This is a genomic window from Rhizorhapis sp. SPR117, from assembly GCF_021742065.1.
This window is the reverse complement of sequence record NZ_JAKKIE010000026.1, coordinates 1-56022: the sequence shown is the minus strand read 5'-3', so window position 1 is coordinate 56022 and position 56022 is coordinate 1. Positions and strand designations below refer to the sequence as shown.

Genomic DNA, 56022 nt, shown 5'->3' with positions numbered 1-56022 from the left:
GCCTGCCGACCTAGCATTGTTCATCTCCTCAAAGAGGCGTGAATCAATGAGGTGGATTACAGTTCCGGGTGACTAGGGGGGCTCATGACATTATTTCCCAGCTGGCAAGGAGACTTGACCCTGCCGCCGCTGCCTGACCGGAGAATCAAGGTCAGCGGCAATTTGATTTGCCAGCGGCCGTTTCGCGGAGGGAAATGCCGAGCGCGCATTGCGCCGTCGCAGCATCCAGGCCACGACCTGATCACGACCAACATGGCAGCCCCTTTCGATCAGATACTCCTGCGTCAGAAGGGCGCTCGTCGGGTTGCATCGTCACTGCCGGTCCTCAGTGCCGTGCAGCTCTCGAATATCAATGATCTCACGGACACGACTGAGTTTATGTGGGACAGTCCGGGCGATCTCCAAGAGCACGCCGCGACCCCGGAGCGCGTCTTGGCGTTATGGCGCAATAGGTTCACGTTCCGTGTGGAGAATGATGAGGAGCAGGAGCCCGGGCTGAGAATGCCCCAGATCGGGGCGCTACATGCGATTTCTGCCCACTTTGCAGTGGGCGAGCAGTTTGAACCGGCGACGGTGGTCCTGCCGACCGGGACCGGTAAAACCGAAACCATGTTGGCCACACAGGTCTATCGGCAACTGCGCCGGACGCTTGTGCTTGTCCCGTCGGATGCCCTCAGGAACCAGATATTCGAGAAATTCGTGACGTTGGGAGTTCTTCCGGACGCGGGCGTTGTGCCGCGGGAACTCGCCGGTCCGCATGTTGCGAAGATTTCCACCGGTCTGCGATCGGTCGACGACTGCCAAGTCCTTATCGAAAAATCCAACGTGATCGTTGCACTACCCGACAGTCTGCGAAGCTCCCAGCCCGATGCGCTTGCCTATCTGTTGGACCAATGTAGCGACATCTTTGTCGATGAGGCCCACCACGTCACAGCGTCTACATGGGCAACGGTAAGGGACCAGTTTAAAAACAAGCGGATTCTGCAATTCACGGCGACCCCGTTTCGCCGGGATGGCAAACGCGTCGATGGCAAGATCATCTTCAACTACAAGCTCGGCGATGCTCAGAAGGCGGGTTACTATCGACCCATCAATCTCCGTACGGTCGAAGAGTATGGCGATGCCGAGATGCGGGATCGCGCAATCGCCACGGAAGCCGTTGCCGTACTGCGCAGAGACCGCAACGATCTTGGTTTCGATCACCTCCTTATGGCCCGCACCCAGAACAAGGACCGGGCCGACATTGTCTGGGCTCTTTATCAGGAATTGGCCCCCGAGCTTCATCCGGTCATTGTATATTCAGGTCCCGGACGGCGGCTGATCAACGCCGCATCGCTGGAAAAAGTCCTGGACCGCAGCGCGGACGGCGCGCGCATCGTGGTTTGCGTCGACATGCTGGGAGAAGGGTTCGATCTGCCCAATCTAAAGATCGCCGCACTGCACGACACGCACAAATCCCTCGCAGTCACCCTGCAATTTATCGGTCGGTTCACACGCAAAGGGGCGACCGGAACAATCGGGGAAGCGACTGTCGTGGCCAACATCGCTGACCCCGAAGCGGAAGCCAAACTGGCAGCTCTGTATGCCGAGGGAGCCGACTGGGACGTGCTAATAAAGCGGCTCAGCGAAGAACGCATTCATGAAGAACTGCGGCTTCAAGATGTCGTGCTGGGCCTCAAGGAGCGGGGCGATCTTCATTCCCAACTTTCGCTCTGGAACCTCCGGCCCGCGCTATCGACACAGATATTCCGGACAAAATGTGAGGAATGGTCGCCGCTCAATTACACCGGGTGCCTGCCGCGTGACGCCGAAAGCTGGTACGCCCTCGACGAAGATAACAACCTGCTCGTCGCCGTCACGCACCGCACCTCGACAGTCGACTGGGGAAATTACCAGAACCTGGAAAATTCAGTATACGATCTCCTTCTTGCCAGATGGGACAAGGCAGCCGGGGCACTCTTCATCTATGCGAGCGATTATCAGGGGCTGCGTACCGAGCGCGTGGCCCGTGCGATTACATCCGATGAAACGGACCTGCTCAGCGGCCCGGCCGTCTTCCGCATTCCGAACAATGTCGAGATGCCGCTCGTCAAGAGCATGGGATCATCGCGCATTGGCGCCATTAGTTTCACGTCCTATTTCGGGCCGAACGTGACCGAAGGCCTGGCAGATATTGAGAAGCGCGAAGCCCAACTGAACAACATCGCATGCCTCGGTTACGAGGATGGCGAACGGGTCCTATGGGGCGGAACCCAGCGCAAAGGTAAAATTTGGCAGCAGAAGTCAGGGACGATCTCCGCATGGATGGAATGGTGTGGGCGCACCTGGAGCAAGGTCTCTTCAGAAGTTGAGCTAGAGTCGAATATCACCCGCGACTTCCTGCGACCTCAGAAATTGAACAAGCCGTACGAGGAATACCCGATTGCGGTGCAGTGGGGTGAACAGGCGCAGATCAGGTTCAGTGACAAGCAGTTCATGCTTTTCGATGAGCATGAAGTTCCGGTTTTCCTGGTCGATCTCAGCGTTGGCTCTGTCGGTGAGGACGGTTCGATCGATATCGACATCGCAACCGACGGATTTCAGTCAACCTACCGGCTCAGCATTTCGGCTGACCTGCCGGGGGGATACGGCCACGCCTGGGTCGCCGGTCCTCGGCTGAAATTCAGGAAAGCCAACGCGGAAGCCGTGCCTTTGGATGAATACCTGGTCACCGATCCATTCATTGTCAGGTATGCAGACGGCACTCACTCCTACAATTGCTATCATATTCCGACCCGACTTGATGCCGGGACATACCCGAAGGATTCGCTGGAGACGTGGGACTGGTCGGGCATTCCCCTCAACCGAGAATCAATGAACAAGACAGGTGACCGTGATACGATTCAATTTCGTGCATTCCAGCATATCGAAGACGAGTTCGATTTGATCTTCAACGATGACGGGCACGGCGAGGCCGCTGATCTCGTCGCTTTGAAAGAAACGGACGACGGCATCACGCTATGCCTCGTCCATTGCAAGAATGCGCTGGATGGGCGGGTTTCCGCTGATATCCGAAACTTCTATACGCTGTGCGGCCAGGCCCAGAAGAGCATGGCGGTCAAACACGGGGGGATGCCACGGCTCTATGTCGATCTGAAGCGGCGTCATGAGACATGGACCCGCCAGGGCGCGTCGCGTTTCCTGAAAGGCGACATGAAGATTCTGTCATACTTCAAGGATAAGGCCCGTCGCTCCCGGGTGGATTTTGAGGTCGTGCTCGTCCAGCCGGGGGCTTCTGTGGAGACAGTTACGCCAGAGATATTGAGGCTGCTGGCGACGACGGAGCTGTTCCTGACCAAGACAACGCAGGCGCGGTTTCGCGTGGTCGTTTCGAGCGCTTAGGCTACTAGACGCTGTGGCAGATCGGCGCGTCAGCGGCTCATGCGTTCATGCTCGGACATCAGGAAGGTTACATAGCTGCGAATAAGATTGCAGTAGAGACGCCCTTCATCCGCGTTGATGGTGATGCCACTCTTCAGGTCAGCGCCGTGCCGGACGCCGCCGCCCGTCGGCGACGAGAGATAGCCGTGCAAAGTGGTGAGCCAGGAAAGAACCTGCTCGATGGTCTGTCCCTTCCGCTTTGTCCTGAGCTCCTGCGCGATTTTGTTGAAGTATTTGGCTTCGATCGTGTCCTCGCCTGTGCCAAGGCCTTTGAAAGCGGTTACGACCGATTCCATTAGCCACAGGATTTCCTGCACTGCCTGCCGAGGATGCCCTTCGGCAAGCAGTTTCTCGGATTGCTGGAGCGATTGCTGCACGATCTCTTGCGCCTGTTCATCGAGCGATTGATATCGCTCGGGCACGGGAATCGGCTGGTGAAGACCGACAGCGACGAGCGCGGGCGGTCTGATCTCGTATCCGACGCCGTGCTCGCTGAGGATACGATTGATACGGCCGACCTCAGGCACAGTAAGGTCGGCTTCACTGCGTAGCGACTCGCAGCCGTCATAGAAGGCTTCGATGAAAAGCGGTGCGTTCTCCGCTGCCTGCGACATGAGCCTGTCCAGGTCCGATTCCGCCCAACTCTCAGACGAACTGCGGCTTGTGGTAGCACCGGCAGCCCCGGCAAAGTAGCCTTTAAAATGTTCGAGTATCGCCCAGCGGTTGCCTTGGGCCGCGACTCTCCCGACCAATGTATCAAACTCGCGAACGGCTTCGAGAGGCATAGCGCCGGGTGAGTCAAATCTCCAGGGACCCTGTAATTGCATTGGTTGTGCCTCCCGCCGGTTTGTTCAGGTAAAGAGTTCTTCCAGTTCCGCTCTTTGAGCGGCGTGCTTCGCCGGGTTTTCCGCGATAAGTTTCCGCAGGTTCAGGAGTTTCCATCGCACTGCCGGCAGGGCCGCCGCCTGCGGCAAGCCGATCGCGTCGAAATCCGGTTCGCCGTCATGCAGGCTTGTCAGAAATTTGTGGGTGCTGGCGTCAAGTCGTGCGCGGATGTCGGCGATGAGCCGGTCTCTGGTTTCTCCAAGTTCTTCGAGCGTGACGGGGGCCGTCGTCATGCCGACGAATTCACGGGCATAGGGCTCGTCCAGCTTGCTAAGACTGGGTGAGATTAGTTCGTGCGCCGGTCGCGGGGAGCTGGCCACATAGACCAGAAACGTGCGAAACAGCGCATCGGTCAGCCCCTCATTTTCGTAGAGCAGTTTCACGTCGAACAGATCACGCGGGTGCTGGCGATCGACCGCCGCATGAAGCTTACCGCCGAACAAATCCTCAAACGATACAACCTGGATCGAAGCGTATCCGAATTCATCCTCGACCGCCGGGGACACGTCACGGCGCTCGGGATCGTGGACGACACCGCGCGTTACGGGTGAGGTTTCTATCTTGACCTCGGCACCATCGAGCCGGGCCCGGATGCGGGTGGCGCCGCCGCCTCCTCCTGCAATGCGTCGTGCATCCAGTCGCGGGATGCCGCCATTGGCGGCGGCGGCGATCCGGTCCAGCGTTTCGTTGATCTCCGCGAGACTTTCCGCGCGGTCCCGGACCGGCAGATAGGTCAGGTCGATATCGACCGATAGGCGCGGCATGTCGCGATAGAATAGGTTGATGGCTGTCCCGCCCTTCAGCGCGAAGACCTCTTGTTCCGCGATGAAAGGCAGCAGGCGCACCAGCAGTGCGACCTGCGCGGCGTAGGCTTCACGGACCATCGTCAGCTCCCGTTGAGGTTTCGACGAACTCCGGCGGGACCATGATGCGGTAGCGGGGATGGATTTTGCCGCCCTTCACCAGTGCGCGGTCGCCCGTGCCCAGCATAAAATCGTCGGGGTTGAGGCGTTCGCGCCAAGAATGTTTGTGACGGTCGGCGAACACAAAGAACAGGCGTCTGACCTTGATCTTGCGGCAACTCTGCAAGAGCCTGGCAAGGCGGCGGGGACTCAGCGTCGCGAGTCCCTCAAATACCATGTCGAGATTGTGGAAGCTTTCATGGGCGGGCACTTCATCCAGTGCTTCGAGGATCGCGCGCTCTGGTGACGACATGCGGAGCGTCCAGCCCCAGGGAAGTGTCGTAGCGGTGCTGCCGGCCTTATTGTCCGTCAGGCTGAGTGCCGGATCGCTGAACAGCGACAGGGTGCGGCTGGTGAGCGGTGCATCCAGAGTCAGGCGTGACAGCCAAGTCGGTGTATCGTTGCCGTAAAGCCATACGGGCGGACGACCGCCGAGAGGCAGGTAGTGGCTATAGCCCTGTAGGCCGAGGGCGGATATGCCGCCGACATGGAGCTGATAGCCCATGATATGCTGGAGTGAGAGTACACAGGTTTGCCAGTCGAGCGGGACGGGTTGCGGTGTGGGGCGGCGGAAAACGCCGCGCTCCATGCGCTCCAGCCAGCCGCTGTCTATATATTTACGTGTCAGGAATCGGCTGACGCCGTGGGCTTCCAGCCAACGCGCGTCCACCACGAAGCCGGCCGGAACCGCCTCCAAAACGTTCTTTAGCTTATCTTCGCGCGGTGCACTCATGGTACACATTATAACCTATTTTCAAAGTCACTGGCTAGTGCTCTTTGACAATGGCGCGTTATGAGTACCTCAGGGGCACAAAACCGCTTTTTTTCAAAGAAAAATGGGGCACGTCCGGCAGGCCGGGCCAGGCTCTAGCTGTCCGCCTTCGCCACGGCTACGGCGTGAGCAGCCCCGAGCCGCAAGGTGTCTCCGCCCATTCGGGTGACGATCGCGCGCTTAAAGAGGACTCAGGAGCCCCAAAGCAGGCTGTAAGGTTGAGGATCATTTCACCATTACGGAAACTCACGTGACTTCCCGGTTGCGGATATGGCTGAAATAGCCATTATAGACCAAACACACGCGGGGGCTTCCGTTCATGAAAACCATGTCGGCGAAGGATGCCAAGAACGCCTTTGGCATGTTGATCGACGTTGCCCGCGCTGAACCGGTTACGGTTGAAAAGCATGGGAGACCGGTCGTGGTCGTTATGTCTGTCGAAGAATACAAGCGACTTGTCGCCCAGGGTGATGCGGAACGCCTCGACCGAGCTTTCCAGCCGCTTCAGCAAGTTCACAGTCATGAGGGCCTGAAGGCTGCGCTCGCGGTCAGCCTGGCGGAGTGTGCCGCCGCCGCTCTTCACTTCGGTATCGTAAAGCTCCGCGTATCTACCGATACGGCTGGGCAGGATGTAGCTGACCGGCGCATAGACCGCGAGTTTGAGCATGGTCAGGCGGTCAAATATCTCATTAAGACCGATCACGTCAGGGCGACCGGTTAGCGGACAATGGAATGAAATGGGCTTTAGCCGCTCGGGGAATTTGCCGACTTCTTCGGTGCTGTAGAAGGTCTGAATGTGCTTGCGGGACCGGGCGATCGTGACACTGTCGAGCAGCTCGAAGAAATCGAAATCCAGGGCGTTCAGGATCGCCGCTGCCGTCCGTTCCTCCGGCGGCAGTTTGACGACGAACATTTCTGGAGTCTCGTGAACGCTGCGCAGCTTAGCATCCACATCATTGATACGATCAAGGTTCAATGGGCCTTTCATGGCAAGGCCGACAACCCGAAGGCCATCCGCGTCCTGAGGGTTCTCGAATTCAACGATGAGGTGCTTTCGGCACCACTCGACGACAACGCCCTGAGCGCAATACTTGGCCGATACACGAAAACATCGGATGGGCAGGGGAGCTTGTTCGGAGATTAGTGTTTGCCCGGACCCACCTGCTTTCCGTAAGGGCCAGGGGGCTGGCGCACCCGCTTCACGATAGGATGGCGGGGCATGACGGATGTTTCGAGAGGGGTATGATATGGCGGAAATGGATGATTACGGGCGGCACGAAGTTATGCATATGGTCTCGTTTTTGAGCCGCGCGGTCGCCAGCGAGCTTTGCGAACATGCGCAAGTGCAGGCGAATCCCGAGTGGAAGGCGCTGGCGGACTCGGCAGCGGAATCCCTTTGGGCGCTTTATCAGGCCGTCGGCGCGGCGCATCTTGGCGACGGCGGCAGCATATCCGAGGGATAACCGGGACAATACTTGAACGCTGGCCGTTCGTCATTGACATACACGCCCGTCTTCTTTCTGTTATCTCAGATAGAAGAAACGAATTTTTGATCGCGCGCCGGGGGGCGGCATGGCAAAGAGCAGGGCTTTCTCGATCTACCTTCTCAAGGAAGGCTATGATGCGACCAACGCGCTGCGGGAGGACCATGCGCTGGACGACGATATCGGCGCGCAGGCCCTGCCGGAGGGCGCAACGCTGTTCGTGCTGGACAGCGACCCGCGCCCGCCATGGTGGAAGTCTTATTTCAGCGTTGAGAAAAACCTGACGCAGGTGAACAAGGGGGCCCTTGTGTTCCTGCCGGTCGGTGGCCGGTGTTTCGCGCTATCCTTCGGCCATGTCGCCCATAACCTGATCGACTCCAGCTACGAATATGATTTCGGGCTTCGGGTCACGTTGAACAGTCTCGATCCGCACAAACTCAAAAGCACCGATACGCTCGATCCCGGCGCGGCCAAGCGCCAGCGGACACAGCTCCCGATCGAATCCGAGCTGACGCTGTTTGATTTCGACCGTGACAGCACGATCCTGCGCAGCCTGACCGGCAAGGTCCGCGACGAGCACAAGGAGCTGTTCCGTCACGCCACGGGCGGCAGCAATCTGCGCATCAGCACGGATGTCGCGGCCGACGGGTTGGCGGCGCTATGCGAGAAGCTGGTCGCTCTATACCAGAGCGAGGAATACAAGGCCGCTTTCCCTGACATCCAGAACATCATGCCGGTCCGTGACCCCGCCCAGATCGAGGCGTTGAACGGACGGCTTCTGGAGGCTTTTCGCGCGCGCAATCCCGACCTGAACATCACGGTCCCGGAAATCATCAACTACAGCGACAATCTCTACGCCGCTTTCGCCGGAGGCGGGCGCAGCCGCGTCTATGACGATGTCTATATCGGGCGGTATTACGAGTATCTGGATGAACACGGGATCGACCTGAACACCCTGGGCGTCGAGGATTTGCGGCGGCACGCGCTGGTCCTGACCGACGAGGACGGCAACAGCCGCGACCGCTACAGCATTTTCAAGAGCCTGGTCTTCGACACGGCGCTGGAAGACGCGCAAGGCGAAACCTTCCATCTTTGCGAAGGCAACTGGTATCGCATTGACGATGCCTATATCGCGCGCCTTGGCGCTTACCTCGACCCGCTATGCGCGGACAGCGACCTCCCGCCCTACGATCATCCGAGCGAAGGCGCGTACAATGCGGCCGTTGGGGCGGCGGACGCTGCTGTCGCCTGCCTTGATACCAAGAATATCAGCCCGGACGGGCAGACGGCGGTAGAGCCTTGCGACCTGCTGGCGGTTCGCGACGGTGTCGCCGCCTTCTATCATGTCAAAGTCTCGACCCTGTCGGCACAGTTGAGCCACCTGTTCAACCAGGGCGTAAACGCCGTCGAATTGATACGGCTGGAGCCGCAGGCGGTCGACAAGCTGGAGGCGCTCATCCGGGAAGTTCTCGCCGATGGCGATGCGGATGCGATGGTCACGCTCGTCCGCGCCCGGAAATATTGCATCGTCTTCGGCATCGTGACCCGGAAAGACCCCGCCGGGCGGTCCCTGAACCTGCCCTTGTTCTCCCGCATCAGCCTCATGCGCGGCATGAAGGCGCTCCAGCTGATGGACGTTCCGGGGCGCGTGATTTTTATTGCCGATCAGGTTGTGGCAGCGGAAGGCCGCAAGAAGAAGCGGAAGAAAAAGGACGTGCCCGCCGAGGCCGAACAGCCCGCCGAAGCCGCAGAATAGGTTTCGCAAGCGTTGATCGGGCTGCCTCCGCTTTCAGCGGACCGCGCTCTATGGCTTTGCCACCGAACCCTGCCGGGCACAGGTTTCGGCCCCGCCGGGTAACGATCACTGGCAGAAGAAAACATGGGCGGCATCATGCCGACGCCTTTTATAGGTCAGGCGCGCGCGTACCGCGCGCGTGCACCCCATTTTGTCAGCTTACACCGACGGCGCGGACCAAGGGCCAATAGCCGAAATCCGGGCTGGCCCGCTCCCTTCGCTGCGCTCCCGTGTGGCCCGGACGCCTGCGGCGCCGCGAGCGGTTCGGCTTTGGCGTCCCCGCCTTTCGGTACGATCGCCCATATCCGCCTTGCGGCGGATTGAAGGATGGACGCTCGGCGCTGGCCAAGGGTGCATGCGCGGCTTTTTGTTTTGAAGGCTTCGCAGCTCAACCCACGGCTAGCGAAAGGAACCAGCCATGAAACTCGACCATCTTTCTCTTGAGCAATTGAAGCTCTCTCCCCTCAACGTCCGCAGGAAAGGCGGCAAGGATATCGCGGACCTTCTCCCGCTCATCCGGCGGCACGGCATCATCCAGCCCTTGCTGGTCAGGCCGAATTGCGAAGGCTTTGAAATCATCGCCGGGCAGCGGCGCTACAATTCCCTGCTTGCGCTTGCCGGGGAAGGAATCGCGGAGCCTGTTCCCTGCATCATCATGGAGGACGGTGACGATGCGCGGGCGGTTGAAGCCTCCCTCGCTGAAAATATCGGCCATCTTCCCATGGATGAAATCGACCAGTTCAAGGCCTTCGCGGGCCTTGTGCAGAAGGGCATGACCGCCGCCGACATTGCGGCGCATTTCGGCGTGACGGAGCGGCTGGTGCATCAGCGGCTGGCGATTGCCAACCTGATCGAGCCGATCCTGAATGCCTACCGCCGCGAGGATATCAGCGCCGACACGCTGCGCAGCCTGACCATGGCAACGCAGCGCCAGCAGAAGGCATGGTGGAAGCTGTTCAAGAGCGCGGATGAATACGCGCCGCAAGGCCGGGCGCTCAAGGAATGGCTGTTCGGCGGTTCGCAGATTCCGGTCGGCAACGCCCTGTTTGATGTCGCCAGCTATACAGGGGCGATTGTGTCCGACCTGTTCGGGGAGGAACGCTATTTTGCAGACAGCGAAGCTTTCTGGCGGTTGCAGGGCGAAGCCATCGCGCAGGCGCGTGACGCGTATCTCGAAAAAGGTTGGGCCGAAATCGTCATACTCGATATCGGCCAGCACTGGCAGGGCTGGGACTATGTCAAGGCGGCGCGGACCAAAGGCGGAAAGGTCTATGTCACCTGCACCCGTGACGGCGAGGTCGCGTTCCACGAAGGATTCCTGACGGCTAAAGACGCAAGGAAGAAGGAGAAGGCGCAGGCCGCGTCCCCTGAATGCCGCGTGGAACGGCCCGAGTTGACCCAGACCATGCAGAACTATCTCGGCCTGCATCGCCATGCGGCGGTCAGGACCGAACTTCTTGCGCATCCCGGCATCGCCCTGCGGTTAGCTACGGCGCACATCATAGCGGGTTCAAGTCTCTGGACCGTGCGGCCCGAAAGCCAGCGGGCGGCCAATAACGCCATCGCTGAAAGCCTTGCCGCATCGAAAGCGGAAGCGGCATTCGCGGAGACGCGCACCGCGATTGCGGCGCTGCTCGGAATAGAGAGCGAAGACGGGGGAACGCTTGTATCCAGCGGCATCTATGGCTGCGGATACGGCCTGACCGATATTTTCCGCGCCCTCCTGCAAAGGGAGGATGAAGCCGTTATGAAGGTTTTGTCCTTCGCCATGGCCGAGACGCTGGCGGCGCACAGCCCTGTCGTCGAAACCCTTGGCGCACTGCTTCACACCGACATGCGCGCATGGTGGACGCCGGATGAGACGTTCCTTGACCTGTTGCGCGACAAGGACGCTATCAACGCCATCGTGCGCGAAGTCGCGGGCGGCAGGAGAGCCGAGGCTCACACCGCATCGACCGCGAAGGTGCAAAAGAAGATCATCGCGGACAGCCTCACCGAGTCCCGCCAGAACGGCGGCGAAAGCTGGCAGCCCCGTTACATGGCGTTCCCGGCGGCGGGCTATACGGCGCGGTTTCCGGGGCGCGGCCCGCAGGACGAAGATACGGAATATTCCGAGGCTGCTGAATGATCCGCCGATAATGGCCGGGCGCATCGCGCCCGGCCTTTATCACGCGAAGGATACCGCCCGCCGCATCTGGTGCAGACCCTCGCTGCTCCCCCGTTTTCAGGCGCGTCCTCACTTCCAGTCTTGCAGTACGGCTTTGCGTTAGATAGCAGAAACAAGGACATAGCAGTTCCCAGTTTCATCCTCTCCGGCGCACCACCATCATCGATGATTTCTGCGACTTTGCGAATGCTATAGCGGGCCAGTCTCGGCGCCTGCGGGAAAGATGGAGTTCACGATGGCGGAACGATTTGAACGACATCGGCAGCCCTGGACAAGTGACGAGATTCAGAAATTACACGCTCTGGCAAAAAAAGGCATGCCACTCAAATCGATCGCCAAGGCATTGACCCGTAGTGAAGAATCCGTGAAGGACCGCGCGAAAATGGACAAGCTGAGCATTGCCAAATTGCGCTGATCCATGACCACTCAATATGATGCCATTGTGCTGGGCGCGGGCGCGGCAGGATTGATGTGTGCCGCGGTCGCCGGACAGCGGGGGCGGCGCGTCCTGTTAATCGACCATGCGGACGAAGCGGGCAAGAAAATTGTCATTTCCGGAGGGGGACGGTGCAATTTTACTAATGTGCGGGCCGGCCATGATCGCTATTTTTCATCCAATCCGCATTTCGCAAAATCCGCACTGAGCCGCTATATGGCGCAGGATTTCATAGCGATGATCGATCGATATGGCATCGCATGGCACGAAAAGACGTTGGGACAGCTTTTTTGCGATGGTTCCTCACGGCAGGTCGTTGCAATGCTGTTGGAGGAATGTGCCAAGGGCGCTGTGGAGTTGGCGCTTGGATCCGGGGTCCAAAGTGTCGAGCATGGTGATGGGCTCTTTCGGGTCGCTTGTCGTGATCGGTTGGTTTCGGCGCCTGCGCTGGTGATCGCTACAGGCGGACCCTCTATTCCCAAGATGGGCGCGACCGGCTTTGCATATGACCTTGCCAGACGGTTTGGGTTGAAGGTTGTGGAGCCGCGTCCCGCGCTGGTGCCATTGACATTAGGAGGAGACGAAACGCTGTTTCGCTCTCTCACCGGCGTGGCCTGCGACGTTATCGCCGGGGCGGGTGGAACCACCTTTCGAGAGGCGGCACTATTCACGCACAAGGGTTTATCTGGTCCCGCGATCTTGCAGGTGTCGTCATACTGGCGACATGGCGAACCCGTTTCCATCAACTTTCTACCCTCTGGCGAACCGGGGTGGCTGGTCGAACAGAAGCGGAGCCGACCACGCGGCACAGTGCGCAGCGTATTGGGCGCGATGTTGCCGGACCGCCTCTCAGCAGTCTTGTCGGAACGTATCGGGCTGGACGGTGAACTGGCGAACCTTCCTGATCGCAAGCTGTCAGAGACGGAGCGCCAACTTAGCAATTGGCGGTTCATACCCAATGGCACCGAGGGTTTCGCCAAAGCGGAAGTCACCGGCGGCGGGATCAGCACCGATGGCCTTTCTTCGCAAACCATGGAGGCGCGACGGGTGCCGGGTCTGTATGCGATTGGGGAAGCGGTGGACGTAACGGGCTGGCTTGGCGGCTATAATTTCCAATGGGCATGGGCAAGCGGTTGGGCAGCGGGACAGGCCTTATAATTTTTCGGCAGATCCGGGCCGTATTTAAGAACGACTCTCAGTAGTTGCTTCCAGCCAGAAAATACTTGATTTCGGGCGGCGCGGTCGCCACATGCCCAATCAGAGCGATTCAATCCGATTGGGAATGAGCAATGCGGCTTTCCAGCCTTGCCGATTACGCCATAGTCGTGATGTCCGCCATTGCGCGGCATGATGGCGATTTGCGCTTTTCCGCCACGATGCTGGCGGATGAAACCGGCGTGCCCCTGCCGACCGCGCAAAAGCTTATGGGACGGCTTGCCAGTGCTGGCCTGCTCGAATCGGCACGCGGTACGGGGGGCGGTTTCGCGCTTGTCCGGCCAGCGATTGAAATCAGCCTTGCAGATATTGTGGAGGCCGTCGAAGGCCCCATTGCCATGACCGCCTGTATTGAAGAAGCGCGCCACGAATGCGCACTTGAGGATAATTGCCGCGTTCGCCCGCATTGGGGCGCGGTCAACGGGGCGATCCGGGGCGCGCTGGCAGGCGTGTCACTGGAAAGTCTCGCCCATGATGTGCTCGATTCCGTTAATGTCGAGCGACATCGGGATATCACCACCAAACCAGTGTCCCTCGACTTTGCTGGGGACGAACGGATCAGTCAAGCATGACCGAAGAAACAACAACTGTCCGCAATGCCGAAGCGCTTGCCGCTGCTGAGAAGGCTTCCAAATATGAATTTGGCTGGACCAGCGACATCGAGCAGGATTTCGCGCCCAAGGGCCTGAACGAAGACACCGTCCGCTATATTTCGGCGAAAAAGGGCGAGCCGGAATGGATGCTGGAATGGCGGTTGAAGGCCTATCGCCTGTGGTTGACGAAGGCCACGCCGGATTGGGCAAAGCTGAAGGTGCCTGCGATCGACTATCAGGAAGCCTATTATTACGCCGAGCCCAAGAAGAAGGCGGAGCTGAAGTCGCTGGACGAGCTCGATCCGGAAATATTGGCGGTTTACCAAAAGCTCGGTATCCCGCTGGAGGAACAGAAGGTGCTCGCCGGGGTTGAGGGCGCGCGCAAGGTGGCCGTCGATGCTGTGTTCGACAGCGTTTCGGTCGCGACCACCTTCCGCAAGGAACTGGCTGAAGCGGGCGTCATCTTCCTGTCGATCAGCGAGGCGATCCGCGAATATCCTGAGCTGGTGAAGAAATGGCTGGGCAAGATAGTGCCGCAGCATGATAATTATTTTGCCACGTTGAACAGCGCCGTCTTTTCCGATGGCACCTTCGTTTATATACCGGAGGGCGTCCGCTGTCCGATGGAGCTTAGCACCTATTTCCGTATCAATGCGGAGAATACGGGGCAGTTCGAGCGTACCCTCATCATCGCGGAAAAGGGGAGCTATGTCTCTTACCTTGAAGGCTGCACTGCGCCGCAGCGGGATGAGAACCAGTTGCATGCCGCCATCGTCGAACTGGTCGCGCTGGATGATGCGGAGATCAAATATTCGACCGTCCAGAACTGGTATCCGGGCGATGCACAGGGCAAGGGCGGCATTTATAATTTCGTCACCAAGCGCGGGCTGTGCCAAGGGAAGAACAGCAAGATTAGCTGGACGCAGGTGGAGACGGGCAGCGCCATCACCTGGAAATATCCGTCGTGCGTGTTGGCCGGGGAAAACAGCGTTGGGGAATTTTATTCGGTCGCGCTCACCAATAATTACCAGCAGGCCGATACCGGCACGAAGATGATCCACCTCGGCAAGAACAGCCGTTCGACGATCATCTCCAAGGGGATCAGCGCGGGTAAGTCGAATAACACTTATCGCGGCCTGGTGCGCGTTGGGCCGACGGCGGAGAATGTCCGCAACTTTACCCAGTGCGACAGCCTGCTGCTGGGAGACCAGTGCGGGGCGCATACGGTGCCCTATATCGAGGTGAAGAACCCCAGCGCGCAGATCGAGCATGAGGCGACGACGAGCAAGATTTCGGACGACCAGCTTTTCTACGCGATGCAGCGCGGGCTGGATATCGAGGCGGCGGTATCGCTGATCGTCAACGGTTTTGCCAAGGAAGTATTGCAGCAGTTGCCGATGGAATTCGCGGTGGAGGCGCAGAAGCTGCTGGGCATTTCGCTGGAGGGGTCGGTGGGATGAACAGCCCCATCGACAAAGGCTGGCGAAAAGAAGCCCCTCCCCTTCAGGGGAGGGGTTTGGGGTGGGGGCTGTCAGTCGAACGCCTCGCCGAACTGAATCGCCGCGCCACCGAAATGCGCCGCAACCCGACCGAACCGGAAAAGCGTCTCTGGCGTAACCTGTCCGATTCGCAACTCAGCGGGCACAAGTTTCGCCGCCAATCCGTGATCGGTCAGTTCATCGTGGACTTCCTGTGCCCGCAAAAGGCGCTGATCGTGGAGGTGGATGGCGACACGCATGACGCCGACAAGGACCGGCTGCGCGATGATATATTGGCTGAGCGCGGTTTTCGCGTCGTTCGCGTGACGAACCATGATGTGATGGCCAACATGGATGGGGTCTTGCAGGCGGTTCTTGCTGCATTGGAAGAAGCGCCGGGTCGTTGGGACAACCCCCACCCCAACCCCTCCCCTGAAGGGGAGGGGCTCAAGGAAGGTTGCGCAGGATGACCGACGAAGACGCAGGCTATTTCGCTGAAACAATGAGTGAAATTCAACGCAAGGTGATTCTGCTTTGCTCCAAAGCTGGATCTCTAGGTTATTCTCGGCTCGCTGAAAAAACAGGCGTTAGCTACGGTGAAGCCCAACAGGTTGGATGGTTTCTCCAATCTGCAAATTTAGCGGATATAAAACTTATTAAGCCCGGCTATTCCGGTTCGGCCATTTTTCTGAACGACCGCGGAGAACAAGTCAGGCAAGCGGCCCTCCGATTGGAAATGAAACAATGCTAACTATTAATAACCTCACCAACGAAATCGACGGCACGCCGATCCTGAAGGGCCTGTCGCTCTCCATCAACACGGGGGAAATCCACGCGATCATGGGGCCTAATGGCGCGGGGAAGTCGACGCTGGCTTATACGCTGGGCGGGCGGCCGGGCTATGACGCGACGGGTGGTTCCGTGACCTTCCAGGGCCCAAACGGACCAACTGACTTGCTCGACATGGCACCGCATGAGCGGGCTGCGGCGGGGATTTTCCTGGGGTTTCAGTATCCGGTTGAAATTCCCGGCGTCTCCAACCTGCAATTCCTGCGCGAGAGCCTGAACAGCCAGCGCCGCGCGCGGGGGCAGGAGCCGCTTTCGGGCGGGGAATTCATCAAGCTTGCCAAGGAAAAGGCGGCGCTGTTGAAGCTCGACATGGATATGTTGAAGCGCCCGGTGAATGTCGGCTTTTCGGGCGGCGAAAAGAAGCGCAATGAAATGGTGCAGATGGGCATCCTCGATCCCAAGCTGGCGATTCTCGATGAAACCGATAGCGGACTCGACATCGACGCGCTGAAAACGGTGGGCGAGGGGATTAATACGATCATGCGTCGGCCTGACAAGGCGGTGCTGCTCATCACCCATTATCAGCGGCTGCTCGACTATGTGACTCCGGACTTTGTCCATGTGCTGGCTGCAGGGCGGATTGTGAAGTCGGGCGGGCCGGAACTGGCGCTGGAGCTTGAGCGCGAGGGTTATACAGAGGTGGTAGCGGCATGAATCTGGCCGTCATCCCTACTGCCCATGATGAGGCATGGCGATACAGCGACCATGAGGCACTGGCGAAGGTGTGGCCGCAGGGCATAGCCGAGCCGGAGCACATCACCGTGCCCGTTGGCGAGAGCGCCGCACATCACCTTATCCAGGCGGCGGAAGATGGTGAGATCGTGATCCGTGATTATGTAATCGACGTGGCGGATGGCGCATCGTGCCAGTTCCATATTCTCAACATGGGCGGCGCCTTTGGACGGGTGGCGCTGGACGTGAGACTGGGCAATGGCGCGCATTTTGAACTGGGTGGTGCGATCCTGGGTATGGGGGCGCAGACGCTTGAAATCGTCACCACCGTCAACCACGCACAACCCAATGCGACGAGCCGGCAAACGATTCGTTCGGTGCTGGCGCAAAAGGCGACCGGTAGCTTCCTGGGTTCTATAAAGGTCGCGCGCCATGCGCAGAAGACCGACGCCGAGCAATCGGTTAAGGCCATGCTGATGGATCGCACTGCGACGGCGAACGCCAAGCCGGAGTTGGAGATTTTTGCGGACGACGTGAAATGCGCACATGGCGCGACGGTCGGCGAACTCGACAAGGCCGCTTTGTTCTATATGGAGAGCCGGGGTATGGAGCCGGGGCTTGCCAAACGCGTGATGCTGCGCGCTTTCATCGCGGGTGTGTTCGATGACATGGCGGATGAGGCGGTGAAGCAGGAAATGGAGCAAGCAGCGCTCGCCAAGCTGGAGTCGATGGCATGAACCACGATGTCATGACCCGAAGCTGGCGCGGGGATTTCCCCGGCATTGCCGACTGGCACTATCTGGATACGGCCGCAACGGCGCAAAAGCCCGCGCAAGTGATCGATGCCATCGCCCGTGCCTATGGTGAGGATTATGCGACTGTGCATCGCGGCGTCTATGCGCGTTCCGCCAATATGACGCTGGCCTACGAAGCGGCGCGGCAGCGGGTGGCGCGCTTTATCGGTGCAGCATCGGACGAAGAGGTCGTTTTCTTGCGCGGCGCGACCGAGGCGATCAATCTGGTTGCACAGAGTTGGGGCGGCGCGAACCTTAAAAATGGCGATCGTATCATGCTGTCGGTGCTGGAGCATCACAGCAACATCGTGCCATGGCAGTTGATTGCCGAACGCGTGGGCGCCCAGATCGACGTCGCGCCATTGACGCATGACGGCAAGATCGACCTTGACGCCATGCAGGCGATGCTGACACCCAAGCACAAAATCGTCGCGCTGGCCCATATATCCAATGTCCTGGGGTCAATGCTCGATGTGCGCCGCGCAGCGGATATGGCGCATGCTGTCGGAGCGAAAATTCTGATCGATGGCTGTCAGGCAGTGCCGCGCCTTGCCGTCGATGTGCAGGCGCTGGATTGCGATTTTTACGTTTTTTCGGCGCATAAATTATATGGACCGACGGGCATTGGCGTGCTCTGGACGAAAGCGGAGATACTCGTTGACATGCCGCCCTATCAAGGGGGCGGGTCAATGATTGAAAAGGTGACATTCGAAAAGACGACCTATGCCCCGGCGCCCACCCGCTTTGAGGCGGGAACGCCGCATATCGTGGGCGCAGTGGGTCTGGCCGCCGCTATCGACTATATCGATCAAATCGGCCTTGGCGTCATCCATGCGCATGAAGTCGAACTGGTGCGTCAGGCGCAGGAGGCGCTTGCCAGCCTCAACAGTGTGCGCGTCTTTGGGCCGGAGGACAGCGCCGGCATATTAAGTTTTGAGATCGCTGGGGTGCATCCTCATGATGTCGGCACCATATTGGATGAGGAAGGCGTGGCGATCCGCGCGGGCCATCACTGTGCGCAGCCGCTGATGCGGCATTTGGGGGTCGAGGCGACGGCGCGGGCCAGCTTTGGCATTTACAACGATGAAAGTGATATCGCGGCGCTGGTGCGCGGCATTGAACGAGTGAGGAAGATCTTCGCCAATGACTGAGAAGATTCACGACGAACGCAAAATTGCGGTTGAGGAAGTGGACGGCGTGACGCCGCCGCCAAAGGCACGTGTTGAAGAAACTGGCTCCGCACGTGAAACGATGGAGCGCAAGCGCGATTATCTGGACGGTTTCCTGAAACAGCAACCGGTTGAGGCGGATGCGGGTGAACCGGGAGGCGATGTTTACGAGGCCGTGATCGCGGCATTGAAGGAAATTTATGATCCTGAAATTCCCGTCAATATCTATGACCTCGGCCTGATCTATGGCGTCGATGTGACGGAAGGCGGCCATGTCGTCGTTACCATGACGCTGACCACGCCGCATTGCCCGGTTGCCGAATCCATGCCCGGCGAAGTGGAACTGCGCGTCGGTTCCGTCCCCGGTGTCGGCGTTGCGGAGGTCAATCTGATATGGGACCCGCCGTGGGACCCGCAAAAGATGAGCGATGAGGCGAAACTTGAACTGGGGATGCTCTGATGGCTGAAACCAATACCCGCACCCGTCCCGCCGCCGTCGTCCTGACGCCCGCGGCGGAACAACGTATCGCAGACCTGATGGCCAAGGCGCCGGAAGGTGCGATTGGCGTGAAATTATCCACCCCGCGCCGGGGCTGTTCGGGGCTTGCCTATTCGGTCGATTATGTGAACGAAGAAACCAGGTTCGATGAGAAAATCGAAACGCCCGGTGGTGTGTTTTACATCGACGGCGGATCGGTGCTGTACCTTGTCGGATCGATAATGGACTGGCGAGAAGATGATTTCGCCGCCGGTTTCGTCTTTGAAAACCCCAATGCCAAGGGAAGCTGCGGCTGCGGCGAGAGCTTTACGGTTTAATCAGTATCAAAACACGGTCCTCAATCGTACCGCTGCCCCGATGTCATCGGGGTATGATGCGATATTCCCGTTATCTTTGCGATAATAAATGTTGGCTGTGATGTCGCCAAAGGGCAACGCGCAGCTATAGGCCGTCTCCACGTCAATCTGCCTGCCCGCAGGTGCCAGATTCAGGCGCTGCACCGAATAAACTGTTTCCTGCGTGCCATAGTCATAACCGCTGGGTAAAAAGAGGCCAAGGCCTCCTGAACTGATCCGCAAGGGTTGTGACACGCGCAGGGCTATATGGTCGCGACTGTCGAACAGGCCGGTTCTCCATAGATCAAAGGCAAAGCTGTTGCTCTTGAGCAAGGCGTCATTGGCAAGGGCACCGCCCGATGACGCCCAGGTCCAGCCCTGCCGCCATGCCATGCCCAGACCCCAGCCTCCGCCAGCATCAAGACGCAAATCCGTATCCACAAACAGGCTGCGTGATGACCCGGCCCCTAGTAAGGGACTGAAACGGGCACCCAGAACAGATTTGTTCTCTGACAGATGGTTGGCCGTGAAAGCCAGCGCCAGCGGACCGAGTTGCCGGTCGATGCCGATGCTGAACGTGGAATAGGGTTGCTGGCGATATTGATCCCACGGCGGCTCAATCTGCTCGCGGCGGACCAGCGCATTACCGGTTTCGGCGCTGGCCGTCAGTGCAAAAGCACCCAAGTTCCAGTGCAGAGCGATACTGTTGTCTGGCGAGCTACGAAATCCTTGTGTTGTGGTCGGGCCGGACGCGATCAGAAAAGCGGGCTCGTTCTTGCCGCGTACCATTGCGGCCAGAGTTCCCGCACTTTGCGCGAATCCAATCGCAAATCCCGTATGCGGGCCAAGTTTCGTGGCGATATAGCCTGCGCGTGCGCGCGCCTGTCGTGCTTCTTCACCGCTCAACAGGAGCGGGGTCACGCTGGCCATGCCATCACTGCTACGGGCGATGGAAAGTGAAATGCGGGTGGCCCCCTGCGTGATCGCAAAGCTCCTTCGGTTCGCCTGCAATTGCGGTGCAAGACTGAGAGGAGGGTTATCCGCCTGAAGTGTCGCGGCAAGGTTCATTCCATAGGCGCGGCCATAGCTGTCCAGAACGATCGTGGATAGGTTTGCGCTGCTTGCCGCATCGCCCATTGGCGCAGACATTGCGCCATTATCGGTAAAGGATATGACGGTCGATGATCCGGCAAGAGATGTCGGTCCCTGCGGCGCAAATGCAGCGGCGATATTTAATATGCCCTGCCCATAAACGCTATCTGTGCCAGTTGCGCCCGCGTCGGTTGCACTGCTGAGCAATAATTGAACGATCTGCGCGCTGGTGAGATTGGGGAAAGCCTGAGCGAGCAACGCTGCGGCTCCTGCAATCTGCGGTGCCGAAAAGCTGGTGCCGCTGTATACATAATGGCTGGCAGGATCATTCTCCAGGTCGAGCGATCGGACTTTCTCGCCAAGCGCAGCAAGATAGACGTTTTCCGCTCCGCTTGCCCGATTGGAGAAGCTTGAAATTACGCTCTTTTCATTGACCGATCCGGCAATGATCACAAGACCTCGCGCAACAGGATCGGTGGCGATGGTGGCCAGAGGATCGGGGCCTGCCGTGCCGTCATTGCCCGCTGATATTACAATGATGACGCCCGCGTTTGTGGCCCGGTCAATGGCTGCGCGCAAGGTGCTGTTGGCAGGTGATCCGCCAAGCGACAGGTTGACGACTTTCGCCCCGTTCGTTCTCGCCCGGTCAAGTGCTGCCGCAATATCATTGTCCGCAAAAGTGCAGCCATCGACATCGGCGCAGCTTCCCGCCGTATCAGCTCTCAAGGCCAGGATATTTGCGTCGAAAGCCACGCCCATGATTTCGCGGTCATTGCGCGCGGCGGCCAATATGCCAGTGACCCCCGTGCCATGCCCGTCCTCATCCTGATAGCTGCTGTTGCCGCCAAGGGCGATTGATGCGCTACTGATGCGGCCGGAAAATTCAGGGCTGGCGATATCGATGCCAGTATCGACGACCCCCACCAATATAGTGGCTCCGCTCGCTCCCGCTTCCCAAGCGGTAATTGCGTCATGAAATTTGGCGCCATTGCTGTTGTCATATTCGGCTGTGTTGAAATTCGTTGCCACAGGTGTTGGTGTTGGGGTGGGTGTCGGAGTTGGAGTGGGCGCAGGGGTCGAATTGACGCCTCCGCCTCCGCCACATGCCGCCAGCGAAAGGCCTATGACCGCAGCGATAATTCCATGGTGATATAGTCGGGATCGAGAGCGCATTTCCATTATTCCCCACATTCGTCTTCGAGCAGTTAACATACAAAGTCTGAACATATTTTTATGCTCTGCTTGCCCTTGTTCGGAAGCCTGTCTAGGCAAGCCGCTATGCATTCCGGCCTTGCCCATATCGACACATGGATTTTCGATCTGGATAATACACTTTATCCGGCAAAGGCCGACCTTTTCGGCCTGATCGATATCAAGATGGGCGAGTTTATCGAGGGGCTTCTGGGTTGCGATGCACGGGAGGCGCGCCGTATCCAGAAGCAATATTTCATGGAGCATGGGACCACGCTATCGGGCCTGATGCAGCATCATGGCACTGATCCGCAGACATTTCTGAACTATGTGCACGATATTTCGTTGGATCGGATAGACCCGGACCCGGTACTGGGCCGCCATATTCGCGCCTTGCCGGGGCGGCGATTGATTTTCACCAACGGCGATGCTGCCTATGCATTACGGGTTCTGGATCGGCTTGGCCTTTTGGATGCGTTTGAATTTATTCATGACATTCATGCCTGCCAATATGTGCCAAAACCCGACCCTTCCGGCTATCGGGAACTATGTGATCGTTACAAAATTGATCCGCACACAAGCCTCTTTTTTGAAGATATGGCTCGCAATTTGAGGCCGGCAAAGGTGATCGGCATGACGACCGTATGGGTGAATAATGGTTCGGAGGCTGGTAATGTGGGTGCGGCTTCCGAGTTCATTGATTACGAGATAAGCGAACTTGCGCCCTTTCTGGCGGATATGTTGAAGGATTGAAGGAAGACTATGACGGATACGCTGATTTCCACTATTGAGGCAGCCTTTGAAGATCGCGCCAATCTAGGCTTTGCGTCAGAAGGCGCACTGCCTGAGGCTGTGGCGGAGGCGCTGAACTTGCTCGATAGCGGTCAGGCCCGGGTTGCTGAACCGGACGGGGATGGATGGAAGGTTAATCAATGGCTCAAGAAGGCGGTTCTGCTGTCTTTCCGCCTTAACGACAATGCGCTGATTCCCGGCGGCCCGGGGGGATCGTTCTGGTGGGATAAGGTGCCGTCCAAGTTCACGGGTTGGGGCGAGACGCAGTTCCGCGCCGCTGGTTTTCGCGCCGTTCCTGGCGCGATCGCACGCCATGGCTCATTCGTTGCCAAAAACGTCGTGCTGATGCCCAGTTTCGTTAATATCGGCGCGTTCGTCGATGAGGGCACGATGGTGGATACATGGGTAACGGTGGGCAGTTGCGCGCAGATTGGCAAGAACGTGCATTTGTCAGGCGGCGTCGGTATCGGCGGCGTGCTTGAACCGTTGCAGGCTGGCCCTGTCATCATCGAGGACGATTGCTTCATCGGTGCACGATCGGAAGTTGTGGAAGGCGTGCGTATCGGCAAGGGATCGGTTCTTTCTATGGGCGTTTTCATTACCTCAACGACCAAGATTGTGGACCGTACAACAGGCGAAATTTTCATAGGCGAAGTGCCGCCTTATTCCGTTGTCGTTCCGGGCAGCCTGCCAGGCAAGCCGTTGCCCGATGGTACGCCGGGTCCCAACCTTGCCTGCGCAGTCATCGTCAAGCGCGTCGATGCGCAAACGCGGTCGAAAACGGCGATCAACGATTTATTGCGCGATTAACGACAACGTGAATGCACTTCCTTTCTTTTGAAGCAGACAGGAAGTGCGTTCATATTTGATGTTCTTGAAAATATGGTCGGGGAGAGAGGATTCGAACCTCCGGCCCCTGCCTCCCGAAGGCAGTGCTCTACCGGGCTGAGCTACTCCCCGACCGGGCCGGAATCAGTGATGATCCGGCAAGGCAGGCGGCGGTCTATATAAGCGGGTCCCGTAGGTTGCAAGCAAAGAGATGCGGCTTCTGACCGGGTCGAAGGCATCGACTATAGCAGTCCGGCTGCGCGGAAACTGAAATATGCGTGGGGCGACAGAATCAGGTGGTCCACCAATTTCAGTTCAAGCTGTGCCGCTATCCGACACATCAGGCGTGTTGTCGTGATGTCGGTCCGACTGGGCTGTGGATCACCCGATGGATGGTTATGCAATAGCAGAAAACGATCATGGCCCCGGCTCAACGCCTCATGCACAATCATCCGCATCGACAATGACACCGAATCGTGAAGTTCGTCAGTACGCGAGAACATATGAGCGATCCTGCCCCTATGGTCGATATAGGCCACCGTCAAAATTTCCCGTGTCTGACGGCTGGCGAAATCGACTGCTTCCGCGCCGATGGAATGGTGAAAGCATGCCCTTTCGACCTCGGAAAATTCAGTTATGGATAAGGGAAGATTCATGATCTCTCTGTGAGCGCATGAGCGCTGAGTGAACAACTGTCGTTCACTCCATTTGGCAATATACATATGAAAAACAGTGCCATAATGGATAATGTTTGGTGAATTTGGCGCTGTGTCCGCGCGCCATGGACCATCAGGACGCTATCGGTTAAATCCTTTTATTCCTTCTCTCGTCAAGGACTCCGCAGTTGACCGGCACACCCGATTTCGAACAGCAGTATCTCGACCTGATGCGTCACATATGGACGCAGGGCGATGAGCGGGTGGATCGTACAGGCGTGGGCACTCGCTCAATCTTCGGGGCAACCTTGCGCTTTTCCATGGCAGAAAATGCTGTCCCGCTACTGACGACGAAACGTGTTTTCTGGAAGGTTGCTGCCCGGGAAATGCTCTGGTTCCTGACCGGGGAAACCAATATTCGTCCCTTGGTGAAGCAGGGCGTTCACATCTGGACGGATTGGCCGCTGGAAAAATATCGCAAGGCAACAGGGGAGGATATTGAACGGGACAGTTTCGAGCAGCGGATCATCGAAGACGAGGATTTTGCACTGCGCTGGGGCGATCTGGGGCCGGTTTACGGGGCGCAATGGGTCAACTGGCCCCGATATGAACGCATGAACGATGGCAGCTTTAGACGCGGGGAAAAGGGACATAATCAGATAGCCGCACTGGTTGATGGCATCAGGAATAATCCAGGATCGCGTCGGCTGCTTTTTACCGGCTGGAACGTGGACGAGATCGATCGGATGGCGTTGCCACCGTGCCACATGACCTATCAATTTCATGTGGCGAACGGCAAGTTGTCCGGGTTGCTGTTCCAACGTAGCTGTGACCTGGGTCTGGGCTTTGCCTTCAATATATTTTCGACTGCATTGCTGACCCGCATGCTGGCCCAGCAATGTGATCTGGAGGCCGGTGATATTATATGGAATGGTGGGGATGTGCATCTCTATCTCAGCCATGCAGCGCTGGTTGAAGAACAGTTGTCGCGGATGCCTTCGGCTATGCCGACTTTGCACCTTGTGCGCCGGCCACCATCGATCTTCGATTATCGCGTCGAGGATTTTGAGGTGCGCGATTATGCCCCTCAATCCCACATTTCCGCACCTGTGGCGGTCTGATCCCCAGTGCTTGTATTTTTTCCGCTTTGAAATATAATAACAATATAGCGTAATATTATACGTATCGCGACTCGATGTTGCGGCGGAGTGGATGGAACGCAATGGATCAGAATCGGGAGAGGCGCAATTTACCGCCACTCAATCTCCATGTTCCAGAACCGCGATTTCGGCCAGGGGACACGGTTGATTTCAGCGGCCTGGACATAGAGGCAGCGGGCACCACCCGACGCCCCGACGAAACGGCCAGTCCGGCGGATATGCGCGATATGGCTTATGGCCTTGTCCGTGTTCTGGATGATGAGCATCGCGCAGTCGGCCCATGGGATCCGCGACTTGATGGGGAAACCTTGCTCAAGATGCTGCGCGCGATGGCGCTCACGCGCGCCTTTGACGAGCGCATGTTTCGTGCGCAGCGACAGGGCAAGACCAGCTTTTACATGAAATGCACGGGTGAGGAAGCGGTGTCGGTCGCTGCGGCTTTTGCCCTTCATCACGATGATATGTGCTTTCCCAGCTATCGTCAGCAGGGCTTGTTGATCGCGCGGGACTGGTCCCTGGTCGACATGATGAACCAGATCTACTCAAATCGCGCCGACCGCCTTCAGGGCAAGCAATTGCCGATTATGTATTCCAGTAAGGAAGCCAGCTTTTTCTCCATATCAGGCAACCTTGCCACGCAATGCCCCCAGGCGGTTGGCTGGGCGATGGCAAGCGCGGCCAAGGGCGATACCCGGATTGCAGCGTTCTGGTGTGGTGAAGGATCAACGGCGGAAGGGGATTTTCATTCCGCCTGTACTTTTGCCAGCGTTTATCGCGCACCCGTAATTTTGAATGTCGTTAATAATCAATGGGCTATTTCCTCTTTTTCAGGCTTTGCAGGAGCCGAAGCCACAACATTCGCAGCACGCGCCGTCGGCTATGGCATTGCAGGGCTGCGCATCGACGGCAATGACCCTCTGGCCGTTTATGCGGCGACAAAATGGGCTTCGGACCGGGCAAGGGCCAATGCGGGGCCGACGCTCATCGAACATTTTACCTATCGCGTCGAAGGGCACAGCACGTCGGATGATCCGTCCCAATATCGCTCTGTCATGGAAAGCGACGAATGGCCGCTGGGTGATCCGATCAAGCGGCTCAAGCGGCATCTTATAGGTCTTGGCCTTTGGGATGCGGAGCGGCATGCCGCGATGGACCTGGAACTGGCGGAATATGTAAAGAACTGCGCGAAAGAATCTGAGAGAAATGGTGTTCTCGGCCATGGCCTTCACCAACCGCTCGACACATTGTTCGAAGGCGTCTTTGAGCACATGCCCTGGCATCTGCGCGAACAACGTGATCAGATGTTTGCCGAATGGGAGGCGTCGAAGAAATGAACGGCGTCGCCACCCAGACTCGTCAGATGAACATGGTTCAAGCAATCAACAGCGCCATGGACGTGATGATGGAGCGCGACCCAGACGTCGTCGTCCTGGGCGAAGATGTCGGCTATTTTGGTGGAGTTTTCCGTGCCACGGCAGGACTTCAACAGAAATATGGCAAAACGCGTGTCTTTGATACGCCCATTACCGAATGCGGTATTATAGGCGTCGCCGTCGGTATGGGCGCTTATGGCTTGCGTCCGGTGCCGGAAATCCAGTTTGCCGATTATATCTATCCCGCACTCGATCAATTGGTGTCGGAGGCCGCGCGGTTACGATACCGTTCGGCAGGTGAATTTACTGCACCAATCACGGTACGCAGCCCCTTTGGCGGCGGTATTTTTGGCGGTCAGACGCATAGTCAGTCGCCTGAAGGCATTTTCACCCATGTGTCGGGCATCAAAACGGTCATCCCTTCGACGCCTTATGATGCCAAGGGTCTGCTGATCGCGGCGATCGAGGATAATGATCCTGTCATTTTCTTTGAACCCAAGCGCATCTATAATGGGCCGTTCGATGGCCATTATGACCGCCCGTCGAAGAATTGGGCAGGCAATGCAGATGCTCAGGTCCTCGAAGGATATTACCGCATCGACCTTGGCAAGGCCCGCACTGTACGGGAAGGGGAGGTGCTGACCATATTGTGCTATGGCGCCATGGTGCATGTGGTTTCCAGCACGGTAGCCGAAATGGGCATTGATGCCGATATCATCGACCTGCGCACGTTGGTTCCAATCGATATCGAGGCGGTGGAGGCATCGGTGAAGAAAACCGGCCGCTGCATGATCGTGCACGAAGCAACGCGCACCAGCGGCTTTGGTGCGGAACTGTCGGCACTGGTACAGGAGCGCTGCTTCTACGCACTCGAAGCGCCCATCGAACGCGTGACCGGATTTGACACACCCTATCCGCATTCGCTGGAATGGGCCTATTTCCCGGGGCCAGTCCGCATAGGCGAGGCGATCAAGAAAATTCTGAAGGACTAGACGCTTATGGCGCGTTTCACATTCAAATTGCCGGATATTGGCGAAGGTATAGCAGAAGCAGAAATCGTGAAATGGCATATTGCAGTTGGCGATGCTGTGATGGAAGACCAGCCCATCGCCGACATGATGACTGATAAAGCTACTGTTGAAATGGAATCGCCGGTGGCCGGCAAAGTTACCGCCCTGGCTGGAGAGATCGGCGACCAGATTGCAATTGGATCGATGCTGGTCGAAATCGAGACAGAAGGGGAGCCTGAGGCTGCCCCTGAACTATCCGTGGTTAGTTCTTCCGAGGCGGCAACGCCGTCCTCTGTAACACCGGACGAAAACAATGAAACTCCGGCGGCGACCAAAGCTTCTTCCGTGTTGCCCCAAAAGAGTGATGCAGCTTCAAAAATCCTGGCCTCTCCGGCCGTTCGCGCGCGCGCGAAGGCGCTTGGAATCGATCTGGCCCTGGTTCAGTCGCAGGGCGGGCGCGTCCGTCACGCTGATCTTGACGCCTATCTGCTTTACAACAAAGGCGAGGGGTACCGTGCGTCCGGCGAAGGGGGGCGTGCCCGTCCCGACGAAGCGATCAAGATTGTCGGCATGCGCCGTCGGATTGCCGAGAATATGCAGGCTTCCAAGCGTCACATTCCGCATTTTACCTATGTCGAGGAAATCGATGTTACCGCGCTGGAGGACATGCGCTCAGACCTTAATATTCATCGTGGCGACAGGCCAAAATTGACGATGCTCCCATTTCTTATCGTGGCCCTATGCAAGGCGATCCCCGATTTTCCCATGGTCAATGCGCGTTATGATGACGAAGCGGGGATGGTAACCCGCCATGGCGCGGTGCACATGGGGATGGCAGCGCAAACGGACGCCGGCCTGATGGTGCCTGTGATCCGGGACGCGCAAGATAAAAATATCTGGCAGTTGGCGGCTGAAATATCGCGTCTTTCCAGTCTTATCCGTGAAGGATCTGTTAAACAGACTGAGCTGTCAGGCTCCACGATCACGCTGACCTCGCTCGGCGCGCTGGGGGGAATTGTGTCAACGCCGGTGATCAATCGTCCAGAGGTTGCGATTATTGGCGTCAATCGCATTGTTGAACGCCCAATCATCGTCGATGGCGACATTGTCGCGGCGAAACTGATGAACCTATCGACCAGCTGCGATCATCGCGTAGTGGATGGCTGGGACGCCGCCAATTTCATACAGGCAGTGAAAAGACTGTTGGAAACGCCGGTCCTGTTATTCTCGGATTAAAGCGGAAAATCCTGCCCTATCGACCGACCATGACGAACCGATCCCCGACTTTCAGGTCCAGTAATGCCGCGCTTTCGCTATCGAGCGTGGCGGTGTCGTCATCTCCTGCCGTGGCAAACCCGTAACTACAACGGAAATCCTTGAGTTTCCCTGTGGTGATCAGCACCTTCTTACCTTTTTCGGCTTGAATCGCAGCAAGCCTCACGTCCCTTGCTTGTGCTATCGTGCGCAAGCTGTCGGTTTGGGCCGTCATGGTCGGGCCGCCATCGAAAATATCGATATAGCCAGCGTGCTGAAATCCTTCTGTCTCCAGCATTCGCATGGCAGCGCGGCCATTGGGATGGGGCAGGCCGATGACCGCACGGGCGCTTTCGGGCAACATGGCGGTATAGATGGGGTGCTTGGGCATCAGGTCCGCTATGAATTGGTTACCGTGAATGGCATTGAAATCGTCGGCTTCCTGAAAGCTCATCCCGAAAAACCGGCCTGCGAGCCCATCCCAGAAGGGCGAGCCGCCGGCCTCGTCAATAACGCCGCGCAGCTCCGCAAGAATGCGGTCACCAAAGCGACCACGATGCCGGCGGATAAAAAGATAGCGGCTGCGCGCCAGCAAAAGACCAAGCCCTTCGGCCCGCTCCCGTGGATGAAGGAAGAGACCGCCAACCTCGCTCGATCCTTCAAGATCGGTCGTGAGGCTGAGCATTTCGGCGCGGAAGGTGCGGCCAAGTTCCCGACTGTTCTGCGACAGGACGCCCAGGCGATAGCTATAAAATGGCCACGTCTGCCCTACCTGCGTGAACATCTGGCAAGTGCCCCGCACTTGTCCGGTTTCGGCGTTTTCCAAGACCATGACGATCAATTCGTCTTCCAGAACATCTTCTTGGCGCGACAGCGCCCGATCGGTGCGTTCAAGCTTTGCCTTCAATGCATCGCGATCAGCGGGCAGATTGGTAAAGCCACCGCCGGTAAGCTTCGCCATTTCATACAGGGTTTGCAGGTCATTGGGCCGTGCCGGCCGCACCAGGAAGCTCAAATCCGTCCCCTTTCGGCAATGCGCAACAAGGTGAGTGCAGACAAGCCCGCCCGTTCGGCAAGGCTGTCGATAATCAGATACTCCTCCGCGCTGTGAATAGCGCCGCCGCGTGCGCCCATGGTATCAACGACCGGCACCCCGCATGCTGCGATATTATTGCCATCGCATACGCCGCCCGTGTCGCGCCAGTTGATGGCAAGGCCAAGGTCCGTGCCGCATTTCCTGACAAGGCCGAACAGGCCTTTGGCCTTTTCATCCATAGGCTTGGGAGGGCGGCCAAAACCGCCATGCGGGTGAATGGAAACGTCATGTTCGGTCGCAATAGCGGTGATGCAGTTATGCAGCAGTGCCCCCACACGTTTTTCATCATCGGTTGTTCTTGGCCGAAAATTGACGCGCAATATGGCATGATCGGGCACAATATTATTGGGACCGCCGCCGTCGATCTTCGCTGGATTACAGCTAAAGCCTTTGCCACTGGCCTGTTTGAGGCGAACGGCGAGGGCGGCTGCGGCCACCAGGGCATTGCGGCCATCATCTGGATTGCGGCCTGCATGTGCACTCTTGCCTGTAACAACAAGCGAGAAGTTGCCGCTGCCAGCGCGGGCACCTGCCAATGTTCCGTCCGGGAGCGCAGGTTCATAAGTGAATGCAGCCATTTTGCCGCGTGCTGCTTGCGTGATCAGGGACGCAGAGGAGGGGGAGCCCACCTCCTCATCGCTATTGATGATGACTTCATAGCCGATGCGCTGTGCGAGCGGACTGGCTTCCAGGGCACTCAGAGCCGCGAGCATGATGGCAATCCCGCTTTTCATGTCGGCAACGCCCGGACCATTGAGGATACCGGTTTTCACCCATTTTTGTTCCTGAAACGGGTGGTCGATGCCAAATACCGTGTCCATATGCCCGGTGAGGAGAATGCGGACCGGCGCTTGGGGGCGAACGTTCAGATGAAGGTGCTGGCCATGGGCAAGCTGACTGAACCTGCCATCGGACAGGATGGTTTCAACCGGATCAGGGTCTACGAGGCGAAGCGTGCCAGGCAGGGTGGAGAAGACATCGGCCAAATGTGCGGCCATGTCAGCCAGACCCACCAAGTTGCGCGATCCGCTGTTGATCGCTGCCCAGCTTTGGACCTGTTCCTGCATCGGTGCATCGGCCGTGCGCTCGAGCAAAGCGGTCTCGGCTTCGGAAATTGCGCTCATGAGTAACGATATAACTCTGACGGCTCTATTTCTCCAGCCATTTCGATTGTCCCATTTACAAGAGTGGTCCGCGTCGGCATATGCGGCCCATCGTTCTCTCCCCGGGAAAAATGAATGGATTCAGGCGCAAGAAACAAGTGCCGTGTCCGGTCGGCTAGCAGAGGAATGATTCATGACTGACTATATCTCCACAAAGGGCATCAAGGTTGCGGCCCCGTTGCATGCTTTTGTGGAAGAAAAGATATTGCCGCCATTGGGCAAGAATAGCGACGCTTTCTGGTCAGGCTTTGCTGCATTGTTGAGGACACTTACACCTGAAAACAAGGCGCTGCTGGCCAAACGCGACGCACTGCAGGCACAGATTGATGCATGGCATGTGGAACGCAGGGGACGACCAGTCGATGGGGCCGAATATCAGGCATTTTTGCAGGACATTGGCTATCTGGTGCCTGAACCAGAGGCATTTGCCATCGGCACGGAGAATGTCGATCCCGAAATTGCCACCATGGCCGGGCCGCAACTTGTTGTGCCATCACTCAACAGCCGCTTTGTCCTAAACGCTGCCAATGCCCGCTGGGGCAGCCTTTATGATGCGTTTTACGGGACCGATGCACTGCCGGGGAAGGCTAACCCCGGCGGTTATGACGAAAAACGCGGCCAACAGGTCATTGAAGCAGCCAAGGCCTTTCTTGACGAAGCCGTTCCGCTGGCCGAGGGCAGTCATGCGGACGTTACCGGATATCAGGTGAAGGACGGCGTTTTGACGCCGCCATTGGCCGATCCATCCTCCTTTGCCGGTTATGTCGGGGATGGAAATGAGCCGTCCGTTATTTTGCTGAAGCACAATGGACTGCACATTGAAATTCATATCGACCGGAACAGCCGCATTGGTTCGGGCGACAAGACCGGCGTTGCCAATGTAATTTTGGAAGCCGCGCTGACCACCATCGTCGATCTGGAAGATTCGGTCGCTGCGGTTGATGCCGATGACAAGGTCGCAGCCTATTCAAACTGGCTTGGCCTGATGCGCGGCGACTTAACGGCGGAATTCCAGAAAGACGAGCGAACGATGACGCGCGCGCTGGAGCCCGACCGCAGCTATACAGCGCCGGATGGTGGGACATTGACATTGCCGGGGCGCAGCCTGCTGTTTGTTCGCAGTGTGGGGCATTTGATGACAAATCCGGCTGTCCTGATGGAAGATGACAGCGAAGCCTTTGAAGGGCTGTTGGACGCTGTATTCACCGCAGCCATTGGCATGCACGATCTGAATGGACTGGGGCGATTGCGCAACAGCCGCACCGGCTCCATCTATGTCGTGAAACCAAAGATGCATGGGCCGGAAGAGGCGGCATTCACCAACCGGCTGTTCGATGCGGTGGAGGACCTTTTCGGTCTGGACCGGCACACGATCAAGGTCGGGGTAATGGATGAAGAACGGCGCACGTCCGCCAATCTTGCCGCTTGCATCAAGGCAGTGAAAGATCGGATTGTCTTCATCAATACGGGCTTTCTCGATCGAACAGGCGATGAAATGCATACCTCCATGCAGGCTGGACCGATGGTGCCAAAGGGAGAGATGAAAACAAGCACCTGGATCGCTGCCTATGAAGCGCGCAATGTTGCCATTGGTCTTGCCTGCGGCCTGTCCGGACGGGCGCAGATCGGCAAAGGTATGTGGGCCGCGCCCGACATGATGGCCGATATGATGGAACAGAAGATTGGCCATCCCAAAACCGGCGCCAACACTGCCTGGGTGCCAAGTCCTACAGCGGCAACGCTGCACGCTATCCATTACCACCGCCTGGATGTATTTGCGAGACGCATAGAGGTCGCGGAACAGGCGTTGCCTGGGTTGGACAAGCTGCTCACCATTCCTCTTGCGACTGGCGTCAACTGGTCGGAAGAACAGATCATGCATGAACTGGACAATAATGCGCAGGGCATATTGGGGTATGTCGTACGCTGGATCGATCAGGGTGTTGGCTGTTCCAAGGTGCCCGACATCAATGATGTGGGGTTGATGGAGGACCGTGCAACGCTACGCATTTCATCTCAGCATATGGCGAACTGGTTGTTGCATGGCGTGTGTTCCGCCGACCAGGTGGATGACGCTTTGCTCCGTATGGCCGCAAAGGTAGATGCGCAGAATTCCGGCGACCCCGCTTACCGCCCGATGTCGGCAGATCCTTTGACCAGCATAGCGTTTCAGGCAGCGCGGGCGCTGGTGTTCGAAGGGGTTGCGCAGCCCAATGGTTATACCGAACCATTGCTGCACAAATTCCGGCAACAGGTGAAGGCGCGGGATGGACTGGTAGCGGCATAGAGCATCGTGCGGAAAAGTGGGAACCGGTTTTCCGCAATAAATGATGCGATAACAAAAACTTAGAGCGGGCGGCGTGATTCAGATTTCACGCTGCCCGCTCTAGGCCTTTACCAGTGTTACCTGTGCTACATCGATGCCGCCACCACGAAAGCCCCCCTCACAGTACATGAGGTAATAACGCCAGAGTTTGACAAACCGTTCGTCAAATTCTGGCGGCAACTTGCCGGCATTCACTGCGGCGTCGAAATTATCGCGCCAGCGGCGAAGTGTTTCCGCATAATGCTGGCCGAAATGATGGGTGTCACGCCATTCAAGGCCCTGCGCTTCGGCCAAAGTGCGAAAACGGCTTTCGGAAAGCAGCATGCCGCCCGGAAAGATATAGGTCTGGATGAAATCCGCGCTGGCAGCATAGCGTTCGAACAAAGCATCGTTGATGCAGATATACTGGATCGCAGCCCGTCCTCCCGGTTTCAACAGGCGGTGAATGGCGGCGAGATAATCCGGCCAGTATTTCTGGCCCACCGCCTCCACCATTTCGACGCTGGCGATAGCGTCATATCGACCGACCATGTCACGATAATCGGTAAGGAGGATACGGGATCGATTGCCGAGGCCAGCAGCATCCAACCTGTCTTGTGCATAGACCAGTTGACGGGGTGAAAGGGTAATGCCGTCATATTCGATCATGCCGCGTTGGAGGGCCGCTTCAGCCAAGCCACCCCAGCCGCAGCCGATTTCCAGAAGGCGGTCGCCATCGCGCAAACTCAGGCGATCGAGTATCGCTTCGATTTTGCGAATCTGCGCGGTTTCCAGATTCTCGGATATAGTGTCAGAATTAGTGAATAACGCACTGGAATAGCTCATGGTTTTATCCAACCAGAGCGCATAGAAATCATTGCCGAGATCATAATGAAAGGCGATGTTCAATCGGGCACGTCGGCGACTATTGCGACGCAGCCAATGCATGCACCGGGCGAACAGGCGTTTGATACCCCGTGCTCGCGCAACACCGCCCAGGGTTTGCGCATTCCGCATGAACAGGTCGAACAACGGCACAGGGTCGGGGCTTTCCCATTCGCCTGCGGCCCAGGCCCTGTACCATCCGGCTGACCCTGCGCTGACAACCCGAACAAGGGCGCGCCAGCTATTGAGCCTCACCTCGCATATCGGGCCCTGTCCGCGACCGCCCAATATACGGGTTGATCCGTCCGGCAGCCATGCTTCCAGTGCCCCCTGTTCCAATCCCGCATCGATCCGGTTCAGAATTTTCTGGAAGACGGGGGCAAAAAGGCGATTGAACAGACCGCCATTGCCCCAGGCTCTACCCGCCTCGATGAGTTGGCCGCCACGTTGGGAAGGTATGACATTCATGACGTCATTCTGCCCGACAGGTCAGCAAGGTGCAATCCGGCTTTAATAGTTCTTTGGACCCGAACAGAATGGCCCCGGTTAAAGTTGGTGCAGCGGTTCTTTCACTGTCCATGTCTGCCCTTTGGAGACCAGTTTTTGCAGGTCGGCGACTTTGCCCTTCGCAACGGCGGTGTTCTGTTCGACAATCGCGCTATCAAAGGTGGCAACCGGGTCATCGTATAGAACACCCAGGGCCATCGGGAATGGACCAAAGGGCATTTCGACCAGCATGTGCGCCATCGCCCGGTTGCGCACATCATGAACCAGTATGTTTGCCGCTTCCCAATCGCCATCAACGACATCGACGACTTCCAGATGAAGATGATCGAGATTGAGCTTCAGGCCCTTGGTCCCCTTGGCAAACAGCATCGGCTTGCCATTTTCCAGCCATAGCTGACCCAGGTCGGCATTTTTCTTTTCGGTGAAGTCCGCGAACACGTCCTTGTTGTAGACGATGCAGTTCTGAAAAATTTCGACGAAGCTTGCACCCTTATGGGCGTGCGCTGCCTTCAACACCTCGCCCAGTTGCTTGGAAATGTCATAGGCCCGTGCCACAAAGCGGGCACCTGATCCCAATGCAAAGGCTGCGGGTCGGGCAGGGCGATCGACTGAGCCGAATGGTGTCGAGGGGCTTTGCGTGCCAACGCGGCTCGTGGGACTGTATTGCCCTTTCGTAAGACCATAGATTTCGTTGTTGAATAACAGAATCTGGCAATCGAGATTCCGACGCAGGATGTGCATCGTGTGATTGCCGCCAATCGACAGTCCGTCGCCATCGCCAGTGATAATCCAGACATCCAGATCCGGATTGGCGAGCTTGACACCCGTCGCCACCGCTGGCGCGCGGCCATGAATGGTATGGAAGCCATAGGTTTCCATATAATAGGGAAAGCGTGACGAGCAGCCGATACCGCTGACAAACACGACATTTTCGGGACGTACGCCGAGTTCGGGCATGGTCCGCTGCACAGTCTTTAGGATCGCATAGTCACCGCAGCCCGGGCACCAGCGCACTTCCTGGTCAGTTTCAAAATCCTTGATGCTGAGTTTCGTCATCTCGTTCATGCGAGTTGCTCCTCGATAGCAGCTTCGATTTCCGCAATACGGAACGGCTGCCCGGATACTTTGTTGAGCGGTTTGGCATCGACCAGATACTGGTCGCGCAGCACGGTTTTCAATTGGCCGGTATTCATTTCTGGTACCAATACCCGGTCGTAACCCTTTAAAAGATCGCCCATATTTTTCGGCATAGGCCAAATATGACGGATGTGAATATGGCTTACGTCATGCCCCTTGGCACGGGCACGGCGAACGGCCTGATGGATCGGGCCGAAAGTCGAACCCCAGCCAACCACGGCGAGCTTGCCGCCCGGGGCACCAAGGCAGACATCCTGGTCGGGAATACTATTGGCAACTCCCAGAACCTTGTCGCGGCGAATCGCGGTCATGGCTTGATGGGTGTCGGGTGAGTAGTCGATGTGACCGGTATCAATGGCCTTTTCGATGCCGCCGATGCGGTGAAGCAAGCCGGGCGTGCCAGGCTTCACCCATGGACGGGCGAGCTTTGCGTCGCGGCCATAGGGTTTGAATCCACCTTCTTGCGGTTCTTCCAGAAATTGGACCGGGAAGGGTTCGTATGTGTTCATGTCCGGCACTTTCCATGGCTCCGCCGCATTGGCGATATAGCCATCGGTCAAGAGCATGACCGGGGTCATATATTGCACGGCGATCCGCACCGCCTCTATTGCGCACTCAAAAGCATCGGCCGGAGAGCAGGCGGCGAGGACCGGCAAAGGCGCATCTCCATTGCGGCCATAGACCGCCTGATACAGATCCGATTGCTCGGTCTTGGTAGGAAGGCCTGTTGAAGGTCCGCCACGCTGGCTGTTGATGATCACGAGCGGCAGTTCTGTCATGATCGCAAGGCCGATGGCTTCGCCCTTCAAAGCGATGCCGGGACCCGAAGATGACGTGATGCCCAATTGCCCGGCATAGGACGCGCCTATCGCTGATGCGACGGCAGCGATTTCATCTTCCGCCTGGAACGTGGTGACGCCAAATTCCTTCAGTCGCGAAAGGTGGTGCAGGATCGCCGACGCAGGTGTGATTGGATAGCCGCCAAAGAACATCGACAGCCCCGCAAGCTGCGCGCCCGCAACCAGACCCAGAGAAATCGATTCAGCGCCCGTAACTGTGCGATACAGCCCCGCTTCCGCTGGCGCCGCGGCGACATGATATTGTTTGAGCGGGCCGGATAGCTCCGCCGTTTCGCCATAGGCGTGACCTGCGTTGAGCGCAGCGATATTGGCGTCGGCCAGCACCGGACTCTTGGCGAACTTTGCCTTCAGCCAATCGATAATCGGCTGGCGGTCACGGTCGAACATCCAGAGCGCGAGGCCCAGCGTCCACATATTCTTGCAACGCAGGGCTTCCTTGTTGCCAAGGCCGAACTCCTTGACGCTTTCGAGCGTCAGTTGTGAAATGTTGAATGAAAGAAGCTGCCATTTCGCAAGGCTGCCGTCCGTCAGCGGGCTTGTCTCATATTTTGCCTTTGCCAGATTACGATCGTTGAATTCACCCTCGTCAGCGATGATAAGCCCGCCGGTTTTCAAAGCATCGACATTGGTCTTGAGCGCCGCCGGGTTCATTGCGATCAGCACATCGGGTTCATCACCCGCGGTGTTGATTTCCGACGAGCCAAAATTGATCTGGAATGCCGACACGCCGAATAGCGTGCCTTGCGGAGCGCGAATTTCTGCCGGAAAATCCGGGAAAGTCGCAAGGTCGTTACCGGCCAGCGCGGTGGAAAGCGTGAACTGCCCTCCGGTAAGTTGCATCCCGTCGCCGCTATCGCCGGCAAAGCGCACGACAACTGCTTCGGCCGAACCATCGGCCAGGGCATCCTCTGGGGTCATTTCATGGGCGGCAGTCGCCATAATCTTCTAATCCTGTTGGTACATAATCTTGTTGGCATTCCTACGCTTGGAATGGGGTCGCTTCAAAGTAGAAAATATGGGGGGTCGCCCAATCTTGCTTCTTGCACATCTTGTGGTGCGGTCATCCTCATCCCGTTTCCTATCAGATATGCATTGCATTGCCTCTCGACAATCGGGGTATGGATATTTCGGATTTTTCATTGACGACGGAAGATGGGGACTGGCACCTCCGGTGCATGGCCAATCGAAATCCCTTGTGCCAAAGCGTGCCCGGAACAGGGTATGCCGACCATCAATGCCATGGGACAAAGGCAATATTCGTGGTTTTATTGACGGAGTCGGGGCTATAGCGGCTCAATCGCTGACAGGGTGAAGGAATCACGCTGTTTCCAGAGGCTATTTGCAATCCGTAGAGTGAAGAACGATGGATATTTATGAGCGTTAACAAGCAGGATCTTCCCTATCGCCCCTGCGCGGGTGTCATGTTGGTCAATTTCGAAGGAAAAGTTTTTGTCGGGCAACGGCTCGATACCAGTGTCGAAGCATGGCAGATGCCGCAGGGCGGCATCGATGACGGTGAAGACCCGCAAAGCGCGGCTATCCGTGAATTGGAAGAAGAAACGGGGATTACTGAACCCCATCTCCAAATTTTGGCGCGGGCTAAGGAGGAATATTATTATGATCTTCCCGACGAACTCATCGGCAAAATCTGGAAAGGTCGGTATCGCGGGCAGCGCCAATTCTGGTTCCTGGTTCGCTTCACTGGTACAGACGGCCATATAAACATTGAAACCGAACATCAGGAATTCCGCGCCTGGAAATGGGCTGACCCAGACCAGCTTCCCGAAATGATCGTTCCGTTCAAAAGGAAACTTTATCGGGATATCCTGAAGGAATTCAGGGACATCATCTGATAGCAGCTTAGATCATAGCCATGTTTCGAACCATCATAGCCCTTTCGCTGCTTTTAATGCCCGCACGTGCTTTTGCTGACCCATCCAGTGTCATGCCGGATGCGGTGCGTGAGATGCTGACCGCTGCAATCGCGAACGGCGATGAATCAGATGTGCGCGCTATCGCAAAGATTGCACGGCAGACCTACCCCGATGCGATCGCCGAAATCGATGCGATGATCAGCGACCATGATACCAAAGCAGCAAACAAGCGGGCGCAGCATATCCGGACAGCACATTTTTGGGACTTATGGAGTGGCCAAGGCGAATTTGGCGTTTTCCGCTCGACCGGAAAGGCTAGCGAATTTGGCATTAGCGGCGGCCTGAACTTGAAGCGGGAAGGGCTACGCTGGAAGCATTTGTTGCGCGCCAATGCCGATTATCGTCGTGCCAATGGCGAGGTATCGCGCGAAAATATGCTGTTCGCTTACGAACCTCGTTATCAGATCAGCCCAAAAGCCTTCAGCTATGGTTTGCTGCAATATGAACGCGATCCACTGGTAGGGTTTGACAGCCGATATTCTGCCTCTTCCGGTTTTGGTTATCAGTTTATCGATTGCGAGCGCGTCAAATTATCCATCGATACCGGACCATCCTATCGCCATGTAAAATATACGGATGACGGTTGGGAGGATCGGTTGGGTCTGCGTTCATCGCTTGATTTCAACTGGAAATTGTCGCCGACCCTGACATTTCAGCAAAATGCATATGCCTATATAGAAAAGGACAAGACCAGCCTGTCATCGCTAACCGCACTGGATGCAAAGGTTATAGCGCGTTTGTCGGCACGGTTTTCCTACAGCACTGCGTATGAAAGCGGGGCTCAGCTTGCCGAGGAGAGTTTTGACACGCTGAGCAAGGTCACGCTCATATACGATTTTTGATCGTTGCTATCCCTCAACTCGCAAACGATAACCTGTGGGCACATCGTTGCTGACCAGGTTTATTACAGCTTGAGCTACTGTTTCGGGACTTTTCAGTGATGCTGGATCTTCGCCGGGATATGCCTTGGCTCGCATTGCAGTGCGGGTGGCGCCGGGATCGATGATCGCGGTGCGGACATTGCTGATGTTACGGACTTCCTCTCCATAGCTGAGCACCAATGTTTCCAACGCAGCCTTCGATGCGCCATAAGCCCCCCAATAGGCACGCGGTGTTTGGCCCACGCTGGAGGTGATCGCTACCAGGCGAGCGTCCATACTCTTGCGCAACATGGGGTCGAAAGCCGCGATCAGCGCCTGTTGTGCCGTAAGATTGAGTGTGAGAAGTCGCGCAAATTCCTTGGGGTCAATGGCGGCGACGGGCGTCAGCGTGCCAAGCATGGCCGCATTAAGGACGAGAATGTCGAGCGCCTCCCATCGTTCGGATATTGCGCCAGCCAGTCGACCGATGCTTTCAGCGTCGGTGAGATCAAGGGGAGCGATGGTCGCGCTGCCGCCAAGCGCGTGAATATGTTCTTCAACCTCTTCCAGACCTCCGGCCGTGCGGCCAGTCAAAACCACATGCGCGCCCGCAGCCCCAAAAGCTTGTGCAATCGCGGCGCCGATGCCGCGGCTTGCGCCGGTGACGAGGGCGAGTTTTCCGGTGAAGGGTTTGTCGGTCATTCAAAGCCTGTCTGATCATGATCGGTTGCTTCTGAGCATATCAAAGGCTCAACGACTATTCAGGGCGAACGATGTGGAATGTTCAAGTTGGTTTACATGACCCGTTCAGCAAGAAGCGAGAGCTGGTCCGTGACCTGTGCCTCGTCCTGATCGGTCAGTGTCGTTGGATAATCCCCGGTGAAGCAGGCATCGCAATATTGCGGTCGTATATCCGCACGTTTCGCCTCTCCCAATGCTTTGTAGAGGCCGTCAATGGAAATGAAAGAAAGGCTATCGGCGCGAATGAAGTCACGCATCCCCTCAACATCCAGCTTATGTGCCAGCAGCTTGGCGCGTTCAGGGGTATCGACACCATAATAACAGCTATGCCGCGTCGGAGGGCTGGCGATGCGCATATGCACTTCTTTTGCGCCAGCTTCTCGCATCATCTGCACAATCTTCAGCGATGTCGTGCCACGCACGATACTGTCATCGATAAGGACAATGCGCTTGTTCGCAATCAGGGCGCGGTTGGCATTGTGCTTCAACTTGACGCCCAGATGCCGAACCTTGTCACTAGGCTGAATGAAGGTACGGCCCACATAATGCGAACGGATAATGCCCAGTTCGAACGATATCCCGGATTGTTGCGCATAACCGATGGCGGCAGGAACGCCGCTGTCGGGCACGGGGATGACATAATCCGCCTCAACCGGATTTTCGATCGCAAGCTGCGCACCGATAGCTTTACGGACTGAATAGACCGACGAACCGTCGACGATGGAATCGGGGCGCGAAAAATAGACATGTTCGAATATGCAGGGGCGCGAATGGCTTTCACTGAACGGACGCATGGATCGGACGTCCCCGCCATTGGTAACGATGACCAGTTCACCCGGATCTATACTGCGAACATAGTCCGCGCCGACGACATCCAGAGCAACGGTTTCCGAAGCAAAGATGGTGGCGTCGCCCAGCTTGCCCATGACCAGCGGTCGAATACCGAGCGGATCACGACAGGCGATCATGCCTTCGGGTGTCATGCAGATAAGGGAATAGGCGCCTTCGACCTGTTTCAGCGCATCAATGAACTTGTCGAGCAAGGTGCGATAGGTGGATGTGGCGACAAGGTGGATAATCACTTCGGTGTCAGAAGTGGACTGGAAGATGGAGCCGCGGCGGATCAGTTCACGGCGCAGTTTCATCGCATTGGAAATATTGCCATTATGGGCGACCGCAAAGCCGCCCGACGACAGTTCCGCATAAAGCGGCTGCACATTGCGCAGTGCAGTTTCGCCCGTGGTTGAATAACGGACATGGCCGCACGCAGCGCCCCCAGGCAGGCCGCGAATGATCTCATCGCGATCGAAATTGCCCGCTACATGCCCCATAGCCCGATGGGTGTGGAATTCCACCCCATCCCAACTGGTGATTCCCGCCGCTTCCTGCCCACGATGTTGCAAAGCATGGAGGCCAAGCGCGACCATGGCCGACGCTGTTTCAGCGCCACTGATCCCAAAAACCCCGCATTCTTCGCGCAGTTTGTCATCGTCGAAAGGATGTGTCGTTAGCATCTATTGCAAAACCCGTTGCCGAAGCATGAGCGGCCATGTCACCGCTTCCTGTTCGCGCATATAGAGGCAAGAAAGCGGTTTGTCGCCCTATTGTCACAAAAAAGCTGCCGGAACAGGCCCAATTTTTGCTTAATGGCTACAGAGTAGAGGTTTCCGGGTGACTCCATCGACGCAGAGGATAGCGAATATTTTGTAAATGCGGCGCTAACCCATTATAGAGCGGGGCATGACGAATATGCGCGAGAGCGGTAATGTGCTCGATCCAAAATATGACGCCAATGGCTTGGTGACGGCTGTAGTGACCGATCACATTTCCGGTGATGTCCTGATGGTGGCGCATATGAATGCACAGGCGCTTGCCTTGACCAGAGAAACGGGCATAGCGCATTTCTGGTCGCGCAGCCGGGACAGGTTGTGGAAGAAAGGCGAGACCTCCGGCCATATTCTGACCGTTGTGGAAATGCGGGTCGATTGCGATCAGGATGCCATTTGGCTGCGCGCGAACGCTGCCGGCCCCGCTTGCCATACGGGAGAGACAAGCTGCTTCTATCGCCGAGTGACAGATGGCGGGCTGGAGCGGATTGCGGACGATGCGGACTAGCATCGCTCTGCTTTTGCTTTTGGCTGCATGCAGCGATGGACAGTCGCGTTCCACACCGCCAGCCGACGACGTACCCGATCTGGAACAGGCCGCGATTGACAGCGGTGCGATAGTCGATGTGTCCAGGACCGATCCTGTCGGCCTTTTCCAGCGCCGCCACGAAGGCGGCACTGATGCGCTCTGCCTCGTGCCTGATGGCGAACGTGAATATCGTTTCGGGGCGGCGGCCTATTCGGGTGGCAAATCCCGCTGTACCGGACGGGGCCGGGCCAAGCAGGTTGGCCGCATGCTAGTACTGCGCTTCGACAAGCCTTCCCGCTGCATCATGGTTGCGCAGTACGAGGGGGACCGTATCGCCATGGCGGGTGCGGTCGATCTGGAATGCGACAAGTTATGTTCGGAGCGTGCGTCCTTTGCTGGCGTGGCCTTGCCGCGAATATCGGACAGCATACAGGCTGCGCATTCTGTGCGCGCTATTGACGGCGATCCCCTATGTACCGGAGGAAAAGCTGGAGGTTGACGCGAACGTAAACGTAAAGCAATATTACGCTATGCCACCTTCAGTTCACATTGCAGGCATAGAAATGCCTGACCTTCCGGATCGCGAAAGCCACAGTATTTCGGAATTGTCCGAAGAATTCGGCATTACCGCTCGCGCACTGCGCTTTTATGAGGATGAAGGCCTGATCGCACCCGAACGACGCGGTTTGACGCGGATTTATTCGCATCGCGACCGTGCGCGGCTAGCGTGGATATTGCGGGGCAAGCGCGTGGGCTTCAGTCTGGCCGAAATCCGTGAGATGATTGATCTATATGATCGTGATGATGGCCGCACGGAACAGCGTCGTGTCACGATTGAAAAATGTCAGGCACGTATAGACCTGCTGACCAGGCAAAAGGCAGACATCGATTCGGCCATAAAGGAACTGTCACGGTTCGTTGCTATGGATGAGGAACGAAACTGACACTTCGCTATTGGTCCATTTCGGCGCACGTTGCCCCAGAAACATAATCGGAGACAAGAGATGCCCAGCTATACCGCGCCGGTGACAGACACCAGGTTCATCCTCGATAATGTTTTGCAGCTTGAGCGTTATTCAAATCTTCCGGGTTTTGCCAGTGCATCGCCCGACATGGTCGATGCCGTATTGACGGAGGGTGGACGTTTCGTTGCGGAAGTCCTCTTTCCCCTCAACCAATCCGGCGACAGAGAAGGGTGCACAAGACACGACGATGGCAGCGTCTCAACGCCTGCCGGATTCAAGGCAGCCTATGATCAATTCGTCGCAGGCGGATGGACGACGCTATCCATGCCGGAGGAATTTGGCGGGCAGGCTATGCCGCATGTTCTGTCCACCGCGTTCGAGGAATATCTGATCAGTGCGAACATGTCTTTCGCCATGTATAATGGCCTGACGCTTGGCGCTGCATCCGCCATCATCGCAAAAGGCAGCCAGGAGCAGAAGGAAAAATATCTGCCCAAAATGATTGCTGGCACATGGGGCGGCACCATGAACCTGACAGAGCCGCATGCGGGAACGGATCTGGGTCTTATCCGGACCCGCGCTGTGCCCAACGCTGACGGCAGCTACGCCATTACCGGGGCCAAGATATTCATTTCGTCCGGCGAACATGACCTGACCGAAAACATCATTCATCTGGTGCTAGCAAAGACACCGGATGCCCCGGAAAGCAGCAAGGGTATTTCACTGTTCATCGTGCCAAAATATCTGGTGAATGATGATGGTTCGCTGGGTGAGCGGAACGCCGTATCCTGTGGCTCCATTGAAGAGAAAATGGGCATTCATGGCAATTCAACCTGTGCGATGAATTATGATGGCGCGACCGGATGGATGGTGGGTGAGGAGAATAAAGGTCTCGCCGCCATGTTCATCATGATGAACGCGGCGCGATTGGGCGTTGGTCTGCAAGGGCTGTCATTAGGTGAGGTCGCTTATCAAAATGCCGTCATCTATGCCGGTGATCGGCGGCAGGGCAGGGCGCTCACGGGTCCGGCCGATACGCAGGAAAAGGCCGATACGCTATTTGTTCATCCAGATGTTCGTCGCATGCTGATGGAAAGCAAGGCGCTGACAGAAGGACTGCGTGCCTTGTGCCTTTGGGGTGCGTTGCAAGTGGATCTTGCTCATGACGCGGGGAGTGAGGAAGATCGGCAGGCTGCTGATGATCTCATTTCCCTGTTGACCCCGGTGATCAAGGGCTATGGCACTGACAAGGGCTATGAAATCGCCACCAACGCACAACAGGTTTATGGCGGGCATGGTTACATCAAGGAATGGGGCATGGAGCAATATGTCCGCGATGCACGCATTTCGATGATCTATGAAGGCACCAACGGGGTGCAGGCGATGGATCTGGTCGGCCGCAAGCTGGCCATGAATGGCGGTCGAGCGATACAGCTTTTTTTCAAAATAGTTGCGGCCGAGGTGGCCGAAGCCAAAAAGCACGAAAAACTGGCCGTTTTTGCCGAAGCACTCGAAAAAGCCAACGCGCAGTTGCAGGCCGCTACGATGTGGCTGATGCAGAATGGTATGACGAACCCCAATAATGCCGGTGCGGCTGCCTATAGCTATATGCACATCATGGGTATCGTATCGGTGGGTCTGATGTGGCTACGTATGGCGAGCGCTGCCGTTCATATGCTTGAAGCGGGGGAGGGCAATGCCCGCTTTCTGGAAGCAAAGCTGATCACCGCGCGTTTTTTTGCCGAACGGATCATGCCTGACGCAGGCGCGCTGCGCCGCAAGATCGAGGGCGGTGCGGAGGCTTTGATGGCGCTGGAGCCGGATATGTTCGCCGTGGCCTGATCGGGAGCGAACTCTATCCTGCTCGACTGACGGCAGCCACTTTCACGGGATTACGGCTCGCCATGCATTGACTGGCCACGGTGCGCGGAAATTCCTCGCAATTCCATAGGGAGCGTTCGAAACGCGTGCCGCCATCGCGCATATAGCTATAGGCCATGGCGTCGAGCAGGCCAGGATAGACAGGAAAGCCACCGGGCGTTCGGGCCGCATCGGTCCAGCCCATGACACGGCAGCGGGGCCGCCCGCCGCACAAGGCCAGTGCCTGCGTCTGAAAGCCTTCAGGCGAGGCATTCTTGTCCAGCGCGACGATGAAGGAGGCGCCATCCGAGTCGGCGGCGACGACCTCTGCCGAGCCAAAGCGCTGGCCAACCGATACCGGGAGGATTTTGGCTATGGGGACTTGTCCGCCAGCAGAATCTGCTAAAGTGGGCTGTTCCTCTGATCCGGTCGGCAAATCTTGTGCATGGGCGGAGGAAAGGCGAGCGATGGTGGGAATGGACGGTTCTGTTCCTATGCGCGCCGAACGGAACGCCGCCGGAGTACCCCACCAGCCTTTCCACCGGAAAAACAGGTGGGTTCCGATAGCAGCCACCTTGTCCAGACTGCTGCTCCAATAGGGCACGACCCAGTCGGTATGGTAATGGGTGGCATTGCCAACTTCGGCAAACACCGATCCTGATAGTGCCGCCCGGGCAATGGTGCGGGCGCGCTGCCATGCTGCTTGCGATGGTGTACGGGTAAGCGCTCCGTCACAGGTGAAGGTGAATTGACAGCCCGACGCACGTTGGGCGCCTTCAAAAATGACTCCGCAGACAGACTTTGGAAAGGCGGGATGACGCAGGCGGTTGATGACCACTTGAGCAACCGCCTGCTGTCCCGGCGCGTCATCGCCCGCTTCATACCATTGGGCAGCGGCGAGACAGTCCGTCGCACGAGCCAGATCGGCGGCAGAACCCTTCAGTCGGAATGGCCGCGCGGCGGGATTGGGACGTGCGGAGAACGGCACGTCAGCATTGAGCAATCGCGCTTTGTCTCTGTCCACCGGCAAGGCTTGAGTCGGATCGACTGCAGGGACGGTCGGAAGGCGTAGAATATTGGAGCGCTTGGCCAACTGTGATTGATCCGTCCCGACCAGATGCCCTTGGGGTGGATGCGACGTAATGAATGCGGGAAGCAGAAAAAGCGCAAGAACGAAGAACGCCTTCAGCCAATGGCGGCGCGTTGGCGTCATGACGTCAGCAGCGGCGAAATGTGTCACAGCCTGCTATCCTGCTTTCACCCCGACCGCGCGCAGAATCGCACGCCAACGCGCTGGATAGGCACATCGAAAGCTTGTGCGCAATCCTGCTGCGGCCGGTTGTGTACCCGCCGGGATGATAGTGCCTGTTATTCCGGCAGGAAGTCCGGCACTGACAGGTAACGCTCGCCAGTGTCATAGTTGAAGCCGAGGATACGCGAACCAGCAGGCATTTCCGGCAGCTTCTGCGCAATGGCGGCCAAAGTCGCGCCGGACGAAATGCCTATCAGCATCCCTTCTTCGCGGGCGGCCTTGCGCGCCATTTCCTTGGCGTCGGCGGGATCGACCTGAATCGTGCCGTCCAGCAACCGGGTGTGCAGGTTGGAAGGGATGAAACCCGCACCAATGCCCTGGATGGAATGCGGTCCGGGCGCACCCCCGCTGATCACGGGTGAGAGAGTTGGCTCAACCGCGTATACTTTCAACGACGGCCATGCTTTTTTCAGCGCTTCGGCGCATCCGGTAATATGACCCCCCGTCCCAACGCCGGTGATCAGCGCATCAATAGGTGTTTCAGCGAAATCGGTCAGGATTTCCTGCGCCGTCGTCCGATTGTGGACATCGATGTTGGCAGGATTTTCAAACTGCTGCGGCATCCAGCTGTCAGGAGTCTGTTCTATCAGCTCCAGCGCGCGTTCAATGGCGCCTTTCATGCCCTTTTCCTTCGGCGTCAGGTCAAAACTGGCACCATAAGCAAGCATCAGACGTCGGCGTTCGATCGACATGGATTCGGGCATGACGAGGACAAGCTTGTAACCCTTCACCGCCGCGACCATGGCAAGGCCAACCCCCGTATTGCCGGACGTAGGTTCGATGATCGTACCGCCGGGTTTCAGGTCACCGGATTTTTCCGCGGCCTCTATCATCGAAAGCGCAATACGATCCTTGATCGATCCGCCGGGATTGCTGCGTTCCGACTTGATCCAGACTTCGGCGGAACCGAACAGGCGGTTGATACGGATATGTGGGGTGTCGCCAATCGTTGCGAGAATATTCGCCGCTTTCATGTCACGTTCTCCGTTGACCTTCGTTCAGACGCAATGTCGGGCGGATCGAAGGATCGTGCAAGCCTCAATTCTGGAAAAATCCGCGCCCAGGCCAACGTTATCGCAATGGCCCCGACGCCGCCCAGAACGACCGCTGCCACCGGACCGACAAGGGCCGCCAAAAAGCCGGATTCTGCTTCTCCCAGCTCATTGGAGGCGGAAATGGTAAGTTGTGATACGCTGCTTACCCGGCCGCGCATTTCATCGGGGGTATGAAGCTGGATCAGCGATTGGCGGATATAGACCGAAAACATATCCGCTGAACCCAGCACGACAAGGCAGACAAGTGACAATGGCATCCAGGTGGAGAGACCGAATGTCACGGTTGCAACGCCGAAAATAACGACTGCTCCCAGCATTTTCAGTCCCACTTCATATTTCAGGGGACGGAAGGAAAACCAGAGCGCCGTCAGGCCGGCTCCAATGGCGGGCGCAGCGGCCAGATGACCAAGGCCGGCTGAGCCAACATGCAGTATATCCCTTGCATAAATAGGCAAAAGCGCCGTCGCTCCAGCCAGAAGCACTGCAAACAGGTCAAGGGTGATGGTGGCCAGCACCAATCGATTACGGCGTACATAGGCAAGACCGTCAATCATTTGCGCTATGGGGCGGCGACTGATGTCACGTTGCGGCCGCGATACCTTCCCAATCAGAAAAAGGCACAGCAGAGCCACGCTGAACAGTCCGGCGCTGACACCATAAGCTGCGGTCGGTGCGATGGCATAGACGTATCCGCCGATCGCCGGACCGATGATCATGCCCGACTGCCAGGCGACGCTGCTAATCGCAATGGCGTTGGGCAACACCTGTCGCGGAACCAGATTGGGGGCCAGCGCCGACAGGGCGGGGCCACTGAATGCGCGGGCTACCCCCAGCAGTGCAGCGATGAAGAAAATGAGAGGCAGGCTGATCCAGCCTTCATAAGTTGCCAATGCAAGGACCGCCGCGCACAGAGCCTGTAATGCCACTGAGTAGCGGGCAATATACCGGCGATCATGATGATCGGCGACCCACCCGGTTATGGGTGTCAGCAAGAATAATGGCACGAATTGCGCCAGGCCGATAAACCCCAGTTGTGCGGCACTGGCTGATGCGCTCATAGTTTCACGCGCGATATTATAGGTTTGCCAGCCGATGACCAGCATCATGGCATATTGCGACAAAACCATGCTCAATCGACCGATCAGATAAGCACGGAAATTGGAAATGTTGACAGGATGCTGGTGTATATCACGAGGCATGCCGCTGCGTTAGCCTTTAGAGCTATTGCGCAGCAAGCATACAAAAGCTTGCCAATGAAGATAAATTTTTTGGGCGTCGCTGGAACTGGTGTAATAGGCTGATACAGTGCACTTGTGCTTTGGCGGAACGGGTAAATATGATGCGCGGCATACAAGGGGACGAGTCGTCCGTTCATCCTTTGGGAGATTGATCCACATGAAGTTGAAGCCGTTCGCTCTTTTGGCGTCCGCTGCGATTGTCTGCTTTGTTCCTGCATGTTCGAAAAGCGACCGTGAAGCCGCCGTGGTCAATGCTCAGGCTGACGCCGATCTGGGCGGTCCATCATGGCCCGAGTTCTCCAAAAACTTCCTGGAGGAGTATTTCAAGCTCAATCCAGCCTTTGCGGTCTATCAGGGACGCCATGAATATGACGGTCAGCTTCCCGACTGGAGCAGCAAGGGACTGACTGCTCAGATCGATTTCCTCAAAAATGCGATTGCCAAAGCCAAGGCGTTTGACACCAAAACGCTGACCAAAGAACAGACCTTTGAGCGCGATTACCTGATTTCCGTCGCGCAAGGACAGCTCTTCTGGTTGGAGGAAGCGGATTTTCCGCACCACAATCCAGCCTGGTATATTGGTAACGGACTGGATCCGAATGTGTACATCGCGCGGCCCTATGCCGACGAAGAAACGCGGATGAAAGCATTCATTGCGTTCGCAAGGAACATACCGCGCGCCGCGGATCAGATACGGGTCAACCTGCAAACACCATTGCCGGTAAGCTTCATCGATTATGGGAAGGCTGGTTTCTCGGGCTTGGCGACGTATTTCACCGGGGATGCGAAGGCTGCATTTGCCGGTGTGAAAGACCCCGAATTACAAAAACAATTCGATGAGGCTGCTGCTGCGGCATCAAAGTCGATGAATGCGCTGGCGGCGTGGCTGGAAAAAGGACGCAAAAATGCGACGCAGGATTTCGCCCTTGGGCCGGAACGCTTCGCCAATATGCTGAGAATGACCGAGAATGTCGATGTTCCTATCGATCAGCTGGAACAGATCGGGCGCGCGGACCTGAAGCGCAATCAGGAAGCCCTGAAGCAGGCCTGCGCAAAATATGCACCGAACCAATTGATCACGAACTGTATGCTGAAAATGAACATCGACAAGCCGGCAGAAGGGGTCGTTGAGGCTGCGCGCAGGCAACTACCCATGCTCAAGGCGTTTTTGAAGGCGAAGGACCTTGTGTCCATTCCGGGAACGGAAGAAGCTCTAGTGGAGGAATCCCCACCCTATAACCGGCAAAACAGCGCCTATATCGATATTCCGGGGCCTTATGAAAAAGGCTTGCCGTCGGTCTATTACATCTCCCCGCCTGATCCTTCATGGTCGACGGAGGTGCAGAACGCCTATATTCCTGGTGAAAAGGATTTGCTCTTCACCAGTGTGCATGAAGTCTGGCCGGGACACTTTCTCAATTTCCTCCACAGCAACCGGTCCAAATTCACGTTTGGCAAAGTGTTTGTCGGCTATGCCTTTGCAGAAGGCTGGGCGCATTACAGTGAAGAGATGATGTGGGAGGCCGGACTGGATAATGGAGATCCGGAAACCCATATCGGCCAGCTTTCCAATGCGCTGCTTCGCGACTGCCGCTTCCTGTCCGCCATTGGCATGCATGCAAAAGGGATGACCATCGAACAATCGCGGAAAATGTTCCTGACCCAATGTTATCAGGACGAAGGCAATGCGCGGCAACAGGCGGCGCGTGGCACTTATGATCCCGCTTACCTAAACTATACGATGGGCAAGCTCATGATCCGCAAATTGCGCGATGACTGGACGGCCGACAAGGGTGGCCGCAAGGCATGGAAGCAATTTCACGACGCATTCCTGAGCTATGGCGGCCCACCGATCCCGCTGGTGCGGCAACAGATGATGGGCGGAGAAGCGAAAGCGGTATTTTAGGGGCTGGGCGGATGTTGGAAGGCCGCCTCTATCATGCGATATTTACGAAACTGTCCATTACCCGTTTACGTCCCGATAACTCGAAGTCGATCTCCAACTTGTTGCCTTCGATTTCCGCGATGACGCCATAACCGAATTTACTGTGGAAAATGCGCAGGCCCACACTCATGTCGTCGCGGCCCTTGGCACCGATGGTGGATTGCCGTGCTTTGACCATGCGGGCAGGTTCGCCGACAAAACCGCCGCTTTTGGTCGCGCGTTGCCAGCCGGGGCCGCGGCTATTGCCCCGCGTGAGATTGGCGAAGGGATCGGACTGTTCCGACCAGTTTGCACGCCAGGATGATTCCCCTCCCGTCAGGCTGCTGTCCACATCCTTATATGCAGCCGGGATTTCGCCAATGAAGCGGGACGGAATGGAGCTGGTCCACTGACCATAGATTCGGCGATTGGCCGCGTGCAGGATCGTCAATTTGCGGCGCGCCCGTGTCATCGCAACATAGGCCAGGCGGCGTTCCTCTTCCAATGAGGCAAGGCCGCCTTCATCCAGCGAGCGTTGCGAGGGGAAGACGCCTTCTTCCCATCCGGCAAGGAATATCCGTTCGAATTCAAGTCCTTTGGCGGCGTGAATGGTCATGATCGTGACCTTTTCATCGCTTGCCAGCGCATCATTATCCATGACGAGACTGACATGTTCCAGGAACGCGCCCAAGGTTTCATATTCTTCCATGGCGCGGGCAAGTTCATTGAGGTTTTCGAGACGGCCCGCGCTTTCAGGAGACCGGTCGGCCTGCAACATGGCAGTATAGCCGCTTTCATCAAGGATCAGACGCGCGAGTTCGGCATGAGGCAGTGCGCTCGCCCGGTCGCGCCAGCGAGCGATGTCACTGATGAAATTGCCCAGGCTCCGGCGCGCCTGTGGGGTCAGTTCGTCTGTGTCGAGAATGCGCGCCGCGGCAAGGCTCAAGGACACGCCCTCGGCGCGAGCCAACATATGCAGTTTGCTTAGCGCCTTGTCGCCCAATCCGCGCTTGGGCACATTGACGACCCGTTCAAATGCGAGATCGTCGGCGGGTTGGTTCACAAGGCGCAAATAAGCCAAAGCATCGCGGATTTCCGCCCGCTCATAGAAACGAAATCCGCCTATGATTTTATAGGGTAAGCCAATCTGGATAAAGCGATCTTCAAACTCACGCGTCTGAAACTGCGCGCGCACCAATATCGCGGTTTCATTGAGCGATCCGCCCGAACGCTGATAATGCTCGATTTCCTCACCAACGCGGCGCGCTTCTTCCGCGCCATCCCACACGCCCAGAATTTCAACCTTCTCGCCATCGGTTTCTTCTGTCCACAGAGTCTTGCCAAGGCGGCCGCCATTCTCAGCGATCACTCCGCTGGCTGCGGCCAATATCTGGGGCGTGGAACGGTAATTCTGTTCCAGACGGACAATCTTCGCACCTGGAAAATCTGTTTCGAACCTCAGGATATTGGCGACTTCAGCTCCGCGCCAGCTATAGATGCTCTGATCATCATCGCCCACGCAGCAAATATTCTTGCGTATTTGCGCCAGCAGGCGGAGCCAGAGATACTGGCTGCTGTTGGTGTCCTGATATTCATCGACAAGGATATATTTGAAGCGCTCCTGATAGCGGGCCAGCACATCGCGGTCGCGCTTCAATATGGTCAGCATATGGAGCAGCAAATCACCAAAATCGCAGGCATTGAGCGCACGGAGCCGATCCTGATAGAGGCGATATATTTCCTGGCCGCGCCCGTTGGCGTAACTTTCGCTTTCGCCGGCATCAAGCGCTTCTGGCGTAAGACCCTTGTTCTTCCACCGGTCGATCAGGCCGCCCAATTGTCGCGCGGGAAAGCGTTTGTCATCAATGCCCACAGCCTGAATGATCTGCTTGAGAAGGCGGAGTTGGTCGTCGGTATCCAGAATCGTGAAATTGCTGTGCAGCCCTACCAGTTCGGCATGACGGCGCAGCATTTTCGCACCGATGGCGTGAAAGGTGCCAAGCCACGGCATCCCTTCCACCGCCTCGCCGATATGACGTCCGACGCGCTCCTTCATCTCTCGCGCTGCCTTATTGGTGAAGGTGACGGCGAGGATTTCAGAGGGCCAGGCCTTGCGAGTGGCGATCAGGTGCGCAAGCCGCGCCGTAAGCGCCGCCGTCTTTCCCGTGCCTGCGCCTGCCAGCACCAGCACCGGACCCTCGGTCGTCAGGACCGCCTCGCGCTGCGGGGCATTCAGTCCGCGCAGGTAAAGCGGATCGTGGGGAGAGGGGGCGGGCAAGGTCACGGGTGAACAGTTAGGGAACGGCGCAGGTCAGGGCAAGCGGTTGAATGCAGATTTTGCACAAGCGTGACCCACCTGTGGAATGGAACGCCTCGTCCCATGGGGAGAGTGATAGTGGAACTCTGATCCTCACTCCTCCATTGAACGATACAGCAGGGGCTCGCTCAAACACCCGCTCGGCAGGAGATGTCGAAATGATCAAAATATTATATACGATCGCCGTGACTCTGCTCCTTTGCGGTCCGGCCATGGCGCAGGACGTTCCCGCACAGTCGGTCCCGACGCCAGACCCTAATGCACAGGCGGTGCCTGCGCCCATTCCTCAGTCTGCCGATACGATGCAGCCCGCCACCGGAAACATGCCGGAAGATCCGAACGCACCCGAGGGAACGCAGGCTAATCCCACGGTCATTGGTGGCAATGCGGAGTCGCCACCTGCGCCGAAGGATTTTTACCCGTTGTGTTCAAAAACACTCAAAGATGGCTGCATGAATCCATCTGAGGCGCCGAAAGGCTATGGCAGATCTGGCTGATCTGTCTCAGGCGCGGCGAAACGCTCTAAGGGGCCGTCGTCGCACCGCGTTTTCGTAACGACTAAGGGAAATCCCCTATACATCTGGTTTGTTGTTATCCTTAGGGCCCTCAAAAGCCCAGCATCAACAAGGATAACGCATGACCCACCAATTGACCCCTGAGACCATTGCGATCGTCAAAGCCACTGGCCCTGCTTTACAAAAACATGGACTGGCGATCACAACCCGCATGTATGAACGGTTGTTCGTGGACGAAGATATTCGTGCTTTGTTCGATCAGGCGGCACAGGAAAACGGCGACCAGCCCAAGCGGTTAGCGGCCGCCATTTTAGGTTATGCACAGAATATCGATAAGCTGGAGGCGCTTGGCCCGGCCGTGGAACGTATGGTACAACGACATGTTGAAACCGGGGTCAAGGCGGAACATTATCCCTATGTGGCCAATGCGCTTTTGCCCGCCATTCGCGATGTGCTGGGTGAGGCAGCGACCGATGAGGTGCTGGCCGCATGGGGCGAAGCATACTGGTTTCTCGCCGAGATTCTGATCGGCAAGGAAGCTGAAATTTATCGCGTCAAGGCAGCGGCTACGCCTTCCGAAGCAGCGTAATTCGCGCCTTGCCGTGGGTACGGTCGGCGTCGATGGCAAAGCCTGCGGCTTCGACCGGTTCGCCTTTGCCGGTTTCAATACTGATCCAGGTCGCAGGGCCGACCCAGCCGAGGCGATTGAGCTTGTCGAGTGCCACCGCGCCAGCGCCTGTGCCATAGGGCGGATCCATCATGATAAGGTCCAACGGTGCAGGGGCAGGGCCGAGCGCGAGCACCGATGTTGCGCGGATATCCGGTCGGATGCCAAGTTTGGTCGCATTGGCGCGCAGCATGTCGACTGCCAACTTGTCCTGTTCGACAAAGAGGCAAGTTGCCGCCCCGCGGGAAAGCGCCTCAAGCCCCAATGCGCCTGATCCGGCAAATAAGTCGGCAACTGCAAGCCCTTCAAAGTTACCAAGCCGACTCGTCAGCATGGAAAACAGCGCCTCGCGCGTGCGGTCGGCGGTTGGGCGCGTTGTGTCACCCTTGGGCGCATCGATAATACGGCCGCGCCACTGGCCGGCAATGATCCTCATTTCAGGCTTTTCCTGAAAACAGCCAGATCGTGCTGGCGTACCTCATCCACCGCACCGGCGGGCATGTCCTCCAGGTAGAAGGGACCATAGCGGGTGCGGATCAGGCGGCTGACTTCCAGGCCCAAATGCTCAAGGACGCGGCGAACTTCGCGGTTTTTGCCCTCTGTCAGCGTCATTTCGATCCACTGATTGCGCCCGGTGCGCCGTTCCAGATTGGCGTCGATCTTGCCATAGCGGATGCCGTCAATCTCAATCCCTTCGATCAGATCTTCAAGCTGCGTCTGGCTCACGGTACCATAGGCGCGGGCACGATAACTTCGCTCGACCCCGAAGGAGGGTAGTTCCATCTGACGCTTGAGTCCGCCGTCTGTGGTTAGCAGCAGTAACCCTTCGGTGTTAAGATCGAGGCGCCCCACCGGCATGACGCGGGGCAAATCGGCGGGTAGCTTATCATAAATGGTCGGGCGACCCTTGGGATCACGTTCAGTGGTGAGCAGCCCGGCAGGCTTGTGGTAACGAAACAGGCGGGCAGGCGTGGGTTCAGCCACAAGATTGCCATCGACGGTGACGCCCTGTAACGAAGTGAGCAGGGTCGCAGGGGTATCGAGTGTTTCGCCGTTCAGCGCGATTCTGCCTTCAGCGATCATCCGCTCGATTTCCCGCCGTGAGGCAATGCCTGCACGGGCCAACAGTTTGGCGATGCGGTGTTCACCCTTGTCGGAATGGGTCTCGGTCGGGCGGACGTGCGCCACTGAACCCGGCTTGCGCGGCGGTTTCGGACGCCCCGGTGCGCCAGAACGGTAAGCCTTTCGGCCCGGCAGGTTGTTCTTCTGGGACAAAAGAAATTATTCCTTTCTTGCGCGGAATCGTGACGACATGACATGGAATAATTCGATCATGTCCTTGCCTCTTCGCGCGCGGATATGCGATGTTTCGGCAAGTGCCATTTGGGGGACCTGATGGCGCAAAGGAGAGAAGACGGCAATGCTTTTCGGACCTGACAAGCGTGTCATCAGCAAAATATTGATCGTCGAGGATGAACCCCTTATCGCGTTCGACAATGAACATTTCCTGACACATGCGGGATATGAAGTCGTCGATACGGTCGATAGCTGTGCCCATGCCGAACTGGTGATCAAGCACGCCAAGATGGCCCAGTCGGCCCGAAGCTGCGATTTTGGCCATGTTGAAGAACAAAGATTGAACATGGCGATCTACCAGGCTCGCT

51 protein-coding genes, 1 tRNA gene and 1 pseudogene are annotated in these 56022 nt (G+C 57.3%); 33 read left to right on the top strand and 20 right to left on the bottom strand.

The features are described 5' to 3' along the window. Positions 1 to 501 precede the first annotated feature (501 nt). Positions 502 to 3381, top strand: coding sequence for a DEAD/DEAH box helicase (locus L3X40_RS11615; RefSeq protein WP_237365806.1), 2880 nt, complete (start codon positions 502 to 504; stop codon positions 3379 to 3381). Between the two features lie 29 nt (positions 3382 to 3410). On the opposite strand, the gene L3X40_RS11610 is transcribed toward L3X40_RS11615, so the two are convergent. The 4 genes from L3X40_RS11610 to L3X40_RS22520 all read right to left on the bottom strand — a co-directional run bounded on the left by L3X40_RS11610 (position 3411) and on the right by L3X40_RS22520 (position 6952). Then, positions 3411 to 4034 (bottom strand): hypothetical protein, encoded by a 624-nt coding sequence (locus tag L3X40_RS11610; protein WP_237365805.1) that lies wholly within the window; start codon positions 4032 to 4034, stop codon positions 3411 to 3413. A 237-nt stretch (positions 4035 to 4271) separates the two neighbouring features. Next, positions 4272 to 5189, bottom strand: coding sequence for a nucleotidyl transferase AbiEii/AbiGii toxin family protein (locus tag L3X40_RS11605; protein WP_237365804.1), 918 nt, complete (start codon positions 5187 to 5189; stop codon positions 4272 to 4274). After that, positions 5179 to 6000, bottom strand: coding sequence for a type IV toxin-antitoxin system AbiEi family antitoxin domain-containing protein (locus L3X40_RS11600; protein WP_237365803.1), 822 nt, complete (start codon positions 5998 to 6000; stop codon positions 5179 to 5181). Before L3X40_RS11600 ends, L3X40_RS11605 begins: the two co-directional genes overlap by 11 nt. Positions 6001 to 6325: 325 nt before the next feature. After that, positions 6326 to 6952 carry a hypothetical protein gene (locus L3X40_RS22520; RefSeq protein ID WP_445177183.1) on the bottom strand — a complete coding sequence of 209 codons (627 nt, stop codon included), beginning with the start codon at positions 6950 to 6952 and terminating at the stop codon, positions 6326 to 6328. Positions 6953 to 6964: 12 nt separating this feature from the next. Here L3X40_RS22520 and L3X40_RS22515 point away from each other — a divergent pair, with 12 nt between their 5' ends. The 15 genes from L3X40_RS22515 to L3X40_RS11520 all read left to right on the top strand — a co-directional run bounded on the left by L3X40_RS22515 (position 6965) and on the right by L3X40_RS11520 (position 19507). Beyond that, positions 6965 to 7183, top strand: coding sequence for a hypothetical protein (locus L3X40_RS22515; RefSeq protein ID WP_445177182.1), 219 nt, complete (start codon positions 6965 to 6967; stop codon positions 7181 to 7183). Between the two features lie 103 nt (positions 7184 to 7286). Continuing rightward, positions 7287 to 7502 (top strand): hypothetical protein, encoded by a 216-nt coding sequence (locus tag L3X40_RS11585; RefSeq protein ID WP_237365801.1) that lies wholly within the window; start codon positions 7287 to 7289, stop codon positions 7500 to 7502. A 109-nt stretch (positions 7503 to 7611) separates the two neighbouring features. Continuing rightward, positions 7612 to 9279, top strand: a complete 1668-nt coding sequence (locus L3X40_RS11580) for a DUF6119 family protein (protein WP_237365800.1) — start codon at positions 7612 to 7614, stop codon at positions 9277 to 9279. 457 nt (positions 9280 to 9736) lie between these two features. Next, positions 9737 to 11446, top strand: coding sequence for a ParB/RepB/Spo0J family partition protein (locus tag L3X40_RS11575; RefSeq protein WP_237365799.1), 1710 nt, complete (start codon positions 9737 to 9739; stop codon positions 11444 to 11446). A gap of 274 nt (positions 11447 to 11720) precedes the next feature. Then, complete coding sequence (locus L3X40_RS11570) at positions 11721 to 11900, top strand: hypothetical protein (RefSeq protein WP_237365798.1); 180 nt, start codon at positions 11721 to 11723, stop codon at positions 11898 to 11900. A 3-nt stretch (positions 11901 to 11903) separates the two neighbouring features. After that, positions 11904 to 13079, top strand: a complete 1176-nt coding sequence (locus tag L3X40_RS11565) for an NAD(P)/FAD-dependent oxidoreductase (RefSeq protein ID WP_237365797.1) — start codon at positions 11904 to 11906, stop codon at positions 13077 to 13079. A gap of 131 nt (positions 13080 to 13210) precedes the next feature. After that, positions 13211 to 13708, top strand: coding sequence for an SUF system Fe-S cluster assembly regulator (locus tag L3X40_RS11560; RefSeq protein ID WP_338331140.1), 498 nt, complete (start codon positions 13211 to 13213; stop codon positions 13706 to 13708). Next, positions 13705 to 15189, top strand: a complete 1485-nt coding sequence (gene sufB, locus L3X40_RS11555) for a Fe-S cluster assembly protein SufB (RefSeq protein ID WP_237365796.1) — start codon at positions 13705 to 13707, stop codon at positions 15187 to 15189. Before L3X40_RS11560 ends, sufB begins: the two co-directional genes overlap by 4 nt. Further along, positions 15186 to 15677: an endonuclease domain-containing protein gene (locus L3X40_RS11550; protein ID WP_237365795.1), complete on the top strand. Its 492-nt coding sequence runs from the start codon at positions 15186 to 15188 to the stop codon at positions 15675 to 15677. Before sufB ends, L3X40_RS11550 begins: the two co-directional genes overlap by 4 nt. Continuing rightward, complete coding sequence (locus tag L3X40_RS11545) at positions 15674 to 15958, top strand: hypothetical protein (RefSeq protein ID WP_237365794.1); 285 nt, start codon at positions 15674 to 15676, stop codon at positions 15956 to 15958. Before L3X40_RS11550 ends, L3X40_RS11545 begins: the two co-directional genes overlap by 4 nt. Then, entirely contained in the window at positions 15952 to 16710 is a 759-nt protein-coding gene (gene sufC / locus L3X40_RS11540) for a Fe-S cluster assembly ATPase SufC (RefSeq protein WP_237365793.1), read from the top strand. Before L3X40_RS11545 ends, sufC begins: the two co-directional genes overlap by 7 nt. Then, positions 16707 to 17465 (top strand): SufD family Fe-S cluster assembly protein, encoded by a 759-nt coding sequence (locus L3X40_RS11535; protein ID WP_237365792.1) that lies wholly within the window; start codon positions 16707 to 16709, stop codon positions 17463 to 17465. Before sufC ends, L3X40_RS11535 begins: the two co-directional genes overlap by 4 nt. Continuing rightward, positions 17462 to 18673: a cysteine desulfurase gene (locus tag L3X40_RS11530; protein ID WP_237365791.1), complete on the top strand. Its 1212-nt coding sequence runs from the start codon at positions 17462 to 17464 to the stop codon at positions 18671 to 18673. Before L3X40_RS11535 ends, L3X40_RS11530 begins: the two co-directional genes overlap by 4 nt. Then, positions 18666 to 19151 carry an SUF system Fe-S cluster assembly protein gene (locus L3X40_RS11525; protein ID WP_445177181.1) on the top strand — a complete coding sequence of 162 codons (486 nt, stop codon included), beginning with the start codon at positions 18666 to 18668 and terminating at the stop codon, positions 19149 to 19151. The genes L3X40_RS11530 and L3X40_RS11525 overlap by 8 nt, the downstream gene beginning before the upstream one ends. Further along, the gene (locus L3X40_RS11520; protein WP_237365790.1) at positions 19151 to 19507 is read left to right on the top strand and encodes a HesB/IscA family protein; all 357 of its coding nucleotides are present in this window, start codon (positions 19151 to 19153) and stop codon (positions 19505 to 19507) included. The genes L3X40_RS11525 and L3X40_RS11520 overlap by 1 nt, the downstream gene beginning before the upstream one ends. A 6-nt stretch (positions 19508 to 19513) precedes the next feature. Here the strand turns inward: L3X40_RS11520 and L3X40_RS11515 are convergent, their stop codons facing one another. After that, complete coding sequence (locus L3X40_RS11515) at positions 19514 to 21646, bottom strand: S8 family peptidase (protein WP_237365789.1); 2133 nt, start codon at positions 21644 to 21646, stop codon at positions 19514 to 19516. 249 nt (positions 21647 to 21895) lie between these two features. On the opposite strand from L3X40_RS11515, the gene L3X40_RS11510 reads away from it, so the two are divergent. Both L3X40_RS11510 and dapD read left to right on the top strand, forming a co-directional pair. After that, complete coding sequence (locus L3X40_RS11510; RefSeq protein ID WP_237365788.1) at positions 21896 to 22561, top strand: pyrimidine 5'-nucleotidase; 666 nt, start codon at positions 21896 to 21898, stop codon at positions 22559 to 22561. 9 nt (positions 22562 to 22570) lie between these two features. Then, positions 22571 to 23410 carry a 2,3,4,5-tetrahydropyridine-2,6-dicarboxylate N-succinyltransferase gene (gene dapD / locus L3X40_RS11505; RefSeq protein WP_237365787.1) on the top strand — a complete coding sequence of 280 codons (840 nt, stop codon included), beginning with the start codon at positions 22571 to 22573 and terminating at the stop codon, positions 23408 to 23410. 73 nt (positions 23411 to 23483) lie between these two features. On the opposite strand, the gene L3X40_RS11500 is transcribed toward dapD, so the two are convergent. Further along, positions 23484 to 23560 (bottom strand) — tRNA-Pro (locus tag L3X40_RS11500). Positions 23561 to 23670: 110 nt separating this feature from the next. Then, positions 23671 to 24084: a JAB domain-containing protein gene (locus L3X40_RS11495; RefSeq protein WP_237365786.1), complete on the bottom strand. Its 414-nt coding sequence runs from the start codon at positions 24082 to 24084 to the stop codon at positions 23671 to 23673. A gap of 188 nt (positions 24085 to 24272) precedes the next feature. On the opposite strand from L3X40_RS11495, the gene thyA reads away from it, so the two are divergent. From thyA to L3X40_RS11475, 4 genes are all read left to right on the top strand, one after another. Then, a complete protein-coding gene (gene thyA / locus L3X40_RS11490) occupies positions 24273 to 25205 on the top strand; it encodes a thymidylate synthase (protein WP_272907947.1) in 933 nt (310 codons plus the stop codon). A 101-nt stretch (positions 25206 to 25306) separates the two neighbouring features. Then, a complete protein-coding gene (locus L3X40_RS11485; protein WP_237365785.1) occupies positions 25307 to 26578 on the top strand; it encodes a 3-methyl-2-oxobutanoate dehydrogenase (2-methylpropanoyl-transferring) subunit alpha in 1272 nt (423 codons plus the stop codon). 26 nt (positions 26579 to 26604) lie between these two features. Continuing rightward, entirely contained in the window at positions 26605 to 27609 is a 1005-nt protein-coding gene (locus L3X40_RS11480; RefSeq protein WP_237365807.1) for an alpha-ketoacid dehydrogenase subunit beta, read from the top strand. Between the two features lie 6 nt (positions 27610 to 27615). After that, positions 27616 to 28863 (top strand): dihydrolipoamide acetyltransferase family protein, encoded by a 1248-nt coding sequence (locus tag L3X40_RS11475; RefSeq protein WP_237365784.1) that lies wholly within the window; start codon positions 27616 to 27618, stop codon positions 28861 to 28863. Positions 28864 to 28879: 16 nt separating this feature from the next. On the opposite strand, the gene L3X40_RS11470 is transcribed toward L3X40_RS11475, so the two are convergent. Together L3X40_RS11470 and L3X40_RS11465 are read right to left on the bottom strand one after the other, a co-directional pair. Beyond that, positions 28880 to 29896 (bottom strand): arginine N-succinyltransferase, encoded by a 1017-nt coding sequence (locus L3X40_RS11470; RefSeq protein WP_237365783.1) that lies wholly within the window; start codon positions 29894 to 29896, stop codon positions 28880 to 28882. Next, on the bottom strand, positions 29893 to 31101 hold the full coding sequence (locus L3X40_RS11465; RefSeq protein ID WP_237365782.1) for a hydrolase: 1209 nt from the start codon (positions 31099 to 31101) through the stop codon (positions 29893 to 29895). The genes L3X40_RS11470 and L3X40_RS11465 overlap by 4 nt, the downstream gene beginning before the upstream one ends. A 172-nt stretch (positions 31102 to 31273) precedes the next feature. Here L3X40_RS11465 and L3X40_RS11460 point away from each other — a divergent pair, with 172 nt between their 5' ends. Continuing rightward, entirely contained in the window at positions 31274 to 33427 is a 2154-nt protein-coding gene (locus L3X40_RS11460; protein ID WP_237365781.1) for a malate synthase G, read from the top strand. Between the two features lie 99 nt (positions 33428 to 33526). Here L3X40_RS11460 and L3X40_RS11455 read toward each other — a convergent pair whose 3' ends face one another. The 3 genes from L3X40_RS11455 to L3X40_RS11445 all read right to left on the bottom strand — a co-directional run bounded on the left by L3X40_RS11455 (position 33527) and on the right by L3X40_RS11445 (position 37773). Beyond that, on the bottom strand, positions 33527 to 34798 hold the full coding sequence (locus L3X40_RS11455) for a class I SAM-dependent methyltransferase (protein ID WP_237365780.1): 1272 nt from the start codon (positions 34796 to 34798) through the stop codon (positions 33527 to 33529). A 78-nt stretch (positions 34799 to 34876) separates the two neighbouring features. Next, positions 34877 to 35902 (bottom strand): 2-oxoacid:ferredoxin oxidoreductase subunit beta, encoded by a 1026-nt coding sequence (locus L3X40_RS11450; RefSeq protein ID WP_237365779.1) that lies wholly within the window; start codon positions 35900 to 35902, stop codon positions 34877 to 34879. Further along, positions 35899 to 37773: a 2-oxoacid:acceptor oxidoreductase subunit alpha gene (locus tag L3X40_RS11445; protein WP_237365778.1), complete on the bottom strand. Its 1875-nt coding sequence runs from the start codon at positions 37771 to 37773 to the stop codon at positions 35899 to 35901. The genes L3X40_RS11450 and L3X40_RS11445 overlap by 4 nt, the downstream gene beginning before the upstream one ends. 434 nt (positions 37774 to 38207) lie before the next feature. On the opposite strand from L3X40_RS11445, the gene L3X40_RS11440 reads away from it, so the two are divergent. Both L3X40_RS11440 and L3X40_RS11435 read left to right on the top strand, forming a co-directional pair. After that, positions 38208 to 38687 carry an RNA pyrophosphohydrolase gene (locus L3X40_RS11440; protein ID WP_237365777.1) on the top strand — a complete coding sequence of 160 codons (480 nt, stop codon included), beginning with the start codon at positions 38208 to 38210 and terminating at the stop codon, positions 38685 to 38687. A gap of 20 nt (positions 38688 to 38707) precedes the next feature. Further along, positions 38708 to 39610 (top strand): DUF481 domain-containing protein, encoded by a 903-nt coding sequence (locus L3X40_RS11435; protein ID WP_237365776.1) that lies wholly within the window; start codon positions 38708 to 38710, stop codon positions 39608 to 39610. A 6-nt stretch (positions 39611 to 39616) separates the two neighbouring features. On the opposite strand, the gene L3X40_RS11430 is transcribed toward L3X40_RS11435, so the two are convergent. Both L3X40_RS11430 and purF read right to left on the bottom strand, forming a co-directional pair. Next, positions 39617 to 40330: an SDR family NAD(P)-dependent oxidoreductase gene (locus tag L3X40_RS11430; RefSeq protein WP_237365775.1), complete on the bottom strand. Its 714-nt coding sequence runs from the start codon at positions 40328 to 40330 to the stop codon at positions 39617 to 39619. A 92-nt stretch (positions 40331 to 40422) separates the two neighbouring features. Continuing rightward, on the bottom strand, positions 40423 to 41883 hold the full coding sequence (gene purF / locus L3X40_RS11425) for an amidophosphoribosyltransferase (RefSeq protein ID WP_237365774.1): 1461 nt from the start codon (positions 41881 to 41883) through the stop codon (positions 40423 to 40425). Positions 41884 to 42109: 226 nt separating this feature from the next. Between purF and hisI the strand changes: the two genes are divergently transcribed. The 4 genes from hisI to L3X40_RS11405 all read left to right on the top strand — a co-directional run bounded on the left by hisI (position 42110) and on the right by L3X40_RS11405 (position 45312). Then, the gene (gene hisI, locus L3X40_RS11420; protein ID WP_237365773.1) at positions 42110 to 42484 is read left to right on the top strand and encodes a phosphoribosyl-AMP cyclohydrolase; all 375 of its coding nucleotides are present in this window, start codon (positions 42110 to 42112) and stop codon (positions 42482 to 42484) included. Further along, on the top strand, positions 42474 to 43004 hold the full coding sequence (locus L3X40_RS11415; RefSeq protein WP_237365772.1) for a hypothetical protein: 531 nt from the start codon (positions 42474 to 42476) through the stop codon (positions 43002 to 43004). Before hisI ends, L3X40_RS11415 begins: the two co-directional genes overlap by 11 nt. A gap of 64 nt (positions 43005 to 43068) precedes the next feature. Continuing rightward, on the top strand, positions 43069 to 43449 hold the full coding sequence (locus L3X40_RS11410) for a MerR family transcriptional regulator (RefSeq protein ID WP_237365771.1): 381 nt from the start codon (positions 43069 to 43071) through the stop codon (positions 43447 to 43449). A 60-nt stretch (positions 43450 to 43509) separates the two neighbouring features. Next, positions 43510 to 45312: an acyl-CoA dehydrogenase C-terminal domain-containing protein gene (locus L3X40_RS11405; RefSeq protein WP_237365770.1), complete on the top strand. Its 1803-nt coding sequence runs from the start codon at positions 43510 to 43512 to the stop codon at positions 45310 to 45312. 13 nt (positions 45313 to 45325) lie between these two features. On the opposite strand, the gene L3X40_RS11400 is transcribed toward L3X40_RS11405, so the two are convergent. The 3 genes from L3X40_RS11400 to L3X40_RS11390 form a co-directional block, all read right to left on the bottom strand. After that, a complete protein-coding gene (locus L3X40_RS11400) occupies positions 45326 to 46570 on the bottom strand; it encodes a cell wall hydrolase (RefSeq protein WP_237365769.1) in 1245 nt (414 codons plus the stop codon). Positions 46571 to 46698: 128 nt separating this feature from the next. Beyond that, on the bottom strand, positions 46699 to 47616 hold the full coding sequence (gene cysK / locus L3X40_RS11395) for a cysteine synthase A (protein ID WP_237365768.1): 918 nt from the start codon (positions 47614 to 47616) through the stop codon (positions 46699 to 46701). Then, positions 47613 to 48896 (bottom strand): MFS transporter, encoded by a 1284-nt coding sequence (locus L3X40_RS11390; protein ID WP_237365767.1) that lies wholly within the window; start codon positions 48894 to 48896, stop codon positions 47613 to 47615. Before L3X40_RS11390 ends, cysK begins: the two co-directional genes overlap by 4 nt. Before the next feature lie 196 nt (positions 48897 to 49092). On the opposite strand from L3X40_RS11390, the gene L3X40_RS11385 reads away from it, so the two are divergent. Beyond that, positions 49093 to 50841, top strand: a complete 1749-nt coding sequence (locus L3X40_RS11385) for a DUF885 domain-containing protein (protein ID WP_237365766.1) — start codon at positions 49093 to 49095, stop codon at positions 50839 to 50841. Positions 50842 to 50872: 31 nt separating this feature from the next. Here the strand turns inward: L3X40_RS11385 and L3X40_RS11380 are convergent, their stop codons facing one another. Beyond that, positions 50873 to 53143 (bottom strand): ATP-dependent helicase, encoded by a 2271-nt coding sequence (locus L3X40_RS11380; RefSeq protein WP_237365765.1) that lies wholly within the window; start codon positions 53141 to 53143, stop codon positions 50873 to 50875. A gap of 191 nt (positions 53144 to 53334) precedes the next feature. Between L3X40_RS11380 and L3X40_RS11375 the strand changes: the two genes are divergently transcribed. Together L3X40_RS11375 and L3X40_RS11370 are read left to right on the top strand one after the other, a co-directional pair. Further along, positions 53335 to 53673: a hypothetical protein gene (locus L3X40_RS11375; protein WP_237365764.1), complete on the top strand. Its 339-nt coding sequence runs from the start codon at positions 53335 to 53337 to the stop codon at positions 53671 to 53673. A gap of 139 nt (positions 53674 to 53812) precedes the next feature. Then, entirely contained in the window at positions 53813 to 54280 is a 468-nt protein-coding gene (locus L3X40_RS11370) for a globin domain-containing protein (RefSeq protein ID WP_237365763.1), read from the top strand. Here the strand turns inward: L3X40_RS11370 and rsmD are convergent. Together rsmD and L3X40_RS11360 are read right to left on the bottom strand one after the other, a co-directional pair. Continuing rightward, on the bottom strand, positions 54258 to 54794 hold the full coding sequence (gene rsmD / locus L3X40_RS11365; RefSeq protein WP_237365762.1) for a 16S rRNA (guanine(966)-N(2))-methyltransferase RsmD: 537 nt from the start codon (positions 54792 to 54794) through the stop codon (positions 54258 to 54260). The two genes, L3X40_RS11370 and rsmD, sit on opposite strands and share 23 nt — an antisense overlap. Beyond that, complete coding sequence (locus L3X40_RS11360; RefSeq protein ID WP_237365761.1) at positions 54791 to 55633, bottom strand: pseudouridine synthase; 843 nt, start codon at positions 55631 to 55633, stop codon at positions 54791 to 54793. The genes rsmD and L3X40_RS11360 overlap by 4 nt, the downstream gene beginning before the upstream one ends. A gap of 145 nt (positions 55634 to 55778) precedes the next feature. Between L3X40_RS11360 and L3X40_RS11355 the strand changes: the two are divergent. Then, a pseudogene (locus L3X40_RS11355) lies at positions 55779 to 56022 on the top strand (hypothetical protein); the annotation flags it as partial.

Excerpts from the sequence above, each read along its gene's own strand:
- L3X40_RS11530 (WP_237365791.1), top strand. The coding sequence starts at position 17,462 with ATGAACCACGATGTCATGACCCGAAGCTGGCGCGGGGATTTCCCCGGC.
- L3X40_RS11565 (WP_237365797.1), top strand. The coding sequence starts at position 11,904 with ATGACCACTCAATATGATGCCATTGTGCTGGGCGCGGGCGCGGCAGGA.
- purF (WP_237365774.1), bottom strand. The coding sequence starts at position 41,883 with ATGCTAACGACACATCCTTTCGACGATGACAAACTGCGCGAAGAATGC.
- cysK (WP_237365768.1), bottom strand. The coding sequence starts at position 47,616 with ATGAAAGCGGCGAATATTCTCGCAACGATTGGCGACACCCCACATATC.
- L3X40_RS11570 (WP_237365798.1), top strand. The coding sequence starts at position 11,721 with ATGGCGGAACGATTTGAACGACATCGGCAGCCCTGGACAAGTGACGAG.
- L3X40_RS11410 (WP_237365771.1), top strand. The coding sequence starts at position 43,069 with ATGCCTGACCTTCCGGATCGCGAAAGCCACAGTATTTCGGAATTGTCC.
- L3X40_RS11460 (WP_237365781.1), top strand. The coding sequence starts at position 31,274 with ATGACTGACTATATCTCCACAAAGGGCATCAAGGTTGCGGCCCCGTTG.
- L3X40_RS11405 (WP_237365770.1), top strand. The coding sequence starts at position 43,510 with ATGCCCAGCTATACCGCGCCGGTGACAGACACCAGGTTCATCCTCGAT.
- L3X40_RS11480 (WP_237365807.1), top strand. The coding sequence starts at position 26,605 with ATGAACATGGTTCAAGCAATCAACAGCGCCATGGACGTGATGATGGAG.
- hisI (WP_237365773.1), top strand. The coding sequence starts at position 42,110 with ATGACGAATATGCGCGAGAGCGGTAATGTGCTCGATCCAAAATATGAC.
- L3X40_RS11440 (WP_237365777.1), top strand. The coding sequence starts at position 38,208 with ATGAGCGTTAACAAGCAGGATCTTCCCTATCGCCCCTGCGCGGGTGTC.
- L3X40_RS11575 (WP_237365799.1), top strand. The coding sequence starts at position 9,737 with ATGAAACTCGACCATCTTTCTCTTGAGCAATTGAAGCTCTCTCCCCTC.
- L3X40_RS11450 (WP_237365779.1), bottom strand. The coding sequence starts at position 35,902 with ATGAACGAGATGACGAAACTCAGCATCAAGGATTTTGAAACTGACCAG.
- L3X40_RS11545 (WP_237365794.1), top strand. The coding sequence starts at position 15,674 with ATGACCGACGAAGACGCAGGCTATTTCGCTGAAACAATGAGTGAAATT.
- L3X40_RS11610 (WP_237365805.1), bottom strand. The coding sequence starts at position 4,034 with ATGTCGCAGGCAGCGGAGAACGCACCGCTTTTCATCGAAGCCTTCTAT.
- dapD (WP_237365787.1), top strand. The coding sequence starts at position 22,571 with ATGACGGATACGCTGATTTCCACTATTGAGGCAGCCTTTGAAGATCGC.
- sufC (WP_237365793.1), top strand. The coding sequence starts at position 15,952 with ATGCTAACTATTAATAACCTCACCAACGAAATCGACGGCACGCCGATC.
- L3X40_RS11435 (WP_237365776.1), top strand. The coding sequence starts at position 38,708 with ATGTTTCGAACCATCATAGCCCTTTCGCTGCTTTTAATGCCCGCACGT.
- L3X40_RS11495 (WP_237365786.1), bottom strand. The coding sequence starts at position 24,084 with ATGAATCTTCCCTTATCCATAACTGAATTTTCCGAGGTCGAAAGGGCA.
- L3X40_RS11510 (WP_237365788.1), top strand. The coding sequence starts at position 21,896 with ATGCATTCCGGCCTTGCCCATATCGACACATGGATTTTCGATCTGGAT.
- L3X40_RS11520 (WP_237365790.1), top strand. The coding sequence starts at position 19,151 with ATGGCTGAAACCAATACCCGCACCCGTCCCGCCGCCGTCGTCCTGACG.
- L3X40_RS11465 (WP_237365782.1), bottom strand. The coding sequence starts at position 31,101 with ATGAGCGCAATTTCCGAAGCCGAGACCGCTTTGCTCGAGCGCACGGCC.
- L3X40_RS11415 (WP_237365772.1), top strand. The coding sequence starts at position 42,474 with ATGCGGACTAGCATCGCTCTGCTTTTGCTTTTGGCTGCATGCAGCGAT.
- L3X40_RS11525 (WP_445177181.1), top strand. The coding sequence starts at position 18,666 with ATGACTGAGAAGATTCACGACGAACGCAAAATTGCGGTTGAGGAAGTG.
- L3X40_RS11550 (WP_237365795.1), top strand. The coding sequence starts at position 15,186 with ATGAACAGCCCCATCGACAAAGGCTGGCGAAAAGAAGCCCCTCCCCTT.
- L3X40_RS11430 (WP_237365775.1), bottom strand. The coding sequence starts at position 40,330 with ATGACCGACAAACCCTTCACCGGAAAACTCGCCCTCGTCACCGGCGCA.
- L3X40_RS11485 (WP_237365785.1), top strand. The coding sequence starts at position 25,307 with ATGGATCAGAATCGGGAGAGGCGCAATTTACCGCCACTCAATCTCCAT.
- L3X40_RS11445 (WP_237365778.1), bottom strand. The coding sequence starts at position 37,773 with ATGGCGACTGCCGCCCATGAAATGACCCCAGAGGATGCCCTGGCCGAT.
- L3X40_RS11475 (WP_237365784.1), top strand. The coding sequence starts at position 27,616 with ATGGCGCGTTTCACATTCAAATTGCCGGATATTGGCGAAGGTATAGCA.
- L3X40_RS11390 (WP_237365767.1), bottom strand. The coding sequence starts at position 48,896 with ATGCCTCGTGATATACACCAGCATCCTGTCAACATTTCCAATTTCCGT.
- L3X40_RS11615 (WP_237365806.1), top strand. The coding sequence starts at position 502 with ATGCCCCAGATCGGGGCGCTACATGCGATTTCTGCCCACTTTGCAGTG.
- L3X40_RS11455 (WP_237365780.1), bottom strand. The coding sequence starts at position 34,798 with ATGAATGTCATACCTTCCCAACGTGGCGGCCAACTCATCGAGGCGGGT.
- L3X40_RS11535 (WP_237365792.1), top strand. The coding sequence starts at position 16,707 with ATGAATCTGGCCGTCATCCCTACTGCCCATGATGAGGCATGGCGATAC.
- L3X40_RS22520 (WP_445177183.1), bottom strand. The coding sequence starts at position 6,952 with ATGTTCGTCGTCAAACTGCCGCCGGAGGAACGGACGGCAGCGGCGATC.
- L3X40_RS11370 (WP_237365763.1), top strand. The coding sequence starts at position 53,813 with ATGACCCACCAATTGACCCCTGAGACCATTGCGATCGTCAAAGCCACT.
- L3X40_RS11560 (WP_338331140.1), top strand. The coding sequence starts at position 13,211 with ATGCGGCTTTCCAGCCTTGCCGATTACGCCATAGTCGTGATGTCCGCC.
- L3X40_RS11385 (WP_237365766.1), top strand. The coding sequence starts at position 49,093 with ATGAAGTTGAAGCCGTTCGCTCTTTTGGCGTCCGCTGCGATTGTCTGC.
- sufB (WP_237365796.1), top strand. The coding sequence starts at position 13,705 with ATGACCGAAGAAACAACAACTGTCCGCAATGCCGAAGCGCTTGCCGCT.
- L3X40_RS11605 (WP_237365804.1), bottom strand. The coding sequence starts at position 5,189 with ATGGTCCGTGAAGCCTACGCCGCGCAGGTCGCACTGCTGGTGCGCCTG.
- L3X40_RS11600 (WP_237365803.1), bottom strand. The coding sequence starts at position 6,000 with ATGAGTGCACCGCGCGAAGATAAGCTAAAGAACGTTTTGGAGGCGGTT.
- L3X40_RS11585 (WP_237365801.1), top strand. The coding sequence starts at position 7,287 with ATGGCGGAAATGGATGATTACGGGCGGCACGAAGTTATGCATATGGTC.
- L3X40_RS11580 (WP_237365800.1), top strand. The coding sequence starts at position 7,612 with ATGGCAAAGAGCAGGGCTTTCTCGATCTACCTTCTCAAGGAAGGCTAT.
- rsmD (WP_237365762.1), bottom strand. The coding sequence starts at position 54,794 with ATGAGGATCATTGCCGGCCAGTGGCGCGGCCGTATTATCGATGCGCCC.
- L3X40_RS11375 (WP_237365764.1), top strand. The coding sequence starts at position 53,335 with ATGATCAAAATATTATATACGATCGCCGTGACTCTGCTCCTTTGCGGT.